This window comes from Streptomyces sp. NPDC002156 (genome assembly GCF_053593675.1).
This window is the reverse complement of sequence record NZ_JBSFDA010000069.1, coordinates 1-50,793: the sequence shown is the minus strand read 5'-3', so window position 1 is coordinate 50,793 and position 50,793 is coordinate 1. Positions and strand designations below refer to the sequence as shown.

The 50,793-nt window shown below is 68.5% G+C and carries 43 protein-coding genes; 22 read left to right on the top strand and 21 right to left on the bottom strand.

The annotated features are described in order from the left end of the window. Positions 1–106: 106 nt before the first annotated feature. Complete coding sequence (locus ACWCRB_RS26190) at positions 107–904, bottom strand: AraC family transcriptional regulator (protein ID WP_450998356.1); 798 nt, start codon at positions 902–904, stop codon at positions 107–109. A gap of 54 nt (positions 905–958) precedes the next feature. Between ACWCRB_RS26190 and ACWCRB_RS26185 the strand changes: the two genes are divergently transcribed. After that, a complete protein-coding gene (locus ACWCRB_RS26185; protein ID WP_450998355.1) occupies positions 959–1,537 on the top strand; it encodes a class I SAM-dependent methyltransferase in 579 nt (192 codons plus the stop codon). A gap of 53 nt (positions 1,538–1,590) precedes the next feature. Here ACWCRB_RS26185 and ACWCRB_RS26180 read toward each other — a convergent pair whose 3' ends face one another. After that, complete coding sequence (locus ACWCRB_RS26180; protein WP_450998361.1) at positions 1,591–1,995, bottom strand: FAD-dependent oxidoreductase; 405 nt, start codon at positions 1,993–1,995, stop codon at positions 1,591–1,593. Positions 1,996–2,175: 180 nt separating this feature from the next. Between ACWCRB_RS26180 and bla the strand changes: the two genes are divergently transcribed. Further along, positions 2,176–3,096 carry a class A beta-lactamase gene (bla, locus tag ACWCRB_RS26175; protein ID WP_450998354.1) on the top strand — a complete coding sequence of 307 codons (921 nt, stop codon included), beginning with the start codon at positions 2,176–2,178 and terminating at the stop codon, positions 3,094–3,096. An 88-nt stretch (positions 3,097–3,184) separates the two neighbouring features. Here the strand turns inward: bla and ACWCRB_RS26170 are convergent, their stop codons facing one another. Next, positions 3,185–3,628, bottom strand: coding sequence for a protein-tyrosine phosphatase family protein (locus ACWCRB_RS26170; RefSeq protein ID WP_450998353.1), 444 nt, complete (start codon positions 3,626–3,628; stop codon positions 3,185–3,187). Positions 3,629–3,707: 79 nt separating this feature from the next. On the opposite strand from ACWCRB_RS26170, the gene ACWCRB_RS26165 reads away from it, so the two are divergent. Both ACWCRB_RS26165 and ACWCRB_RS26160 read left to right on the top strand, forming a co-directional pair. Next, the gene (locus tag ACWCRB_RS26165) at positions 3,708–4,256 is read left to right on the top strand and encodes a SigE family RNA polymerase sigma factor (protein WP_369036642.1); all 549 of its coding nucleotides are present in this window, start codon (positions 3,708–3,710) and stop codon (positions 4,254–4,256) included. Then, positions 4,253–5,206 carry a hypothetical protein gene (locus ACWCRB_RS26160; protein ID WP_450998352.1) on the top strand — a complete coding sequence of 318 codons (954 nt, stop codon included), beginning with the start codon at positions 4,253–4,255 and terminating at the stop codon, positions 5,204–5,206. The genes ACWCRB_RS26165 and ACWCRB_RS26160 overlap by 4 nt, the downstream gene beginning before the upstream one ends. Before the next feature lie 88 nt (positions 5,207–5,294). Here the strand turns inward: ACWCRB_RS26160 and ACWCRB_RS26155 are convergent, their stop codons facing one another. Further along, positions 5,295–6,026, bottom strand: coding sequence for a FadR/GntR family transcriptional regulator (locus ACWCRB_RS26155; protein ID WP_450998351.1), 732 nt, complete (start codon positions 6,024–6,026; stop codon positions 5,295–5,297). A gap of 277 nt (positions 6,027–6,303) precedes the next feature. On the opposite strand from ACWCRB_RS26155, the gene ACWCRB_RS26150 reads away from it, so the two are divergent. The 5 genes from ACWCRB_RS26150 to ACWCRB_RS26130 all read left to right on the top strand — a co-directional run bounded on the left by ACWCRB_RS26150 (position 6,304) and on the right by ACWCRB_RS26130 (position 13,078). Further along, entirely contained in the window at positions 6,304–7,950 is a 1,647-nt protein-coding gene (locus ACWCRB_RS26150; protein WP_450998350.1) for an ABC transporter substrate-binding protein, read from the top strand. Positions 7,951–8,000: 50 nt separating this feature from the next. After that, positions 8,001–8,960 (top strand): ABC transporter permease, encoded by a 960-nt coding sequence (locus ACWCRB_RS26145; RefSeq protein WP_450998349.1) that lies wholly within the window; start codon positions 8,001–8,003, stop codon positions 8,958–8,960. 82 nt (positions 8,961–9,042) lie between these two features. After that, positions 9,043–11,025 (top strand): dipeptide/oligopeptide/nickel ABC transporter permease/ATP-binding protein, encoded by a 1,983-nt coding sequence (locus tag ACWCRB_RS26140; protein ID WP_450998360.1) that lies wholly within the window; start codon positions 9,043–9,045, stop codon positions 11,023–11,025. Positions 11,026–11,054: 29 nt separating this feature from the next. Next, entirely contained in the window at positions 11,055–12,143 is a 1,089-nt protein-coding gene (locus tag ACWCRB_RS26135; protein WP_450998348.1) for an ABC transporter ATP-binding protein, read from the top strand. Then, positions 12,143–13,078 (top strand): dihydrodipicolinate synthase family protein, encoded by a 936-nt coding sequence (locus ACWCRB_RS26130; protein WP_450998347.1) that lies wholly within the window; start codon positions 12,143–12,145, stop codon positions 13,076–13,078. Before ACWCRB_RS26135 ends, ACWCRB_RS26130 begins: the two co-directional genes overlap by 1 nt. Positions 13,079–13,168: 90 nt before the next feature. On the opposite strand, the gene ACWCRB_RS26125 is transcribed toward ACWCRB_RS26130, so the two are convergent. The 4 genes from ACWCRB_RS26125 to ACWCRB_RS26110 form a co-directional block, all read right to left on the bottom strand. Next, positions 13,169–13,573 (bottom strand): PIN domain-containing protein, encoded by a 405-nt coding sequence (locus ACWCRB_RS26125; protein ID WP_450998346.1) that lies wholly within the window; start codon positions 13,571–13,573, stop codon positions 13,169–13,171. An 8-nt stretch (positions 13,574–13,581) separates the two neighbouring features. After that, a complete protein-coding gene (locus ACWCRB_RS26120; RefSeq protein ID WP_450998345.1) occupies positions 13,582–13,779 on the bottom strand; it encodes a hypothetical protein in 198 nt (65 codons plus the stop codon). A gap of 206 nt (positions 13,780–13,985) precedes the next feature. Then, a complete protein-coding gene (locus ACWCRB_RS26115; RefSeq protein ID WP_450998344.1) occupies positions 13,986–14,210 on the bottom strand; it encodes a DUF397 domain-containing protein in 225 nt (74 codons plus the stop codon). After that, a complete protein-coding gene (locus ACWCRB_RS26110) occupies positions 14,207–15,073 on the bottom strand; it encodes a helix-turn-helix domain-containing protein (protein WP_450998343.1) in 867 nt (288 codons plus the stop codon). The genes ACWCRB_RS26115 and ACWCRB_RS26110 overlap by 4 nt, the downstream gene beginning before the upstream one ends. A gap of 260 nt (positions 15,074–15,333) precedes the next feature. Between ACWCRB_RS26110 and ACWCRB_RS26105 the strand changes: the two genes are divergently transcribed. Together ACWCRB_RS26105 and ACWCRB_RS26100 are read left to right on the top strand one after the other, a co-directional pair. Further along, a complete protein-coding gene (locus ACWCRB_RS26105) occupies positions 15,334–15,657 on the top strand; it encodes a hypothetical protein (RefSeq protein ID WP_450998342.1) in 324 nt (107 codons plus the stop codon). Further along, positions 15,657–16,427, top strand: coding sequence for an ATP-binding protein (locus tag ACWCRB_RS26100; RefSeq protein WP_450998359.1), 771 nt, complete (start codon positions 15,657–15,659; stop codon positions 16,425–16,427). The genes ACWCRB_RS26105 and ACWCRB_RS26100 overlap by 1 nt, the downstream gene beginning before the upstream one ends. A 103-nt stretch (positions 16,428–16,530) precedes the next feature. Here the strand turns inward: ACWCRB_RS26100 and ACWCRB_RS26095 are convergent, their stop codons facing one another. The 4 genes from ACWCRB_RS26095 to ACWCRB_RS26080 all read right to left on the bottom strand — a co-directional run bounded on the left by ACWCRB_RS26095 (position 16,531) and on the right by ACWCRB_RS26080 (position 19,165). Next, positions 16,531–17,019, bottom strand: a complete 489-nt coding sequence (locus ACWCRB_RS26095) for an SUKH-4 family immunity protein (RefSeq protein ID WP_450998341.1) — start codon at positions 17,017–17,019, stop codon at positions 16,531–16,533. A 192-nt stretch (positions 17,020–17,211) separates the two neighbouring features. Beyond that, the gene (locus ACWCRB_RS26090) at positions 17,212–17,619 is read right to left on the bottom strand and encodes a DUF6896 domain-containing protein (RefSeq protein WP_450998340.1); all 408 of its coding nucleotides are present in this window, start codon (positions 17,617–17,619) and stop codon (positions 17,212–17,214) included. Between the two features lie 319 nt (positions 17,620–17,938). Next, the gene (locus ACWCRB_RS26085) at positions 17,939–18,340 is read right to left on the bottom strand and encodes a hypothetical protein (RefSeq protein ID WP_450998339.1); all 402 of its coding nucleotides are present in this window, start codon (positions 18,338–18,340) and stop codon (positions 17,939–17,941) included. A gap of 195 nt (positions 18,341–18,535) precedes the next feature. Continuing rightward, the gene (locus ACWCRB_RS26080; RefSeq protein ID WP_450998338.1) at positions 18,536–19,165 is read right to left on the bottom strand and encodes a hypothetical protein; all 630 of its coding nucleotides are present in this window, start codon (positions 19,163–19,165) and stop codon (positions 18,536–18,538) included. Between the two features lie 371 nt (positions 19,166–19,536). On the opposite strand from ACWCRB_RS26080, the gene ACWCRB_RS26075 reads away from it, so the two are divergent. The 3 genes from ACWCRB_RS26075 to ACWCRB_RS26065 all read left to right on the top strand — a co-directional run bounded on the left by ACWCRB_RS26075 (position 19,537) and on the right by ACWCRB_RS26065 (position 21,407). Beyond that, positions 19,537–19,860 carry a hypothetical protein gene (locus tag ACWCRB_RS26075; RefSeq protein ID WP_450998337.1) on the top strand — a complete coding sequence of 108 codons (324 nt, stop codon included), beginning with the start codon at positions 19,537–19,539 and terminating at the stop codon, positions 19,858–19,860. 5 nt (positions 19,861–19,865) lie between these two features. After that, positions 19,866–20,573, top strand: a complete 708-nt coding sequence (locus ACWCRB_RS26070) for an ATP-binding protein (protein ID WP_450998336.1) — start codon at positions 19,866–19,868, stop codon at positions 20,571–20,573. Positions 20,574–20,657: 84 nt separating this feature from the next. After that, on the top strand, positions 20,658–21,407 hold the full coding sequence (locus tag ACWCRB_RS26065; RefSeq protein ID WP_450998335.1) for a transposase: 750 nt from the start codon (positions 20,658–20,660) through the stop codon (positions 21,405–21,407). A gap of 372 nt (positions 21,408–21,779) precedes the next feature. Here the strand turns inward: ACWCRB_RS26065 and ACWCRB_RS26060 are convergent, their stop codons facing one another. After that, the gene (locus tag ACWCRB_RS26060) at positions 21,780–22,190 is read right to left on the bottom strand and encodes a hypothetical protein (RefSeq protein WP_450998334.1); all 411 of its coding nucleotides are present in this window, start codon (positions 22,188–22,190) and stop codon (positions 21,780–21,782) included. After that, on the bottom strand, positions 22,190–30,364 hold the full coding sequence (locus tag ACWCRB_RS26055) for a ricin-type beta-trefoil lectin domain protein (protein WP_450998333.1): 8,175 nt from the start codon (positions 30,362–30,364) through the stop codon (positions 22,190–22,192). Before ACWCRB_RS26055 ends, ACWCRB_RS26060 begins: the two co-directional genes overlap by 1 nt. A 410-nt stretch (positions 30,365–30,774) precedes the next feature. Here ACWCRB_RS26055 and ACWCRB_RS26050 point away from each other — a divergent pair, with 410 nt between their 5' ends. Together ACWCRB_RS26050 and ACWCRB_RS26045 are read left to right on the top strand one after the other, a co-directional pair. Next, the gene (locus ACWCRB_RS26050) at positions 30,775–34,320 is read left to right on the top strand and encodes an FG-GAP-like repeat-containing protein (protein WP_450998332.1); all 3,546 of its coding nucleotides are present in this window, start codon (positions 30,775–30,777) and stop codon (positions 34,318–34,320) included. Positions 34,321–34,432: 112 nt separating this feature from the next. Next, on the top strand, positions 34,433–35,848 hold the full coding sequence (locus ACWCRB_RS26045) for an outer membrane protein assembly factor BamB family protein (protein WP_450998331.1): 1,416 nt from the start codon (positions 34,433–34,435) through the stop codon (positions 35,846–35,848). On the opposite strand, the gene ACWCRB_RS26040 is transcribed toward ACWCRB_RS26045, so the two are convergent. The 4 genes from ACWCRB_RS26040 to ACWCRB_RS26025 form a co-directional block, all read right to left on the bottom strand. Beyond that, a complete protein-coding gene (locus ACWCRB_RS26040; protein ID WP_450998330.1) occupies positions 35,828–37,072 on the bottom strand; it encodes a sialidase family protein in 1,245 nt (414 codons plus the stop codon). The genes ACWCRB_RS26045 and ACWCRB_RS26040 overlap by 21 nt on opposite strands. Before the next feature lie 198 nt (positions 37,073–37,270). Next, a complete protein-coding gene (locus ACWCRB_RS26035) occupies positions 37,271–37,942 on the bottom strand; it encodes a response regulator (protein ID WP_450998329.1) in 672 nt (223 codons plus the stop codon). Then, a complete protein-coding gene (locus tag ACWCRB_RS26030; RefSeq protein ID WP_450998328.1) occupies positions 37,939–39,132 on the bottom strand; it encodes a sensor histidine kinase in 1,194 nt (397 codons plus the stop codon). The genes ACWCRB_RS26035 and ACWCRB_RS26030 overlap by 4 nt, the downstream gene beginning before the upstream one ends. Positions 39,133–39,251: 119 nt before the next feature. Next, positions 39,252–41,339, bottom strand: coding sequence for an MMPL family transporter (locus ACWCRB_RS26025; RefSeq protein WP_450998358.1), 2,088 nt, complete (start codon positions 41,337–41,339; stop codon positions 39,252–39,254). A gap of 192 nt (positions 41,340–41,531) precedes the next feature. Between ACWCRB_RS26025 and ACWCRB_RS26020 the strand changes: the two genes are divergently transcribed. Then, entirely contained in the window at positions 41,532–41,711 is a 180-nt protein-coding gene (locus ACWCRB_RS26020) for a hypothetical protein (RefSeq protein WP_450998327.1), read from the top strand. A 25-nt stretch (positions 41,712–41,736) separates the two neighbouring features. Here ACWCRB_RS26020 and ACWCRB_RS26015 read toward each other — a convergent pair whose 3' ends face one another. Both ACWCRB_RS26015 and leuA read right to left on the bottom strand, forming a co-directional pair. Next, entirely contained in the window at positions 41,737–42,459 is a 723-nt protein-coding gene (locus tag ACWCRB_RS26015; protein ID WP_405537709.1) for a tellurite resistance TerB family protein, read from the bottom strand. 223 nt (positions 42,460–42,682) lie between these two features. Next, on the bottom strand, positions 42,683–44,413 hold the full coding sequence (gene leuA / locus ACWCRB_RS26010) for a 2-isopropylmalate synthase (protein WP_450998326.1): 1,731 nt from the start codon (positions 44,411–44,413) through the stop codon (positions 42,683–42,685). 336 nt (positions 44,414–44,749) lie between these two features. Here leuA and ACWCRB_RS26005 point away from each other — a divergent pair, with 336 nt between their 5' ends. The 4 genes from ACWCRB_RS26005 to ACWCRB_RS25990 are packed head-to-tail and all read left to right on the top strand — an operon-like array spanning position 44,750 to position 48,772. Beyond that, entirely contained in the window at positions 44,750–45,820 is a 1,071-nt protein-coding gene (locus tag ACWCRB_RS26005) for a M4 family metallopeptidase (RefSeq protein ID WP_450998325.1), read from the top strand. Between the two features lie 50 nt (positions 45,821–45,870). After that, positions 45,871–46,137: a protealysin inhibitor emfourin gene (locus ACWCRB_RS26000; RefSeq protein WP_369037562.1), complete on the top strand. Its 267-nt coding sequence runs from the start codon at positions 45,871–45,873 to the stop codon at positions 46,135–46,137. Between the two features lie 46 nt (positions 46,138–46,183). Continuing rightward, complete coding sequence (locus tag ACWCRB_RS25995) at positions 46,184–47,503, top strand: GH1 family beta-glucosidase (RefSeq protein ID WP_450998324.1); 1,320 nt, start codon at positions 46,184–46,186, stop codon at positions 47,501–47,503. A 12-nt stretch (positions 47,504–47,515) separates the two neighbouring features. After that, positions 47,516–48,772 (top strand): MFS transporter, encoded by a 1,257-nt coding sequence (locus ACWCRB_RS25990; RefSeq protein ID WP_450998323.1) that lies wholly within the window; start codon positions 47,516–47,518, stop codon positions 48,770–48,772. Position 48,773: 1 nt separating this feature from the next. On the opposite strand, the gene ACWCRB_RS25985 is transcribed toward ACWCRB_RS25990, so the two are convergent. Beyond that, positions 48,774–49,628: an NAD-dependent epimerase/dehydratase family protein gene (locus ACWCRB_RS25985; RefSeq protein ID WP_450998322.1), complete on the bottom strand. Its 855-nt coding sequence runs from the start codon at positions 49,626–49,628 to the stop codon at positions 48,774–48,776. A gap of 191 nt (positions 49,629–49,819) precedes the next feature. Here ACWCRB_RS25985 and ACWCRB_RS25980 point away from each other — a divergent pair, with 191 nt between their 5' ends. After that, positions 49,820–50,677 carry a helix-turn-helix transcriptional regulator gene (locus ACWCRB_RS25980; protein ID WP_450998357.1) on the top strand — a complete coding sequence of 286 codons (858 nt, stop codon included), beginning with the start codon at positions 49,820–49,822 and terminating at the stop codon, positions 50,675–50,677. Positions 50,678–50,793 lie beyond the last annotated feature (116 nt).

Sequence of the window (50,793 nt, the reverse complement as noted above, 5' to 3'; positions counted from 1 at the left end):
AACGCCGGAGGAGCGGGGGTTCGGGGGCGGAGCCCCCGATGGGGGTCCCCCCTCTGGGGGAGGGACGGGTAGGGGCGGCGGGGGCGAGAACAACAGGCCCGCGCCCTCACCCCCGCACCGGAAAATACTGCCGAGGCGTAATCCCCGTAATCCTCCGAAACGCCGCCACGAACGAACTCGCCGACCCATACCCCACCCGCCCCGCCACCACCTCCACAGTCAACCCCCGCTCCAGCAACGGCATCGCCGCCTGCATCCGCACCCGCTCCCGCCACTGCCCGAACGCCAACCCGGTCTCCGCAACGAACAACCGAGCCAACGTCCGCGCCCCAGCGCCGACTTCAACTCCCCACTCGGCCAGCGGCCGACCATCCGCAGGATCGGCAGCCAACGCACGAGCGACAGCAAGCGCACGCCCGTCCCTGGGCTCGGTCACCGCGATACTCGTCACCGCCACCGGATGCAGCACATCGAGCAGCACCGCCTCCGCCCGCGAACGAGCGTCCGCAGAGAGCCCGTTGAGGGCCAGATGGTCGATGAGGGCCCGCAGCAGCGGCCCGGCCGAGACCACAGTCGGCTCCACCCACTCCACCCGCCGGCTCTGCCCAGGATCGACATACGCACTGCGCATGACGACATCCCCCACCGACTCCGTGGCATGCCGCACCCCGGCCGGAATCCACAGGGCGAGCGAGGGCGGCAACAGCCAGGTCCCGTGCTCGCTCCGGATCCGCAGCAACCCCCGTGCGGACCAGGCGAGTTGATGGAAGGCATGCCAGTGCGTGGTGAACGCCGTACCGCGCGGCATCGCGAAGTGCCCCACGAATATCGCGGTACCGGGGCCGACGTCGTACCGCTGCCCGTCCCCCGACTGTCCGCCTCCCGACTGTCCGTTTCGCGACATGGCACGGCAGCCTAGGCCCTGTCGGCCACATCGGCACCTTCATAGCGTCGACGTATGCCGATGAACCGAATGCACCGCCGCCTGTGCAGCTCCGAGAAGTGGGCCCTGGCCGTACGGGACCGTCTGCTCCCCTGGGCCCTCCACGACGTCGAACTGGGCGACGACGTCCTGGAGATCGGGCCGGGATACGGCGCGAATCTGCGCGTCCTGGTCGAACAGGTGCCGCGTCTGACCGCCGTGGAGATCGACGCGGACACCGTCCGGCTGCTGGAGGCCGCCGGCTGGGGCGACCGGGCCCGCGTCCTGCACGGCGACGGAGCCCAACTGCCGCTCCCCGACACCTCGTACGACTCGGTCGTCTGCTTCACGATGCTGCACCACGTACCCTCCGACGCCCACCAGGACCGCATCTTCGCGGAGGCCTTCCGGGTACTGCGCCCGGGCGGCACCTTCGCGGGCAGCGACAGCCTCCCCAGCTTCATGTTCCGGGTCCTGCACTTCAGGGACACGATGAACACCCTCGACCCGACAACACTCCCGAACCGTCTGGCGAAGGCGGGCTTCACGGACGTAACCGTGGATCGGCATCCGGAGACGCGGGGGCTGCGATTCAGGGCGCGCAGGCCGTCGTAACACACGGCAGGACGGGCCACAACTTACCGACGAAACCGGCCAGTTGTGATGCATCATGACCGTCTACAGCACCCTGACCTTGCCCTTGACCTCGCCCTTGAGCTGAACGAAACGGACGGACATGGCTGCATGGTCCACCCGGGCGGCCTCCCCTGCCGATCTGCCCCGGCTCCGCTCCCTGCTGACCGATTCGTTCGAAGCAGCGGCCACGCCGTAGGCGTCAGCACTCCTCGCCGACGCCATCGACCGCGACCTGGTCCAAGTGGCCGAGTCCGAGGGCGAGTTGGTGGGCTGCATCGCCGCGGAGATGCCGTCAGCGGGGCACGCGCGTCTGTCATCGCGCCGGCGGCCGCCGAGGTCGTCGCCCCGGGGAACTGATCGGCGTCCACCCGGACATCCAGTCCGGCCTCCGCGAGGCACGCCGCCGTGGTGAGCCCTGACGCTCCGGCACCGATCACCACCGCACTGGCCGACACGCTCGCCTCCACAACGTTGTCATCCGGGACTTTCGAGGCTAGCCGAACCGGCAACCGACGAAAGACCCACCGCGTCGATCACAGGAGAGATCGTCTACGGACGTCTACGGACGTCAACGGGCAGAGATCATCGACGGACACCGAACGAAAGAGAGCAGAACCGTGAGATTCGAGCCGCGTCGCCGCACGGTGCTCGCGACAGCCGCCGCCACACTCGTCGCCACGGCCACCCCGGCCACCGCCAACTCGACCCATTCAACTCATTCCACTGATTCCACCGATTCCAACGACTCCACCGTCACCGCACGCCTGCGCGCACTGGAGGAGCGGTACGGGGCGCGCTTAGGTGTGTTCGCCCACCACCTCGTCACCCGGCGAACGGTCCGGCACCGCGCCGACGAACTGTTCCCGATGTGCTCCCTGTTCAAGACGCTCGCGTCCGCGGCCGTCCTGCGCGACCTGGACCGGAACGGCGAGTTCCTGGCCCGCCGTATCCACTACACGGAGGCCGACCTCCCGGCAACGGGTTCCGACCGGACCAGGGAACACCTGGCCGAGGGCATGACCGTCGCCGAACTCGCCGAGGTGGCCATCACCTACAGCGACAACGGCGCGGGCAACCTCCTCCTGCGTGAACTCGGCGGCCCCACCGCGATCACCCGCTTCGCCCGCTCCCTCGGCGACCGGGTGACCCGCCTCGACCGCTGGGAGACCGACCTCAACTCGGCCGAGCCGTGGCGGAAGACGGACACGACGAGCCCGCGCGCGATCGGCCGCACCTATGCCCGCCTCGTCCTCGGCGACGCGCTGAACCGGCGCGACCGCGAACTCCTCACCCACTGGCTGCTGAACAACACGACCAGCGCCAAACGCTTCCGCGCGGGTCTCCCGCCGACCTGGACCCTCGCCGACAAGACGGGCTCCGGCTCCTACGCCACCGCCAACGACGTGGGCATCGCCTGGACCGACACCGGCGCCCCCGTCGTCCTGTCCGTGCTCTCCACGATGCCCGACCAGGACGCGGTACGGGACGACGCGCTGATCGCGGAGACGGCGACACTGCTCGCGGAAACCCTCAACTGACCCGGAAGCACTGCCTCGGCCTCGGTGTCACCCCCCACCAGCCGGTGAAACGCGGCGGGCCACCGACTCGCTCGGCAGGCCCGCCGCCTCACCCGAACCGCCGCACATACCGCCGCTGCCAGGGCGTCTCCACCGCGTGCCGGTCATACCCCGCCCGCACAAACGCCACCGCCTCACCCGCCGGCACCCCGTCCAGCACCGCAAGACACGCCAACGCCGTCCCCGTACGCCCCCGCCCACCCCCGCACGCGACCTCCACCCGCTCCCCCGCCGCCCGCTCCCACACCTCGACCAGGACCGCGCGGGCCTCCACGTGATCCTTGGGGAGGCGGAAGTCGGGCCAGGGGAGCCAGCGGAACTCCCAGGGAACTTGCGGGGGTTGGCTGCCGAGAAGATAGACGGCGTACGAGGGGACAGGCGCCGCCGGGTCGAGGGGCCGGCGCAGGCCGCGGCCCCTGATCAGACGGCCGGAGGGCAGCCGCAGTACACCCTGAGCCCGCTCGTCCCACAACCCAGCCACTGGCTCATCCACCCATCCATTCGAACCCGACCCCGTCCCCCGGGCAACCGATTCCGGGGAAACGGTGGTCTGGTGGGCGAGGGGGTGCTTGATGCAGGCCGAACTAGAGGCCCAGTTCCATGATTTCGTCAGAGCGCGGTGGTCCCACCTGGTGCGCACCGCGTATCTGCTGACCGGCGACGCCCATCACGCCGAGGACCTGACGCAGACGGCGCTGGCGAAGGCGTACCGCTCCTGGCGGCGGGTCTCGCGCAGCGACAGCCCGGAGGCGTACGTCCGTCGGATGCTGGTCAGTTGCAACAGTGACCGGTTCCGCAAGCGGCGCGTCCGGGAGTCGCTCACCGACGCGCCGCCCGAGACGGCGGGCCGCGACGAGGCGGTCTCCTGGGCCGACGAGCGCAGCGCGCTGCTCGGCGCGCTCGCCCAACTGCCGCCCAAACAAAGGGCGGTGGTCGTCCTGCGCTACTGGGAGGACCTGTCCGAGGGAGAGGTCGCCGACACGCTCGGCTGCTCCCAGGGCACGGTCAAGAGCCAGGCCTCCAAGGGGCTGGCGAAGTTGCGTACGTATCCGGGGCTGGCGCAGGTCGTGGGCCGCCCCGAACCCAGTCACACGGCACACGTTCGGGGAGGCCTCGGATGACCGAGGAACAGCGGGAACCTGAGAAGGGATTTGAGGAGCAGTTGCGCGAGTTGATGGCTGAAGACGCCTACACGATCCGGCCCTCGGCGGTGCCGTATCCGACGATCCGCCGCCGGGGCGCCGCAGAACGCCGACGGCGGGTGGCGGCGGCCGGCGCGGTCCTGGTCGCGCTGGCGGCGGCGCCCGTGGGGGCGTACGCGGTGAGCGGCAACGGCGGCGGCCAGGGAGGCACGAAACTGGCGGCGCCACTCCCCTCCACCAGCGCCTCGCAGCCGCCTGTGACGCCGACTCCCGTACAGTCGACGCCCGTTGGACCGGCCGGTCCTGCGACGCCGGGGCAGCTGCTCGACGGGATCACCCTGGCACAGGCCTCGGACGGGCTGGAGAAGTGCCTCGCGTACGACCGCGAGATGCAGAAGCACCAGAAGCCCGCGACGCGGATCGATCTGGGTGACGCCGTCGACTACCGGATCATCCTGGCGCAGAACAGCACCGGCGACTCCAACGCGCCCGGTGACGGCATCTTCGTCGTCGCGGTCAAGGAACAGACGCAGCAACCGCAGTTGACCCGGCTGATCTGCAACATCAAGGACGGCGAGGCCTCAGGCCTCAACTCCAGTGTCGGCGGCCTGACGTTCGACAACGGCGGCCCGGTGATGGCCGACGACAACGGCGGCAAGCTCTACCGGCAGTCGGTCCTCGACAACGGCAACTGGAAGATGCCGTTCCGCTGGAGCACCATCGGCCGGTTCGAGCCCTCGGTGACCAAGGTGACCGTCTCGTACGGCGGCAGCACCAGCGAGGCCGTCCTGGACCACGGCTGGTTCGTGGCCTCCGGCGTGCTGAACCAGCAGGTCACGCTGGCCCCGCACATCCAGGGGTACGACAGCGCGGGCGAGGTCGTCTACGACTCCGACGACGACAAGGGCTACACGCGCGAGCTGTACTAGGCCGGCGCCGCGACGGGGAGGTGACGGGGGCGCCGCACAGGGGACGGCGCCCCCTTCCACCTGCCCCCGCCCGTCTCCGCACCCACCCTCAGCCGACCCCCCGGGATTCCTGCGCCGCCCGCGCCTCGATCCCCCGGAAGTGCACCGCCAGTGCCCGCTGCGCGCCCTCCACGTCATGGGCGCGCAACGCCGTGACGATGTCCCGGTGCCGGCGGGCCGTCAGTTCCGGTGCCGGGTCGTCGTGCCAGCCCCGGGCGCCCGAGACACGGCGGAACACCGTCCAGAAGGCGCCGAGCAGCTGCGGTACGAGGGCGTTGCCGAGGGGGCCGTACAGCGCCTCGTGGAACTCGCGGTCGAGTTCGGGGAAGCGCCGGCCCACGCGGCCCGCCTCCTCCATCCGGGTGACGACCGAATCCAGCCGGTCCAGTTGCGCGTCGGACAGAACGGCCGCGACCCGCCGGATCATCCCGTCCTCCAGCACCTCCCTGACCTGGAGTATCTCGGCGAGCGCGGCGCCGTCCCCGTCGTGCCGGGCGAGCGTACGGAACGTCAGTCCGTCAACCAGCGGGGTCAACGACGCCTGTCCGACGTACGTCCCGTAGCCGTGTCTGATCTCGACGATGTCGAGGGCCTGGAGCGCCTTGAGGGCCTCGCGGACGGAGTTGCGGCTGACCCCCAGGGACTCCATCAGCTCGACCTCGGTGGGCAGCGGTGCGCCCGCCCGGAGTTTGCGGTCGAGAATCAACTGCATGACCTCGCGCTGGACCTGGCCGCTCACCCGCCGCTCGGGCCGGCGCCGCTTCCCGGACTCCTGAGACATGCGGCGCATCGTACGCTCGCCGGACATCCCACGTCCCACCTCCAGGCATATCAAAATCTACCCACCGTGAATTCACGGCCCCTGTCGATCTCTTGACGCCCCGTCGACATCGCCTCGGTTGAATTTCATATCGTCATTGGTCGCACCTCTGGCAGATACGCCATTCGTGTGCGATCTCTTGACCGGCCCCACCGCCCCTCTTATGGTCACGCTGCCCCCTATGACGTAGGACGTCGTATCTCCTCACCTTTTCGGACCCCACCCCGCAGGAGGAATCGTGCGCGACGTGACCCGCGGAACAGCCCCCGACGTATCGACCGCCCCGCACCGCCGGTCGTTCCTGAAGTACACCGGCGCGCTGGGTGCCGCCGCCGCCATTTCCTCCTCGCTGTCGGCCTGCTCCTCCGGGCCGGAGTCCACCAACGACACCGGGGGCGGCGCCGGGGGCGCGAACAGCACGCTCACGGCCGTGATCGGCTACGGCAACGACGGCAGCTGGGACCCCACGCAGACGGCCTCCGCCTTCTCCATGGCCGCGAACAACCACATCTACGAGGGTCTGCTCGACACCGATCCCATCTCCCGCGAGCCGTACGCCGCGCTCGCCACAGCGGTCCCCGGCGATCTCAACAGCACCTCCTGGAAGTTCACGTTGCGGGCCGGGGCGACCTTCCACGACGGAAAGCCGGTCACCGCCGACGACGTGGTCTTCGTATTCGATCGAATCCTTGATCCGAACACGCAGACACTCGCCAAGGGCTTTTTCGCCAGTTGGCTGAAAGAAGTGAAAAAGGTCGACGCGCAGAATGTCGAGCTGGTGCTGAAGTTCCCCTTCCCGGAAGGGGTTTCCCGGCTGACGCTCGCGAAGATCATGCCGAAGCACGTCTTCTCCCAGCCGGGTGCCTGGGACGACGCGATCAAGGGAAAGGCGATCGGCTCGGGGCCGTACCGGCAGACCGCGCACCACCCGAAGTCGAACACGACGTTCGAGGCGTTCGCTGCCTACAACGGTCCGCGCAAAGCGGCGTTCAAGAAGATGAACTGGATGACGATAGTGGATGCCGCGCCCCGCGTCGCCAAGATCTCGGGGTCCAGTGCCGGCGCGCAGATCGCCGACAACATCCCGTACGCCAACATCGAGCAGCTCAAGAGCGGGGGGATGGACGTCCAGGGCGGGGCGGGGATGAACAACCTGTTCCTGATGTTCAACACCAGGCGCAAGCCCTTCGACGACGTACGGGTCCGGCAGGCGCTGCACTACGCCATCGACACGGGGAAGATGGTGGAGGTGGCGCTCAAGGGCCACGGCAAGCCGTCGTCGTCCTTCCTCAACGAGGCCAACCCCAGCTACCGGGCAGCAAAGGTGGTCTACGACTACGACCCGGAGAAAGCGAAGGCGCTCCTGAAGGAGGCCGGGGTCAGCGGGCTGAAGATCGAGATCCTGTCCGTGAACGTCAGCTGGATCGTCGACTGCCTGCCCACCATCAAGGCGTCCTGGGACGCGATCGGCGTCGAGACGACCCTCAACCCGCAGGAAACCACCGCGGTGTTCACGAAGATGGACCAGAAGCAGGACTACCAGGTCGTGTCGGCCGCCTCGAACCCCAACCAGTTCGGCCTCGACGCGGACCTGATCATGCACTACAACTACGGCCCGCAGAACCTCTGGATGGGCTACGCCCGTTGGGCCGACAACTCCGTGGCCAAGCAGCTCTTCAAGGACATGGACCAGGCCACGCAGGAGCCGGACCCGGACAAGAAGAAGACGATGATCCAGGACTACATCGACATCGTCGCCGAGGAGGCCGTGCTCTACCCGGTCGTCCACAACGAGCTGATGACGGCCTGGGACCCGAAGAAGCTCGCGGGGATAAGGGCACAGCCGTACCCGGGCATCAACCTCCTCCAGGCCAAGTGGGTCTAGGGCCTGTTCGGGCTGCCGCCAAACACCGCTAGCTGTACGGGAGTTCGTACGTGGTCGCCATCGCCAGAATCCTGGCCCGCAGGATCATCCTGCTCGTCCCGCTGATGCTCGGCATCGTGCTGTTCGTGTTCCTCGTCATGCGGTTCTCGGACGTCGACCCGGCCTCCGCGTTCTTCCAGGGCGCCAACCCGACCCCGCAGCAACTGCACGACTTCCGTGAACAGAACGGCCTGTTGGACCCGTTCCCCGTCCGCTACTTCCACTTCATCGGCGATCTGCTCCAGGGCGACATGGGCACCAGCGCGCTGACCCGCGCGCCGGTGCTCGAACAGGTCGCCACCGCCCTGCCGCTCACCGTCCAGCTCACCTTCCTGGGCCTGACCATCGCGGTGGTCCTGTCCCTGCTGGGCGGCGTCACGGCGGCGATCTACCGCGACCGTCTCCCCGACCAGATCATCCGCGTCGTATCGCTCACGGGCGTCGCAGCCCCCGGCTTCTGGCTGGCGCTGCTGATGATCCAGTACCTGGCCGTCGACCTGGGCTGGTTCCCGACGGGTGGCTACATCAACCCGGCCGACTCCTTCACCGGCTGGCTGAAGACGATGACGCTCCCGGCCCTCGCGCTCTCCCTCCCGGTCGCGGCGCAGCTCACGCGCATCGTCCGTACGGCGGTGGTCGAGGAGTTGGACAAGGACTACGTCCGTACGGCGATCGGCAGCGGCCTGCCACCGAGGGTGGTGGTGGGCCGCAACGTCCTCCGCAACGCGCTCATCAACCCGCTCACGGTCCTGGGCCTGCGCGTCGGCTACCTCCTCGGCGGCGCGGTCGTCATCGAGACGATCTTCTCGCTCCCCGGGATGGGCAAGCTGATGATCGACGCCGTGAAGAACGGCGACCCGGCGGTCGTCCAGGGAGTGGTCCTGACGACGGCGACCGGCTTCGTGGTCGTGAACCTGGTCATCGACATCCTCTATCTCCTGGTCAACCCGCGACTGAGGGATGCGGCCTGATGACCATGCTGTGTCTGATGACCATGTTGTGCCTGATGTTCATGATGTCCACGCGAACGAAGGGCGCGGCCTGATGTTCATGATGTTCGAAAGGGGGCGCCTGGCCGCCCTCCTCTCCCGCCCCGGCATCCGCCTGCGCGGCTGGCGCCGCCTCCCGGTCCTCTCCCGGATCGCGGTCTGCTTCCTGGCGCTGGTGGTGTTCGTGGCGGTCTTCGCCCCGTACATCGCCCCCGACGACCCATTGGACCAACAGCCCCTGATCGGCGGCACGGGAGCACCCTCCGCCGAGCACTGGATGGGCCAGGACAGCCTGGGCCGCGACATCATGAGCCGGCTGATGTACGGCGCCCGCTGGTCGCTGGCGATCGGCCTGGGCGCCACGGCCCTTGCTCTGACAGTGGGTGCACTGATCGGCGCGATCGCGGCGACGTCCCGCAAGGCGGTCGACGAGACGCTGATGCGCTGCCTGGACGTGGTGATGGCGTTCCCGGGCATCGCCCTGGCCGCCGTACTCGTCGCGGTCTTCGGCGGCGGCATCACCGTCCTGATCTGCGCGATCGCGTTCCTGTTCACCCCGCCGGTGGCAAGGGTGGTGCGGGCGAACGTACTTGACCAGTACGGCGAGGACTACGTGACGGCGGAACGGGTGATCGGCGCGCGAACGCCGCACATCGTCCTGAAGCACGTGGCGATCAACTGCGCAGCCCCCGTCCTGGTGTTCTGCACGGTGCAGGTGGCGGAGGCGATCGTCTTCGAGGCGTCGCTGTCGTTCATCGGCGCGGGTGTGCGTCCGCCGGACCCGTCCTGGGGAAGCGTCATCGCGGACGGCAAGAACATGGTCCTGACGGGGGGTTGGTGGGCGACGGTATTCCCTGGCCTGCTGATGTTGATCACCGTCCTGTCGCTGAACGTCCTCTCGGAGGGCGTGTCGGACGCGTGGGCGGCACCGGCGGCGAGGGACGTGGAGGTCCGTGAGGAGGAGGACCCCCTGGAGGCCCCCGAGCCGGGCACGGGCAAGGTGCTGGCCCTGCCGGGCCTGACGGAAGCGGCGCAACGGCTCCGTACGAGGGCACGCCCGGTCCCAACCGGCCTGCCGATACTGGCGGTCGAGAACTTGACGATCGGCTTCGCGGCCCGCCACTCGGGCGTGAACATCGTCGACGGCATCAGCTTCGAGGTCCACCCGGGCGAAGTACTGGGCCTGGTGGGCGAGTCGGGCTGCGGCAAGTCGCTGACGGCACTGACGGTGATGGGCCTGGAGCCGAAGGGCGCGCGGGTGACCGGCCAAGTCCGCTTCAACCAGCGGGACTTGCTGATGGAGCCGATGCGCGTACGCCGCAAGCTGCTCGGCCACGAGATGGCGATGATCTACCAGGACGCGCTGTCGTCCCTGAACCCGGCGATGACGATCCGCTCGCAACTGAAGCAGGTCGTACGAAGGGGAGGCCACCGCACACCGGAGGAACTCCTGGGCCTGGTGGGCCTGGACCCGGACCGCACCCTCCGCAGCTACCCGCACGAACTGTCGGGCGGCCAGCGCCAGCGGGTCCTGATCGCGATGGCCCTGTCCCGGGACCCGAAACTGATCGTGGCGGACGAGCCGACAACAGCGCTGGACGTGACGGTCCAGGCGCAGATCATCGAGCTACTGCTGCGCCTGCGCTCGGAGTTGGACTTCGCCCTGATCCTGGTCTCGCACGACCTGGCCCTGGTGGCGGACGTGACGGACCGGGTGGTCGTGATGTACGGCGGCCAGATCGTCGAAACGGGCGTGACGGCGGACCTGGTCGGCTCCCCGTCCCACCACTACACCCGGGGCCTGCTGGGCAGCGTGCTGTCACTGGAGTCGGCGGCGGTCCGCATGACCCAGATCAAGGGCACGGTCCCCTCCCCCGCCGACTTCCCCAAAGGCTGCCGTTTCGCGGACCGTTGCCCGATGGCGACGGAGGCGTGCCGTACGACGGCCCCCGATCTCCTGGGCGTAGCAACGCACTTGGCGGCCTGCCACCACCCGGCGATCGACCTGACGACGCCGGAGCCGACGGGAAGCGAGAGCGTGAAGTGAGCACCACGACAGCTACTTCTGTTACGTCCGTGTCGACTCCGTTGGTGGAACTGTCGGACACACACGTGGTCCACAAGGCCCGCAGCGGCGGCCTGTTCACCCGCGACCGCGTGTACGCCCTGACAGGCGCCGACTTCAGGGTCGCGCCCGGCGAAACGGTGGGCGTGGTGGGCGAGTCGGGGTGCGGGAAGTCGACGCTGGCGAAGGTACTGGTGGGCGTACAGCCACCGACGTACGGCCAAGTCTCCTTCCGTGGCGCCGACTTGTGGACGATGAAGCCGGCGGAGCGCAGATCGGCCATCGGCACAGGCACGGGCATGATCTTCCAGGACCCGTCGACGGCCCTGAACCGCCGCCTGACGATCCGCCAGATCCTCCGCGACCCGCTGGACGTGCACAGGCGGGGCACGACGAAGGAACGGGAGGAGAGAGTAAGGGAGTTGATGGGCCTGGTAGGCCTCCCGCGAGCATTGGCGGACGGCCTGCCGGGCCAGCTGTCGGGCGGCCAGCGCCAACGAGTCGCTATCGCGCGTGCATTGGCACTGAACCCGGACCTGGTAGTGGCCGACGAACCAACAAGCGCGCTCGACGTATCGGTCCGAGCCCAGATCCTGAACCTCCTCCTGGACCTGAAGGAGCGGCTGGGCCTGGCGCTCGTCTTCGTCTCGCACGACATCCAGACGGTACGGCGGATGAGCGACCGGGTGATCACGATGTACCTGGGCCGGATCGTGGAGGAGTCCCCGGCGGACGAGGTGACGGACAGGGCGCGTCACCCGTACACAAGGGCACTGTTCTCGGCGACACCGGGCCTGCTGGACCCGATCGACCCGATCCCTCTGGTCGGCCCGGTCCCCTCCGCGACCCACCCCCCGTCCGGCTGCCCGTTCCGCACCCGCTGCTGGAAGGCGACGGAGGTGTGCGCGGAGGGGATGCCGGAGTTCACGGCCGCGTCAATCCCGGGACACCGTTTCCGTTGCCATCACCCTGTGGAGGAGGGCCGGGCGACGCGGGACCTGGTCGCCCAGGCGGTATCCGCCGCGCCCGACATGGCCTCTGACCTGCGGAAAACCTCCGCAGCACCACCCCCCACCCCGAAAGACCCCAGGGAGCCCTGATGACCTTCCCCACCCCCCTGACCGGTGTCGTCCCTCCTGTCTGCACTCCCCTGACACCGGACCGCGGGGTGGACGTACGCTCACTCGTCAGGCTGGTCGACCACCTGGTGGAGGCGGGCGTGGACGGCCTGTTCGTGCTCGGTTCGTCGTCCGAGGCGGCGTATCTGACGGACGATCAGCGCAGGCTGGTGGTGGAGACGGTGGTGGGCCATGTCGCCGGGTCGCTACCGGTCCTGGCGGGCGCGATCGACATGACGACACCCCGGGTACTGGACCACGTACGGTCGGTCTCGGCGGCGGGCGCGGACGCAGTGGTGGTAACGGCCCCCTTCTACACCCGCACGCACCCCTCGGAGATCGCCCGCCACTTCCGCCTGGTGGCGTCGGGCAGCCCGGTCCCGGTGGTGGCGTACGACCTCCCGGCATCGGTCCACAGCAAGCTGCCTCCGGGCCTGGTCCTGGAACTGGCGGCGGACGGCGTCCTGGCAGGCCTGAAGGATTCGAGCGGCGACCTGGCATCGTTCCGGGCGGTCGTGACGGGGGTGCGGGAACACCCCGGGATCACCGGCTTCAGCGTCCTGACGGGCAGCGAACTGCTGGTGGACTCGGCGGTGGCGATGGGGGCGGACGGGGCGGTACCTGGTCTGGCGAACGTCGACCCGGGGGGTTACGTACGCCTGTACCGCTTCTGCCGGGCTGGTGACTGGGAGCGGGCTCGGGCCGAGCAGGAGCGGTTGTGTGTGTTGTTCGGGATGGTGGGGGCGGGGGATCCGGTGCGGATGGGGGGTAGTTCGGCGGGGTTGGGGGCGTTCAAGGCGGCGCTTTATTTGCGGGGGGTGATTGATTGTCCGGTCACTGCTGATCCGCAGATTCCGTTGTCGGAGGACGAGGTGGAGCGGGTGGGGAAGTTTTTGGCGGGGGCGGGGTTGTTGTAGGGCAGGGGCGCGGCCCGCCGATCACCGGGTAGTCGGTCGGCGCTTCCTGGAAGAACTCTCCCTGGCGATGCCACCGAGGAGATGTACGGGTTACTCCTCGCCAAGAAGGCGGAGGCCGTGTGTCTCCTGGAAGTATCGGTAGTCCTTGATGTTCAGGGTGGCCAGCGGCAGGTCGTGGGCGAGGCAGCAGGCGGCGATCCACATGTCGTTGGTCGGCTGCGGTCGTCCGGCCTTCTGCCCGGCGGCGGCGAGCCTGCCCCAGGTTGCGGCGACGGCTTCATCGCCGAGGAGCACGGGGACACCGGAGAGCCAGTCAGCCATTTCCTGCCTGCGGCGTCCACCCCAGTCCCGGACTTCGACCCACTTGGTGAGTTCGCCGTAGGTGACGAAGGAGATCACGGGCCGACGGCCGATGAGCCGGGCGCCCAGAGGGCCGGTGAGCGTGCCTTTGTGCAGGTGCGAGGCGACGTCGGTGTCGAGGACCGCAGGTTGCATGGCGGACCTCAAGCGAGATCACGGTGGCGTTCGGCGTAGGTGAAGGCAACGAACTCCTCCACCTCCTCCTCGGACTCGAAGGTGTCCGCCTTCAGGTCGTCCAGCGACCGGATCGGCTGGACGTTCTTCGCCGCGAGCAGTTCCTCGACCGACAGCCGTGGCCTCAGTCCCGGATAGATCGGATACTCGGTCTCCGCTGCACTCATCGCCACAACCTCCCGCTCGTCGCGCACCCCAGTCGCGGGGGCTTCTCATGACCAGTCTGGCACGCTCTGGTCCGGGCTGTCCTGGACCTTTGATCGCCTGCTCCGGGGCCGAGCCGCAGGTCGGCGAGCCCGTCCGGGAAAACGCCGGTGTCACGCCCGTCGCCTCCGGCAACGACCCGCCACTCGGACTGTTCCGACCAGTGTCTCTACTTCAGCAGAAGGCTGCTCTGCCCCTTGGCTATGCCTCCGACGAAGGCGCGGTAGTCGTCCTCGGAGACGACGAGTATCCGGGCGTCGGGATCACCGATGTCGTTGGAGTCACGCAGGGCAACCACGCCGTCGACGAAGGCGACCTCCAGACAGTTGTCACCACCGTTGCTCAGGTCGCTCTTGACCCAGGTGGCGTTGGTGAGGTCGACCTTCTTGTTCATGTGTAGCGGTCCTTGATCAGATCGTGGATGTAGCGCTGGGAGGCTTCCGCGTCGAGCGCTTCGGTGCGGAGATGGTTGAACGCCGTTTCGTAACGTCCGATGTCGCTATCTTCCTCCAGATACAACGACGTTGTCATCGGCTCGACCACGGCCACGGGCGACCCAGCGGGGAAGTGCAGCAGGTGGAACGGCCCGTCGACGCCGGAATGGGCCCCGTACGCGAACGGGAGAACCTGGATCGCCACGTTCTTGTTCTGGGTGGTGACGTCCAGCAGCCGCTCAAGCTGAGCCTTCATCACATGCTTCCCACCCACTTCGCGCTGCAGCGCGGACTCGTCGAGCACACACCACAGATGCAGCGGGTTCTCCCGTGACAGAGCCTCCTGCCGGACCATACGAAGCTCCACGAAGCTGTCGATCTCGCGGTCGGTCTGCCACTTCCGGCTGCGCTCCACGACGGCTCGGGCATAGTCCTCGGTCTGAAGCAGCCCAGGAACCACCCACGCGAACGTGTCGCTCTTGACGGCCAGTTCCTCAAGGTGCAGGTACTCGGCGAAAGGGTCGCGGATGGACTGACGGTACTGATCCAGCAGGTTTGTCCGGCGCCCCGAGTTCGCGAGCGACGCGAGCCTGCGCAGCTTGTCGACGCGCTCCTTGTCCTGGAGTCCATACACCTCGAAGAAGCCGGCGAGCGCGATGGGAGGGACCCGTTGCTTGCCGTTCTCGATCTTGCTCAGCGCCGGGGCGCCGGACAGCGACAGTCGGTCAGCCGCCTCGGCAAGGCTCATTCCCGCCGCCTTGCGCAGCGACCGGAGCTCTAGTCCGAGGCGCCTTCTGTGCAGGTTGGGCTGGGCGTCGGTCATGTTCTACCTCCCTGCCGCGCAGGGTATCGCCGCACGTGAACCGTAGACGCCGATTTCCCTCTGAGAACTCTTTCGAGTGAGACATCTTGCGAGAAATATTGCTTGTGAGAAATCTTGGGGTTAGGTAGTCGGCAACTCGCCTTTCAAGCAGGTCGAGTTGGCGGGCCTGCCTCGCTCCGACGGCCGCACCCGCCAACGACCGCCTCGTCAAACCCATGGACATCAAGTCCACGTGCACGACCCGCACCGAGGGAGCCTTCATGCGACAACTGATCAAGGAACTCGTTGACTGGGCAAGGGCGTTCTCGTCACCTGGGCGGCACCGCAGGAAGTACTTGTTGCCGCGGGTACCGCCGCAGGAATCTCTTCGCACCAAACCCGGTGCCCCGGTCGCCCCGACAGTCCGCGCCTGGTACGAGCCCATCGACGGAGCCGACGTCGTACTCGTCCGCCCCTACCTCACCGCGTACGAGCGCGAGGAGAGGGTCCGGCTTCAGCAGCTGCGCAGCGACACCCCGTGGTTCGCCGTCTACCGTGCCGACCACGACGCGCGCGACATTCACCATCAGTTGGAGGTTGCGTGATGGACATGAGCGACGGCGAAGGGAATAACGCGGTGCGGCTTCTGCCCTGGACCGGAAGTGAGGGCCAGCCGTGCCTCCTCATCTCGGACGGAGATGGCCCTGTAACCCGGATCGCCAACCAAGTCGAGGCCGTACAGCTCAGCCTCGCAGACAGACTCCTCTGTCGCGCGCAGGAGTTGATCGCAGCCCCAGAGTTGCCGATCAGTGAACTCGGCGCATTGGCAACCCAGTTGACCGACGCACTCAGAGACGCACTGCTCATTGCCGAGTGCCGGGGCGCTCGTCTCGGAGCTGTGAGGTACGGCGCTCCTCCGCTCGGCAAGGACATCCATGACGTCTCACTCAGTTCGGCCGGCCTCCAAGCACTCGCCGCGCTCTCGCTCCCGGGCTCGGACCTCGCCTCTGCTCGCGTCGCCCGGCGCTGCGTCCGGAACATGGCCGAATTGCAGGATCTCCCTTCCGGCGCGGTGGACGATCTGGAAACAATCACCGGGGAGTTGGTGGCCAACGCCCTGGAACACAGCGCCAGCCACATCATCACGGTCACGCTGGCCCTGGCCGCTGAAACGGCTACGGTCAGCGTGACCGACGAGGGTGAGGGATACGGGTCGGTGGTACCCGCGCCGACGGGACCGAGTCCTGAGGAAGAGCGCGGACGGGGGCTGCTGATCACTGACGTACTGGCAGCCCGTTGGGGAAGACGGCAAACCAACAGCGGCGTCACCGTTTGGGCCGAGATCGCCACCGCGCTTCCGGGGCCTGTTCGATGATCCCACCTTCAATCCCTGCAAACACCGCCTCACCCGGCGGAGCCATCAGCGGCGATAACGGGCGAACCCGAACGCCGACGGCGCGTACCATCGACGACCGGTTTCACTCCTCTTCGTCCGCTCGGTAGTCACCGATCGCGACATCGAAGAGAAGCGAGTACCAGAACCCCGGATCCTCGCGCAGGGTGGACGGATCGATTTCGGCAAGGGCCCTGCGCAGCGACTCCGCGATCTTTTCCAGTTCGTCGGATTCGGCGTCGGCAGCAGTCTCAGAAGTCCGCCTCTCGAAGACCTCCAAACATTCTGCGAAACTCTGCACCGAAGCACTCACATGGAATTCGGTGAATTCGTATTCCTCGACATGCAGGACGGCACCAGTCTCACATTCAACGTAGTAGGACCCTTCGCCCTCCACGTCGTACCCAATCCGCACGACCTCACGGTCCACCGCCCGGTCAAGGTCCGGTCCGCTGGCCTCGTCCGCTGTGAAGAGGACAGAGGCCACGGGCAGGCCGACGGTCGTGAGGAACTCACGAGGCGCCCGGTCCTGGACTTGTCCCACATGCGAGGCCGCAACGCACCCCACCACCATGTCTCCACCACGGCATTACAACCGACCGACTGGCGCCGGACCCCACTGGGGACGAACTTGCTCCTGCTTGTGCTGTGTACGTAAATCCCGACCCGCCTCTGCGCATCAGCCGGTGCGTCGGGTCCTGACGGGATCCCGTGCCGGGCGACGGTTGAGGGTCCTTCAGCTGGGTCCAGTCGGCATGCTTACGCGTCATTCGATGGGGCCGAACCATCCTGGTTCCGGCTCAGTGAGGATTCCCGCTCGTGCCATGCCATGGCACTCCTGAAGAAGGTCGTCTCTGGACGGAACCGGGCTCATGCCGACGCTTCGCGCAAAAACCTCCAGGCGCCAAGCGTCAAACGCCTCCGACCCATCCAGGAGAAGGTCCATGTCGATCACCGCCCCATCGGGTCCGATCATCCGGCACCCGCGTCCATGGATCGAGTACGAGAAGCCGGCATCCGAGTGAGCCCCTCGTTCCAGCTCCCTTGCGCGGACGGCCTTCAGCACGTGGTCCAGCGAGTCGAACTGCGGGTAGCTGCCCACCAGCGCAGTCATGATGAGCGTGCGATGGCGCAGAAAGGAATGGACACAGTCAGCTGCGTTCGACTGACTCACCGGCGCCTCCGTCCTCTTCGCTCCTCGGGAAATTCCCATCAACTTCGACGGCGGACCAGACAACCCGATCGGCGTCCATATAGCCGTAAGCCTTGATCTCGTTGAGAGTGAGAACCCGATACTGAACGTCGACCCCTACTTCGGGACCTGTCGGACAGCCCCCGCGATCTCACTCGTGACCGCGCCGCCCGCAACCTCACGCCCGATGCTGAAGAAATATTCCACGGGGCCGGAGCTCACAGGACTCCGGCCCGTACAGCTACTCGGTCTGCTGGGTCTCCGAGCCCTCATCGGCACGCCAAGGTGGTCGTCCCGCAGATCACTTGCTGGGGCGAGTGATAGTGATGTCGATGGCACTCGCATCTGGCCCCGGCGAGTCCGCTGCGACACGCACGTGGAACTCACCACGGTCACCCATTCGATGCACGAAGCGGGTCAGTTGCTCAACATCACCGACTGCGATACGGCCGTCAGACAGCAGGAGGGAGCCATCGAAGACTGTGGTGAAATCCGGATCGGGTCCTTCGGTTTCCGGCGCTTCGGGCTGCGTGAAGAGACGCACCTTGATGAGTCCCCCCTGGGCTCGAACCCGAACAGCCACGTGAGTATCGCAGCCGACCGCGGGTGCAGAGTCTAGAGCGAGAGAGACTGGAACCCAGTCGGTCGCTCCCAGGTGCAGCACGGGGTGATTCACGTAGATGTCGACTCCGGCGACCTGCACGGTGCTCCTCATTCTCGAAATGACTAACTACTGCCGCCAGGCATCTCAGAAGCCCGCCGGAAAATGATTCCGGTGAGGCCTCTGCGAGTTCGACCCACGTCGGCTACGTGATCAGTGCCGTCACAGTTCAGACCTCATATTCCTCAGCTCAGGCGTGCTTGGGTTCCTCACGCACTAGACGAACACGGCTCTGAATCATTCCTTGAGCTTGTCGAGCTTGTGTGCAGCGATCTGGCTCCTGATCGTATCCTCCAGCCCCTCTGGGTCGTCCGCCTTGTTCCGCATGCCTTCGAGCCAGGCGTCCGCAGAGACCCAAGTGAGCGGCAGTCTGGCCTTCGGCCACTTGCCGGCGAGGTCGGCGGCGATGCCCAGGCCATCCTCGACGAGGTCGCGTCTGTCGGCCGCCGCAGCGATGAGGATGCTGTCCTCCATCTCCACCACGGCCGGGGGAAGTCCCTTTTCCTGGCGGGCAGAGGCGGACGAGTGATACTCCTTCACGATCGCTTCCAGCGACGGCGGCTCGTCGAGGGAAAGCACACTCTGTGCTTTCAAGGCGTCGACCGCACGCTGGAACTCTCCTTCATGACGGGTGAAGAGCACAGTTTCCGGCTGCCCGGAGGGGCGCTCCAAGCGGTGTCCCAAGGTCAAGGAGATCACGGGGAACGCCTTGGTCAGCGCATGCACATGCGCTGTCGGGAGGTACCCGTCCCCGGATGTCGACCGGTCGAGGCAGATCCCCTGCACGACCGGACCGATCCGGCGCAAGAGGTGCAGGGGGCGCCAGACGGCGAGCCCGGGGAACGCCACAGCCCAGTCCTTCGTCACACGTCGCACCATTGCAGCACCCTGCCTGGTCGCTCGATGTCCGTAAGCTACGGATTGTACTGGCGCGAGCTGCTGATCACTGACGTAGTGAGCCCGTTAGAGAAACGGCAAACTAACGCCTCACCCAGCGGGGCTGTCAGCAGCCATGCCGGGTGAACCCACATGGAATTCAGTGAACACGTACTCCTCAGGATGCAGGACAACACCGTCGGCCGGGACACCGAATTGATTCCAACCTCATCGAATATCCACTTGCCCCGCAGGGGTTCATTCCGAGTACTCCCACCAGAAATCAAGGTCGGCGTGCAGCCGCTCCCTGAAGCACATCGAGTGTGCATAGAGAGTCTGGTTGAGATCGCCAAGGAGCCTTCATGCGACAACTGATCAGGGAACTCGCCGACTGGGCAAGGGTGTTCTCGTCACCTGGGCGGCACCGCAGAAGGTGTTTGTTGCCGCGGGTGCCGCCTCAGGCATCTCGGCGTATCAAGCCCGGCATCCCGATCGCCCCGACAGTCCACGCCTGGTACGAGCCCATTGACGGTGCCGCCATCGCACTCGTCCGCCCCTCCCTCACCGCGCACGAGCACGAGGAGACTGCACGGCTTCAGCGGCTGCGCCGCGATGCCCCATGGTTCGCCGCCTACGGTGTCGCCCTCGACACGCGTGACGATCACCGCCGGCTGGAGGTTGCGTAATGGACATGAGCGACGGCGAAGTGAATCACTTGATGCGGCTTCTACCTTGGACCGGAAGCGAGGGTCAGCCCTGCCTCCTCATCTCAGACGGTGACGGCCCTGTCTCCCGGATCGCCGACCGGGTCGAGGCTGTACAACTCGGCCTCGCGGACAGGCTCCTCGGTCGTGCACAGGAGTTGATCGCATCCCCAGAGTCGTCGACCAGTGAACTGGGCTCGCTGACAGTGCAGTTGACCGACGCACTCCGAGACGCACTGCTCATTGCCGAGTGCCGGGGTGATCGGCTCGGAGCAGTGAGGTACGGCGCTCCTCAGCTCGGCGAGAACGTCCATGACGTACTCGCACACACCTCGGCCGACCTCCAGGCGCTCGCCGCGCTCTCCCTTCCGGGCGCTGACCTCGCCTCTGCTCGCGTCGCCCGGCGCTGCGTACGTGACATGGCTCAGTTGCGGGATCTCCCTTCCGGCGCGGTAGACGATCTGGAAACAATCACCGGGGAGTTGGTGGCAAACGCCTTGGAACACAGCGACAGTCACACCATCACGGTCGCCCTGACACTGGCCGCCGAGAAAGCCACGGTCAGCGTGACCGACGAAGGCAAGGGATACGGGCCTGCGGTACGCGCGTCAGCCGGACCAAGTCCGGAGGAAGAGCGCGGGCGTGGGCTGCTGATCACTGACGGAGCTGTTTCAGAGTGGCCACTGATCGGGTGACGCTGGAGGTGTGCGCAACGCACGAGGCTCCCGTGCCGTTGGGGGAGGTGTTCGAAGTCTCAACCCACAGGCACAGGAGCCGCGTTGGTTCCGTATTCTGCCGCACTCGACCTGCCCCATGCCCTGGTCGAGTGGGCCACGATGCTCATCGTCACCCGCGAGGGTGACCGCCGCTGCAAGCTCCCGCCGCACCAGCGTGCGCTGGTCGGCCTGGTGTACCTGCGCCGGCACGACACCCTCGCCCAACTCGCGGCCGGCTTCGGCATTTCCGTCGGCACCGCCCACGCCTACACCACAGCCGTCGTCGACCTGCTCGCCGACCGCGCGCCCGGCCTGCTGCGCGCCCTGCGCGAGGCCGACCCGGACTACGTCCTGCTCGACGGCACCCTGGCGGAGTGCGACCGGGTCGGCGACAGTCGGGCCGACTTCTCCCACAAGCACCGTCGGCACGGGGTGAACGTGCAGGTGGTGACCGACCCGGTCGGGCGACTGCTGTGGATCTCACCCGCCCTGCCCGGCCGCGCGCACGACCTCACCGCGGCCCGCACCCACCGGATCATCCGGATCTGCGAACGCCAGGGCGTCCCGGTCCTCGCCGACCGTGCCTACATGGGAGCCGGCCCATGGGTGACGACGGCCCTCAGACGCCCGCCGGGCCGCGACCTCACACCCACCCAACAGACCGTCAACCGTGCGCTGTCCGCAGCCCGGGCACCGGTCGAGCGCGGCATCGCGCGACTGAAGTCATGGCGGATCTTCCGCAGATCCCGGTGCAGCCCGAATCGAATGACGTCAATCGCCGCCGCCGTCCTCACCCTGGAGCGGCAACGCTGAAAACGCTCACGTACTGGCAAGCCGGTGGGGAAGACGGCGGACAAACAACGGCCTGACGGTGTGGGCCGAGGTCGACACCGATACTTCGGACCGTGTCGGACGACCCCCGCGATCCCACTCGTAACCGCACCGCCCCCAACCTTCCGCCCGATGCTGAAGAACTGTCTACGGGGCCGAAGTTCACAGGACTCCGGCCCCGTACGGCTACTCGGACTGCTCGGTCTCCGAGCCCTTTATCAAGCTGCCCGCCACCTGACTGGCCCGAGACAGGGCGATGGTCTACCTGCCCCGTGCCTCGTCGCCGGCCTGCCGGATCCCGCACATTCTCAGAATGTCTGGCATCAGTCGCCGCCAGGAACCACGGTCACGAACTCAGCGCCAGTCAAAAACGTACCGATTCGTTGCCGGATCAAACGACTCCTCGATCCTGCGACGCGGGAGGACGAATTCTTCCTCAGCCCAGCGGCACATTGCGACGGAAATTCCCTCAATCTGAAAGTCTGATTCTACGTAGGAGAGCTCACTAACCGTCACAGTAACCGGTCGCCCCAGAACACTCCCTGAAATCTCATCGGCCACCACAGAGAGCCCCTCCCTCATCTTCTCCCGAAAGGTCTCGGGTAGCTCTGCGACAACCTCCCCGAAAGCAATCCAGACAGGCACGGAGGGGTCTACCCGCCCTCCCTCCGCCCCCTCTCGGATTTCGGCCTGCGCAGTAATCGATACCCGGACGCCCCACGATGTTTTCAGAAGCCTGTATACATACGTCCTGGGATTTCTCATCAATCGAACCTCAAGAACGAAAACACGTTGGAAGAGAAGAAATGTTCAGTACCGCGAGCGGTCGGTCTGGATATATAGCTCAGACCGTGACTCGCATCACCATCCCACAGGAGGCTGTACTTTTCCATGAAATCAGTTGCCTCGTCATCCGACATGTTGCCGAAATGAGCCTGAGCGAAACCTGCCAGGTCCTTGTTACGGATCGTAAACCTCATGATTTCAGCACCTGGCTTGTTGGCCGCGTACGCCTCTGCTTCGGCACGACTCCCCCACGAATACACCCCAGGTCCAAAGTGCGCCCGGTCGGGCTCGGTTGGGAAGGGATCACCGCCGGACCTGAGCCTGGCGGCGTCATCCGCACCTTGGACAGTGAAGAACTCGGTTTCGCAGTTGTGGACGAGTACCGGCGTCGCTCCGGCGAGCACGTAGTACGTGTGCAGGTTACTGACAGTAAGGTTGTGGACGGTAGCTTCTTGTGCCGTCCATCGCTTGACCTTCGTGACCTGGACCAGGGTGCCGGTCCCGGTCTGGAGCCACTGGCCTGTCTTGAGGTCGGTTGCCTTGAGCCATTCCCCGAGTTCGGGGACCCAGAACGGATGGCCGTCTGTTGCTGTGACCTCGGCGGTCTTCGAGCCCTTCGTGCCATCGGTGTCGATGGTGACGTCGACCAGGTGCTTGATGCCCTCGCCCTTGATCTCGGCGGTGACCGACTCCACCTTGGTCTCGCCCGTTTCCGGGTCGGTGGCCAAAACCTTGTCGCCGACCTTGACATCCTTGATCGCCTTGGTCGAGCTGTCGGCCATCAGAACGCGGGTCTCCGGGGTGAAGCTGTTGGTCGTGCAGCTCGGACCCTCGCCGGAGCCACCACCGGAATCTCCGCCGGCATCGTCGCGCCCGGAACCCCCGCGTGAGCCACCGGACTTGGACTCCGCTTTGCCTCCGCCGTCCGACCCCTTGGACTGCGAGGTCTTACGAGCCTGTACCTGCGGAGCGTTCCCCCGAGCCCCCTTGGACCCCGTATGAGACTTCTTCTTCGCAGCCTCCGCCGCAGCCTTGGCGGCTTCCCTAGCCTTGCGTTTCGCCTCCGCCGCAGCAGCCTCCGCTGCCTTCTTCGCCTTGATCAGTGCGGCCTTCGCCGCCTTCGCCGCCTTCAGGCCCGCCTCGGCGACCACCTTCGCCGCCCGCCAGGCCTTCACCGCGCCCAGCGTCGCCTTGAAGGCCTTCCACATCTTCTTGCCCTTGGAGAAGACGCTCGTCCACGGGATCGCGTCCATCAGCAGGCTGCCGCAGGCCCACAGGTCACCCTGCGAGAAGCAGCCCACGATGTCGTCCCAGCCGACGAACTCCTTGAACACCGCCCAGCCGACCGACAGGATCACATCGCCTATCGACACCGACAGCGTCCGCTGGTACTCCGCGATCTTCGCGTCCAACGCCGCCATCGACGCGTCGAAGCTCGACGCCGACGAGGTGAGGCCACTGGGGTCCGAGTGCGTCACCGGGTTGTTGTTCGCGTACGAGTAGCCGTTCGCCTGGAGCGGATCGCTCTGGTCCAGGACCGGGTCCACCGAGATGAAACGGCCTGTGGACGGGTCGTACTCCCTTGCCCCCAGGTGCACCAGGCCCGAGCCCGCGTCGTCGTCGCCCGTCGCGTACGCCGTGCGTGAGCGCGTCGCCACGTTCGACGTGCGGTCCTCGCCCCACGGGTCCTTCTTGCTCACCCGTACCGACTGATCGCCGTCCAACTGCACCTCGGCCAGCGGGGTGCCGTTGTGGTCGACCGCGTTCGCGAACACCTGCTCGTCCGCGCCCGACGTCGACGACGCCTCGCGGTAGCGCGTCACCGTCGGAGCGCCGCCGTGGCCGTAGGAACGCTCCGCCGAGCGCAGCTTGCCCGTCGGGGTCAGGGAGACCGTCGTGTCCGGGAGGTGCAGGACCGCGCCGGCGGCCGAGCGCTCCAGCACACGGTTGCCCATCGCGTCGTACACGTACGTCGTCTTCGAGGCCGGCTTGAACACCTGGCCCGTCGCCGACGCCGAGCAGGTCGCCAGGACCAGGTCCACGCCGTTCGTCAGCGACGCGGCGTTCATGCACAGGCTCGTGCCCACGAGCTTGATCAGGCCCGTGTCCAGGACCTCCCAGCGCTGTGCCGCCGTGGCCTTGTTGCAGGGCTGGATCTGGACCGCCGCGCCCGCCGCCGCACTCGTCGGCTGTGCGCAACGACCGCCGACCACGAACTGGCCGATGGCCGCGCTCTCGACCGTGCCGTTGTTGTCGGTGTCCAGCGCGTCGAGGCGGAAGTTCTGCGCCTTTGTTCCGTTGCACACGTACAGCTGGAGTGCCGTGCCCGCCGTCGTACTGGCGTCGGTGAGGTCCAAACACATCTCCGACGCGCCCACCCACGCCCCGGAACCCTCCGGTCCGAAGCCCGTCACCGACTCGACCTGGCCGTCCCACGTCCAGGTCAGGCCCTGGGACGTGTCGCCGCCCGTGGTGCGGTTGGTGAGGTTGCCCGCGTCGTCGTACGTCTGTGTGGAGAGGGTCTTGACCTCTGCCCCCGCCGCCGTCGTCGACTTCGTCGTGTACGAAGTCAGCGTGTGCGGCTGGTCGTTCTTGACCGTGGCGACGTCGTTCTCGCCGTAGTTGTAGTCGGTGGTCACGTCGTTGTTGGTGGCCACCGTCCCGGACGTGACCGTCGGGTCCGCCTTGTGGACCGTCTTCGACTCCCGGTTGCCCAGCACGTCGTAGGTGTACGACTGCCAGTAACCGGCGTTGTTCGAGGAGACGTTGACCGTGCCGTCGGAGTACACCGGCTCGGCCGTCGTCTTGCCGGTGGCCGTGCAGGCTCCGCCGTTCGGCGTCGTCCACGCCGTCTTCAGCTGTCCGAGCGCGTCGTACGTGAAGCACTGCTGGTCGGTGGTGGACGTCGTACCCGAGCCGAGCTTGTCCGAGACCGACAGGATGTTGCCCGAGGCGTCGTAGGCGTAGGCGCGCTCGCTCACCTCATGGGCGGCCACGACCGACGTGTCGGTCGCGTTCTCCCGGACCAGTGCGCTGGTGAGCAGTTCGCCCGTGGACTCGTTGAACGAGTTGTCCTGCCACAGGCGGTGGCCGATCTCGCCGACCGTGGAGCGCAGCACCTGCCCGTAGGGCGAGTAGTCGGTCTCGGTGACGTACCAGTCCTGGCCGGAGACGGTGGTCGGGAGACCGGCCTCGTTGTAGCGGGTGATGACGGACTCGGCGGTCAGGCCGCCCACCTCAGGGGTGGTGTACTTCTCCAGCTGACCGTCGTCGTTGTACGTGTAGTTGTACGTGTACTCGGTCTTGAAGCCGTCCGCGGTCGTGCCCACCGTCGTGCCCGAGGGCATGGCCAGCGTCATCGACGTCGGCTGGTAGTCCGCCGTGTACCCGGCGATCGACGTCTTGTACGCCTTGCTGCCGTCCTCGTAGCGGATCGCCGAGGCCAGCTGGCCCTTGCCGTCAGGGGCGGAGTCGTAGGCGTACGACTGGACCATGGTGCCCGAAGGCGCGCCCGCCGGGGTGAAGTTGACCTCCGCCACCCGGAGGTAGCCCTCGTAGCTGTAGGACAGTTTCCCGCCGAGGGCGTCGGTCGCCGAGGCCACGCGGCCCGCCGCGTCGTAGTCGGTGCTCGTACTGCCGGCGTCGGGGTCGGTGGTGCCGACGACCCGGCCGAGGGCGTCGTACGCCCAGGTGCGGGTGTGGCCCACCTCGTCGGTGGACGTGACCATGTCGCCGCGCAGGTCGTACTCGTACGTCGTGGAGATCGCGCCGGCCTCGGTCAGCGCCGTGTCGCTGTACGTGTCCTGCTGCACCGTGCGGCCCAGCGCGTCCGTCCACACCCGGGAGCCGGGCGTGCCCTTCGGCTGACGGACGATCGTGTAGTCGAGGCCGTACTCGTAGCGGGTGCGGCGGTCCGTGCTGGGCACGGCCGACCCGCCGTTGTCGTGCGTCGTGCCGTCCTGTGCGTACGAGTTGTGGTAGGGCGTGACCGTCAGTACGCGGCCCAGGCCGTCGTACGTGTATCTCGTCTCGTTGGGGACGAGTGAGTCGGAGTCGGGGACGACCAGCTTGGTGCTGGGCTCCTCGGACATGTAATAGGCGTTGTTGGTCTTGCTGACCTGGCCGGAGGAGTTGTGGAAGGTGTCGGTGACCAGCCTGCCGCCGCCCACCGCCGGGGTCTGGGACTGCCGTTCGCGGCCCAGGCCGTCGTAGATCGCGGTGGAGGCCGTGTAGACGGCCTTGTCACCGTCGGGCGCCGAGGTGGGGTTCCGCTCCAGTGACTTGGTGACGACGGACACCGGCTCGTTCTCAGGGGTGTTGTACGTGTAACGCGCCGTCGGATCGTCCGTGGCGGGCTGGGTGGGGTCCCAGGCGGCCGTCGTACGGCCCAGCGCGTCGTACTCGTACGACGTGGCGCGGCCGTTGGGGTCGGTCGAGGTCAGGGTGGCGCCGCGGCCGGGTTCCACCGTGGTGACCGAGGTCAGGCCGGGCTCCGCGTCGGTGACGTCATCGTCCTGGACCGTCGTGATCTTGTAGACCTGGCCGGAGGACGGTTCGTAGGACGTGGTGCCGGTCACCGCGGTGGGGCCCTTGACCTCCTTGACCCGGCCGAACTCGTCGTACGTCGTCCGCGACTCGGGGAAGGTGGAGTTCCAGCCCGTGCCCGCCTCCGTCGGCACCACCGTGCGGGTTGCCTGGCCCTTGGTGGGTGTGGCGGTCAGCGAGGTGGCGTCGTCGTAGAAGACGCGCGAGCCGGTGACCAGCGTCGAGGCCGTCGCCGCCGACAGCGCCGTCGAGCAGGTCGACGTACCCGTCGTGGTGATCGTCTGGCTGACCAGGCCGATCAGGTAGACGCCCCTGACGGCGGTGGTTTCCTTGGTGTCGTTGTTGACGTACGTCGTGCGGGTGCACGACTCGTCGTTGGGCTGCTCCTCGTCGCCGAACTCGCGGACCTCGGTCGGCAGCCCGTACGTCGAGTCGTAGTCGGTCTCCGTCAGTACCGTGCGCAGGTCCGCGTCGTCGCCCGGGCGGGTGCTCGAGGACTTGGTGATCGTCTTGACCGAGCCCAGCGTCACCCGCTCCGACACCACGTCCGGGCCGTCCGTGCGGTCGCGGGTGGCCAACCGCACTGGTGGGTTGGGGTAGTTGACCGTGCGGGATATCCACCCGGCGGTGGTGTCCGAGCCGTAATTGGGGTAGGTCAGGGACTCCGCGACCATGCCCGCGTAGGCCTTGAGGTCGGCCGCGATGGCCGCCCCTGTGACGTCCTTGACCGTGAGGCCCCGCTTGGTGCCGTCCGCGAGAACGTCGTCGCTCATGCCCCGGAAGTAGCGGGTGACCGACTTGGAGGCGACGGTGCCCGAAGGGGCCCCCGTGTCACCGGTGACCGTGATGGTGACCGGATAGCCGCGCCAGTCGTCCCAGGTACGGGTCTTGGGACGGGAGAACTCCGCCTGGTTCTTGGCCCACAGCGCACCGCTGACGAGGTCGCTCTCGTCGGTTTCGTACTTGTACTCCGTCGTCACGTCGTTCACCGCGTCCGCCAGCTGCGCGTCCTCGGTGATCTTCTCGACCACGTACTTGTGGAACCAGGAGGTGTGCTCGTCGGCCAGGTTTCCGTCCGCGTGCCAGTAGGCCGGGTAGCAGCGCAACGTGTTCTTGTCCGGCGCGGGGAAGTTCGTGCCGGTGAGGCACGCCTTCTCGGGTGCCTTGTACGTGATGCGTGTGCTGCCGCCGTACTCGGAGACCACCGTTTCGATGCGCAGCCGGCCGAACAGCGGGTCAGTGTCGCCCGCGCCCTCCTTGACCCGGTTGGGCAGCGCCGCGCCGTTGTGGCCGAAGCGGACCGGGTTGAGGGGCTGGGTGTCGCCGTCGACCCCGTAGCCGGTGCGGGTGATGGACTCCAGCCAGAGTGCCGTGTACTCGCCGGTCAGGCCCCAGGGGAACGACTGGGCGAGGCTCCAGGAGTCCACCTTCGAGAGGAGGGTCGTGCCGTACGTCGTGTCCGCGATGCCGCAGGCGTTGCGGGAACCCGAGTCGTCGGCCGGGTTGTACTCGGTCAGCGTCACGCCCTGCTCGCGCTGGGCGCACGCGGTGACCGTCGCGAGGCGCTTGCGCGACCAGAACGTCGGGGCGTACGTCGAGCACTTCTTGCCCGTCTCGCAGGCGAGGTCGGCGGGGGTGTCGTACCAGGGCCGGGTGAGGTCGGACTGCTTGGAGTCGAAGTTGGTTTCGGAGCACTCCGGCGTACCGACACCAGCGTCCTTGAAGCAGCGCTGCTGGGCGGTGAAGTTCACGCGGCCCAGCGGCTCGGCGGTGAACAGGGTGCTCGCGCGCTGACCGTAGTCGATGCGGGTCAGGTAGCCGGCCCGGTCGTACTCGACCGCGCTGGCCACGTTGTTGTTCTTGGCGTAGGCGTTGATCTCCTTGTCCCACCACAGCGACATCGCGTTGCCGTTGAGGTCGACGACGTAGTCGAGCTGGAAGCGCCAGCCCTGGTCGCAGAAGGAGTCCTCGAACTTGGTGGCGTGGCACGGGTCGGTGCTGTGGTTGCCGGCGACCGGCACGTTCAGGACCGACTCGGTCTCCTCCTTGCCGGAGGTCCAGCCCGGCAGCCGGTTCAGGCCGAAGTAGTACTGGGTGCCGTCGCTGGTGGTGACCCGCCAGAACTCCCCGTTGTTGTCACCGTTGTTGGAGGCGGCGATGCCGGTGATGCGGGTGTAGTCGGCCGAAGTCAGCAGCTCCACCCGGGTGTTGTCACCGCGGGCGCTCTTCCATTCCTTGGTGGTGTCGTCCAGCACCAGCTCGGTGGTCGTGCCGTTCAGGGACAGCACCGCGTTGTACGAGCCCCAGCACTGGTCGCCCGTGAACTTGCCCGCGTTGTTCGCGTTCGCCGTGTCGGCCGCGCAGCCCACGAACGTGCGGGTGATCGCACCCGGGTTGTAGTCCCAGCCCTCACCGATCCAGGAGACCTGGTTGTTCGTCGCGGACGTACGGCCGTCCGAGGACTGCGAGTTGTAGCTCAGCGTCACATTCGGCGACGGGCCCGCGGGGACCTGCGGGCCCGCCATCGTGTACGCGTACGTGAACGCGCCCGACGAACCGCCCTGCGACCAGGAACCGGCCGAGGAGATCGGGGTCGCGCCGAAGTCGCCGCCGGAGCCCGCCCCGTAGGAGGTGCCCATCACCAGCGCGCCGCTGACGGAGGAGGCAACCTGCTGTGCGCTCGCTGCCTGGCTGTCGCCGCGCCACACGGCCGAACTCACCGACGGGTCCTCGCCGTTGCTCGCCGCGGTGGAGGCGCTGGTGGTCGCGGCGGCCGCTACGGAGTTCAGGTCGGCCGTGTCCACGGTCAGGTTGAGGAACGTCTCCTGGACCTGTTTCTCGGTCTCGGCGCCCTCGGCGGGCTCGTCGGTCGAGGTGTCCTCGCCCGGGTCCGCCTCCGAACCGGAGTCGTCGCCGCCGGCGTCGACCGGCACGGTCACCTCGTCGGCGGTGCGCTCGACCTCGGTGGTCAGCGGGACACCCGTCGAGCACCCTTCCTCGTCGGGGGTGGTGAGGTAGCAGGCGGGCATCAGGGCGAAGGACAGCCGGTCCAGCCACTGCGCGCTGTAAGCCTCGGCGAACCGGGTCGCGTCGATCTGGACGACCGCCTCACCCGTGGCCGTGTCCGGCGCGTCGACCTCCAGCAGAAGTCCCTGCGCGCCGGCCGCCACCGCCTCGGCCTCGGGCTTGACCTCGACGGTCCACTCGCCCTCAAGGGCGTCGGCCTCGGCGGCCGTCGCGTCCTCGGGCGCGCCGACGCCGACGGTCACCGTGCCGTCGGTGGAGGCCGCGACCTGCTCGGTGGTGCCCGGGGCCAGGCCGGCGACCGGCACATCGGTGCCGATCGCCGCCGGCACCGGTACCACTGCCGCCGGGTTGTAGGCCTTTTCCGGCTCGGTCGAGGGGACGCCGTCGAGTTCCCCGAGCTTGTCGCTCGCGGTCTCGTCGAGGACGAGAGTGTCCGTCTCCTGCAACTCGTCGAGCTCGACCTCTGTCGTACGCGGGTTGTTGTTGTCGGGGCCCAGGGCCACCGCGCCCGGCAGGACAGCGATGTTGAGAGCGAGGAAAACAGCGGCGACGACACCGAGCCGTGCTCTTCGGCGTATCAACCGCTCACGAGACGACCTGCGCGCCAGCGAACCTCTGCCGCACCACGACAAACCCCCACCCACGGCCAACCGACCTTCCCCAGCCCGATCCACAACCATCAGAGACGTTCAGGCCGTTGGCACACGGCGATCAACGATGAGGAAGAACTTGCGGGTTTGTGAAGATCCACGTCAAGGCGAGATAAAGCTGTGTTAGCTATGTCACTCGTCAAATCTGAACAAAGAATGGCAAAAAAACGTGTCCGGTACGCGATCCTGCCGATCCGCCAGTTCCCCCTCTCCACAAGGGTGTTGATCCCGTAGGGGTCGGCTGCTCATACTCCAACCGCCCGAGCACAGCGCGTCGTGCGTTCGCACGGTCTGTCACCGGACCCGAGGGCAACCCCGAATCAGCGTTGGAGAAGGGCCCCTTGAGCGACCTCGACAGCGCCGCCGAACCGAGCGAGGCGGCCCCCGGAGCGATATCCCCGGAAGCGACGACCGGCAAGCGACGCGGGCGTGCCGCCCTTGCCGCCGTACTGGCTCTGACGCTGCTCGCGGGCGGTGCGACCGTGCTGGCCCTGAGCGACGACGGCCCGTCCAAGTCATCGTCGGAGACGGACGCCCGGACCAAGCGCGAAAGCGAACCAATCGACGAGGACACGGCCCAGCGGCAGGCCCGCAAGACCGGCAAGAAGGTCCAAGTCGCCTCGCTGACCGACGAGTTCTCCACCACCTACGCCAACCCCGACGGCACCTTCACGTACAGAGCTTCCGCGCAGGCGCAGCGGGCGAAGAACGCCGAGGGGGAATGGGCCCCGATCGACACCTCGCTGCGGCGGGGCGACGACGGCTGGTCCACCGTCAACAGCCTTTACCCGGTCACTTTCGCAACGGGCGACCCCGACCGCGCCTCGGCCACCAAGGCCCGGGCGAGCGGGGGAAGTTCCGCGGTCACCGTCACTACGGCCGTTTATCGCACCACCGGCAAGTCCGCCGTACAGGCTGCCGATGAGACCGTCTGGACCCCGTTGCTGACGATGACCGCCGAAGGCCACGAGCTCCTGGTCGAGTGGCCCGGCGCGCTGCCCGAGCCGGTCGTCGAGGACAACAAGGCGCTGTACGAGGGCGTGTTCCCGGACGTCGACCTGATGCTCACCGCACGCGACACCGGCTACACCCACGTCCTGATCATCCACACCCCGGAGGCCGCCACCGCGCTGGCCGCCGACCCGCCCCGCTACCGCTTCACCTCGCCCACCCTCGCCTTCTCCCTGGACGCCGCCACCGACGTCCTGCGCGGCAAGGACAAGGACGGCAACGAGATCACCGTCTCGCCCACCCCGTTCCTCTGGGACTCGGCGGGCACGCACGACACCGACACCCCGTCCGCCGACCCGGACGCCGCCACCGGCACCAACGAGAATCCGGAAGTGGTCGAGGAGTGGTCCGGGAACGGCGACTCCTCGGACAGTGACGCCTCGGAGGACGGGGGCACGGACGACCCGATGGCCCCCTGGAACAACAGCCCCGTCGAGTCCGACGCCGACCCCGCCGCGTACGCCGTTCCCGCCGCCGCGAGCGACACGCTCGCCCTGCCCGCCGTGCACGGCCCCGGCGAGGGCGCGCACGCCACCACCGCCCAGGCCTCGGTGGACAGCGACGGCGTGCTGACCATCACCCCGCCCGACGCCTACCTGACGGCCGCCGAGGCCCCGGTCTACCCGGTCTTCCTCGACCCCTCGACCATCGGTCTCAGGAGCAACTGGACCACCGTCTACAAGAAGTACCCCAACTCCAGCTTCTACGACGGCGCCAACTACAACGAGGACACCAAGGAAGCCCGGGTCGGCTTCGAGAAGGACACCTGGGGAACCGCCCGGTCCCTCTTCAAGTTCCGGTTCCAGAAGTCGATCAAGGACGCGACCGTCACCAACGCCACGCTGAAGATCCTGGAGACCCACTCCTGGTCGTGCAGCAAGCGCACCATGCAGGTGTGGCACACCGGCCCGTTCTCCTCCGGCACTACCTGGAACAGACAGCCCACCTGGAGCCGGAAGATCACCTCCAAGTCGTTCGCCTACGGCTGGAAGTCCAACAGCGCCTGCCCCGACACGAACGTCCACCTCACGCTCACCTCGCTGGCCCAGGACGCCGCCGACAACGGCTGGTCCACCCTCAACATCGGTCTGGTGGCCTCCAATTCATCGGCCGCTCCCACCACCAACGCGACCAGCCTGGAGACGGACTCGTACTCCTGGAAGAAGTTCAAGGCCGAGGAGGACGGCTCCCCCGAGGTGTCCGTCACCTACAACCGCAGGCCCAACGCCCCGACCGCGATCGACATGCAGCCCGGTTCCTGCGACACCAGCGCCAAGCCCTACATCCGTCTCGGCAAGACCACGCCCTACATCAGTGCCAAGGCGACCGACCCCGACGGGGTCCTCACCAAGCTGGAGTTCGAGATCGGGCGGGACGGCACCGACGACGCCGACAACTACAACAACACCAAGAGGAGCATCTACAGCACGATCAGCAACGGTGAGACCGGCTCGGCCGTCCTTGAGAGCCTGGTCAACGGCGTCACCTACCAGTGGCGGGTGCGTGCCTGGGACGACCAGTCCAGCAGCAGTTGGGGACCCAGCGGCGGCACCAAGTGGTGCCGGTTCACGTACGACACGACTCTCCCCTCCTCACCCAAGGTCAGCTCGGCGGAGTTCCCCGAGGACACCGACATCAACGGCGACAGCGAGGTCTGGTCGGACAAGCCGTTCGGCACCGCCGGCGCCTTCACCTTCAAGGTCGGTGACACCAAGGACACCGACATCGTGAAGTTCGTCTACTCCATCAACTCCACGAACACCGCCAGTTGGGTCTGCGCCAACGGCACGAGCGGCACCACGGACGGCCTGACCAAGTCCTGCAGCGCCACGAGCACTCCCGTCACCTCGCTCACCGTCACGGGCATCAAGCCCCCTTCCGCCGGCCCCAACACCCTCTACGCCAAGGCCGTGGACGCGGCGGGCAACATCTCCCCCGAACGCAAATACAGCTTCTACGTCACCCCACGCACCAAGGCAGACGCCGCAGGCGACCTCAGCGGTGACGGCGCCCCCGACTTCGCCTCCCTCTCCGCCGCCGGAAACCTGCTGATCACCGCGGTCTCCAAGAGCGGTACGTGGATCTCCGGTTCCTGGGGCATCCACGAGCGCTGGAAGCTGCTGATGGACGAGGGCACCGCCCCCCACCTCTGGGACGGCGCCTCCACCAACCCCCAGTACTCCCTGATCACCCACAACGGCGACTTCGCCCCCGCCGACGGCGCCACCGACTGGGTGATGCGCACCCCCGACGGCGGGCTCTTCATCTACCCCGGCGACGGCTACGGCGGCCTCGACGTCTCCCGACGCATCGAGGTACGGCTCCCGGCCAACGCCCCCTCCCCCAGCACCTTCTCCGAGATCAAGTCGGCGGGCGACATCACCGGCGACGGCCAGCCCGAACTCTTCGTCGCCGGTGGCGCGAGCGGTTCCCAGCTGTGGGTCTTCTCCGGCTACAGCGGCGGCTACTTCACCACGGCCACCCAGATGACCACCGCAGACTGGGGCACCCGCGACTTCGTCACGATCGCCGACTACAACGACGACGGCGCCGCCGACATGATCTACCGCATCGCGGGCGGCACCCTGTACCTCCGCAAGGGCATCCTCGAAAGCGACGGCACAGGCACGGTCCTCACCAGCCTGGGCACGTCCGGCGCCAGTCTGGACGGGGACGACGTCTACGCCACCGGCATGACGCCCGCTCTCTTCCCCCAGCTCTACGGCAGCCCGGACAACACCGGCGACGGCAACCCCGACATCTGGGCGACCAACTCCGCCGGGGCCCTGCTGCTCTACCACGGCGGCGCCACCGCCATCGGCAGCGCCAGCACACTCCGTACCAGCGGCTACAGCACGGTCGTGCAGTTGGGCTGACGGTACGACAACCAGGTTGGCCGAAGTCCTTCTTCAAGTCCCCTCCGCCGCGCGAGAATGCTGGGCCGGGACGGGTCGTGTGCGGCGGGTTGGGGCGGGGGCGGCTGGCGGGATGACGGCGACTGACGGTGCGGCTACGGATGGCGTGGTGCCGGGGCGGTTCGGTGGGCGGCGGCGGTTCATGGTGCTGGGGGCGGGGGGACTCGCGGCCGTGGCCGGCGGGGTGGGGACCTGGCGGCTCCTCGACGGCGGCGCGGAGCAGTGGCCGTGGGAGCAGGTCTGGTCCCAGCCGCTGGACGGGGTGTATCCCTCGGCGCTGAACGCGCACGCCGGAGTCCTGTACCTGTCGGGTTTCGGCGGGGTGATGGCGATGGACCAGTCCCGCGGCGGCAAGCGGTGGCAGGCGTTGTCGGACCTCGACAGCCAGTCCGTCCCGGTGTTCGGCGCGGGCGTCGTCTGCATCACCGGCGTCCGCACGGGCGGGCGGACGGTCGTGAACGGTATCGAGGCGTCCTCGGGCCGCGTGCTCTGGGAGCGCGAGGTCGACGGTCTGACCGACTACGCGCCGACACCGGCCGGGGACGTCATGCTCGTGGTGATCGGGGACGCCGTCGTGGCCTCGCCGACCGTCGTCCACGCGTTCGACACCCGGTCCGGCCGAATCAGATGGAGCACCGAGCTGCCCGCGAGGACAGTGGATCCATCGGCGCCGGTGTCCGGGCACGGTCTGGTGTACCTGACCTCCGGGGTGTTCAGCGGGGGGTCGATGGCCTGGGCACTGGACCTGGCGACGGGCACCCTGCGCTGGAAGTCCCCTTCGGAAGGCTTCCTGGGCGCCCCGGTCCTGGCCGGACGCGAACTCCATATGACCGCCAACCCCAGCAGCGGCAGCGCCGACCAGGGGCACAACGCGTTCGTCACGCTCGACGCCGTTTCGGGGAAGGACCTGCGGCGGGCGGGGAATCTGCCGGTCGGCTCCGAGCTGAGCGTCCAGCGGGTGGGCGGCACGCTGTACGCGGCGGTCCGCCGTTACGGGGACGAGTACCGCACCACCCTCGCCGCCGTCGACGTGTCGACCGGCCGCCTGCGCTGGCAGGCGGACACCGGCATCGACATCGTACGAACCTTCCGCGTCTCCGGTGACACGGTCCTGGCCGGGGGCAACGAACCCCCGGAAATCACCGGTTCCTATCTCGTCCAGGTCTTCGACGCCGACACCGGCCGGCGCCGCTGGACCCACGACATGGGAACCCAGGTCAGCTCGCAGGGCCCTGTCCTGACCGGTGGCACGGTCTGCGTCGCCACCCGCGCCAAGAAGTCCACCGACCGGGGCACGCTCACCTTCCTGGACACCGCGTCCGGCACCACCCGCTGGCGCCATTCCCTGTCCGCCAGCGGTAACGCCACGACGTGCCCGGACGGCCGCACGCTCTACGTCATGGCCATGCCGTTCCCGGAGTCCCCCGAGAAGACCCTGGGAAAGCGACAAGTCCCCACGCTGTACGCGTTACGACGCGGGGACTCCTGACGACACCGTCCCCACGCCCACCCGCCGGAACTCGATCGACTCGTACGTCCCGTCGGTCCCCGTCTCGTACAGCACCCCCACCAACCGCCGGTCCACCCGCACCAGGTCCGAGTAGGCTGCCCGGCGGTTCGACAACGTCAGCACCTTCGTGAACGTCTCTCCCCCGTCCCCGCTCCGCCAGATCGCCATCGACCGCCGTGCCGTGGGCTCAGAAGGCCCCGAGAACAGCAACGCGCCCGAACCGCCCTGGAGTTGAAGCACACTCCCCTGCACGATCGGGACGTCGTTCAGCGTCGGCTGGACCGTGTACGGGCGGTCCAGGGACTTCGCGCCGTCACTGGAATAGGAGTCCAGGCGATTCCCGAGCGCCACCCCGTTCTGGTCCCGCGACGAGAAGTACAGCCTCCCGTCCGGGAGTTGGGCCGCGCTCGTCTCGTTGGCGTTCTCGATGCCGTCGTACGAGTCGTCCACGAAGCCCAGGCGCCAGGTGCGGCCCGCGTTGTCGCTGTAGATCGCGTGGCCGCCGTAGTACTTGGACTCCTGGCCCGTGTCCGTCGAACCCGTCGGCGGGGCCACCGAGTGGTTCGACGGGATCACGATCCGGCCCGCGTGCGGGCCGCGAGTCAGATACACCGCATGGCCCGGACCCGTCGCGTACCAACGCCAGTTCGGGAGCTTCGTCTGGGCCGTGATGTCTCTCGGGCGCGTGAAACGGCGGCCGTCGCTCACGCTGGTGCTCGTCTGGACGAAGACCCTGCGGCTCTGCTCCGGCGTCGCCTCGCCGCGCATGATCTGGGCCTCCGTCACCGCGCCGGAGTTGTACGACGTCACCAGCACGATCCGGCCCGTCCGCTGGTCCACCACCGGCGCCGGATTGCCCCGCGTGTCACCGTTCCCGGCCGCGATCACCGACAGCGGGCCCCAGGTGCAGCCGCCGTCCGTGGAGCGGCGCAGGACCACGTCGATGTCGCCGCTGTCTCCAGCGCCGTCGTGTCTGCCCTCGGCGAAGGCCAGGAGGGTGCCCTTGCGGGTCGTGACCACTGCCGGGATGCGGTAGGTGTCGTAGCCGCCCTTGCCCGCGGTGTAGGGGACCGATGACGTGCAGTACGAGCGGGTGGCCGCCGCCTGGGCCTTCGTCGCGGTGAGGTCGGTGGCGATTCCGGTGCCGGTGATCAGGGCCGCGCCGGTGGTCGCGGCGAGCAGCGTGCGGCTCAGGGGCGTCATCGCTCTCCCTTGCGGAGTGAAGTGGGGTCGGAGCATGCGGGTACCGAAGTGCCGACAGTGTCGACGTGCCGGTACTACGACAACAGGAGGTGACAGTAACTCCGCTGACGATTCGTCACCACTCGTAGCACGTACGGAACATACGTACCCGCACGCCCACCACTCCCCTTTGAGTCACTCCCCCGACGCCACTCCCCTCTACGCCACTCCCCCCGGCGTCACCAACCCCGACTCGTACGCCACGATCACCAGCTGCGCCCGGTCCCGCGCGCCCAGCTTCCCCATGATCCGGCTGACGTGGGTCTTCGCGGTCAGCGGGCTCAGGCCCAGGGTCTCCGCGATCTCCGTGTTGTTCAGGCCCCGGGCGACCAGCCTCAGCACCCCGCGTTCCCGTTCCGTCAGGCATTCGGGGCCGCCCGTCGGCGTCGGCGCCTCGGCGCTGCGCAGCAGACGGGCGATCAGGCTCGCCGTCGGGCCCGGGGAGAGCAGGGCCTCGCCTGCCGCCACCGTGCGGATCGCGTCCAGGAGTTCCGCCGGTTTCGTGTCCTTGACCAGGAAGCCCGACGCGCCCGCGCGCAGCGCCTCCACCACGTACTCGTCCGTGTCGTACGTCGTCAGGACCAGCACCTTCACGCCCGCCAGATCCTCGTCGGCGGCGATCAGCCGCGTCGCCTCGATACCGTCGAGGTCGGGCATCCGGATGTCCATGACGACCAGATCGGCGCGGGCGCTGCGGGCCAGTTCGACGGCCTGACGGCCCGTACCCGCCTGCCCTACGACCTCCATGCCCGGCGCCGACTCGACGAGCATCGCGAAGGCCGCCCGTACGAGGGTCTGGTCGTCCGCGAGCAGTACGCGAATGGCGGTCACCTGACCCCCTCCCTGTTCACCGGCAACGGCAGTACCGCACTCACCCTGAACCCCCCGTCCTCCCCCGGGCCGGCATCAAGCGTGCCGCCCACACTCCGCGCCCGTTCCCTCATCCCCACCAGCCCGAACCCGCCGCCGTCCCCAGACGTGTCCTCGCCGATGCCGACCCCGTCGTCCGTCACCTCCACCCGCAGCGCGCCCTCGCCCCCGTACAGCCGCACCCGTACCGTCAGATCCTCCCGCCCTCCGTGCCGTACGGCGTTCGTGAGCGCCTCCTGGACTATGCGGTAGGCCGCCGCGCCCACTGCCGGGGGTACGGCGTCCGCCCGTACCGCCAGTTCGACCTTCGCGCCCGCCACCCGCGCGGTCTCCGCGAGGTCGGGCAGGCCGGCCAGGCCCGGCAGCGGGCCGCGGGTGTCTCCCGCGCCCTGGCCCTCCCGCAGTACCTCCAGCGTCGTACGCAGCTCACCGCGTGCCGTTCGGCAGGTCTCGGCGATGTCGTCCAGGGCCTTCGCGACCGCCGTCCGGTCCAGGCGGTCCGGATCGGCGGCCAGGACATGGGCCGCCACCGAGGTCTGGACTCCCACCAGCGTGATGGTGTGGGCCAGCAGATCGTGCAGGTCACGGGCCACGCGCAGGCGTTCCTCCGCGACCCGGCGGCGGGCCTCCTCCTCGCGGGTGCGTTCGGCCCGCTCGGCGCGCTCGACGATGGCGGACACGTACTCGCGGTAGAAGCGGAGGTCGATGCCGACGAACAGGACGGCGATGATCCAGCCGAAGATGCGCAGGAGTTCGATCGCCTGTTTGGTGTCCACGGTCAGCATGACCGTCATGGAGATGGCGAGGACCGTCATGCCGGTCAGCAGCGTGCGCAGGGGGCGGCCGGTGACCGCGACCGTGTACAGGGCCACGAAGGCCGCCGGGGTCGGCGCCGAGTGGTTGTTGTCCAGGGCGTGGTACGGCACCACCAGCGCCACCACCACCGCGAGGACGAACATCGGGCGGCGCCTGCGCCACACCAGCGGCACCTGGAGGGCGAGCAGCAGGACCCAGCCGAGCGCGTCGGGGCGGCGGCCGTCGTCGACGAGCAGGGCCATGGCCGTACCGGCGACGGCGGTCGTCAGGGCCAGCAGCGCGTCGTTGCGGGTCGCGTGCGGGGCGCTGCGGGGGTCGCGGATGATCGCGGCCATGATCCGCTCGCCCCATCCAACACGGGCCGCTCTTCCGGTGGTTGGCTGCACGGGTTCATCCTCCGTCAGCGGGCGCCCCTCCGGCAGGGAGGGGCGCCCGCTCGCTCGTACGACGGATCTCATACGGGTTCCGGTTGGCGTTCCTGTCGTACGGCGTCCGGGTCCGGCTTCCGGGACAGCGCCCCCGGCCACCACACCCTCCTGCCCAGCGCCACGCTCGCGCTCGTCACCAGGTACGTCCGGACGAGGAAGGTGTCCAGCAGCACGCCGACCGCGATCACGAAGCCCAGCTCGACGAGTTGGACGAGCCCCATGTTCGTCAGCACCGCGAAGGTCGCCGCGAGGACCAGCCCGGCGGAGGCGATGACCCCGCCCGTCGTCCGCAGCGCGGTGAGCGCCGCCGCCACCGGTTCCGCGCCCCGCAGCGCCTCCTCGCGCATCCGGTGCATCAGGAAGATGCCGTAGTCGACGCCCAGCGCGACCAGGAACACGAAGGACAGCAGCCCGAGCCCGGGATCGGTGCCCTCGAAGCCGAGCAGCGGCCCGAACACCAGTCCGCCGATGCCGAGCGAGGCCCCCCACACCGCGACCACGGCGGCCACCAGCATCAGCGGCGCGACGATCGAGCGCAGCAACGCGACCAGGATCAGCAGCACGGAGAGGAGGACGATCGGTACGACGACCCACCGGTCCCGTGCGTTGGTGTCGACCAGGTCGATCTGCTGGGCGCTCACCCCGCCGACGTACGAGCCCGGCAACTCGTTCCGCAGCTCCTTGATGGTGGTCGTCTCGGCGGCCGACTGGGGCGCGTCCTTCGCGAAGACGGTGATCTCGGTCCAGCCGTCTCCCGTACGTCCTTTCTGCGCGTCGCTGATCCCGTCGGCGCCCCGGATCGTCGTGAGCGTCTCGTCCGCCCGTCCTGCCGGGGTGATGACGCTGATGGGCTGGGTGCCCCGGTCGGGGTAGGCCCCGGCGAGGGTCTGCATCGCGGCGACGGCCTCCGGTTTGTCGACGAAGGCGTCCTCCTGCTTGACCGGTCCGGGCAGGTTCAGCGCGCCCAGGGCGAGCGCGCCGAGCAGGACGGCCCCGCTCGCGAGGACCACCAGGGGCCGGCGCCCGGCGGAGCTGCCCATCGCGGCGAAGAGCGAGCGGCGCCGCACCTTGGGCGTGCTGCCGTACGCGGGGACGAGCGGCCAGAACACCCGGCGGCCGAGCAGGACGAGGATCGCGGGGAGCAGCGTGAGCATCGCGACCAGTGCGCACAGGACGCCCACCGTGCCCAACGGGCCCATGCTGCGGCTGGAGTTGAGGTCGGCGGCGAGCAGGCACAGCACCCCGGCGGCGACCGTGCCGGAGGAGGCGAGGACGGCGGGCCCGCAGCCGCGCAGAGCGGCGAGCATCGCGTCGTACGGCCGCTCGATCTGCCGTAGTTCCTCGCGGTAGCGGGAGACGAGGAGGAGGGCGTAGTCCGTGCCGGCGCCGAAGACGAGGATCGTCATGATGCCCGAACTCTGGCCCGAAACCGTGGTGCCGAAGGCCTGGTGGAGGCCGTAGGCGACGCCCATCGACAGGAAGTCGGCGATGCCCGCGACGACCAGCGGCACCAGCCACAGCACCGGGCTGCGGTAGATGAGGATCAGCAGGACGGCGACCACGCCGACGGTGGTGTAGAGCAGCGGTCCGCCGAGCGAGTTGTAGACCTCGGCGGCGTCGGTGGCGAGCGCGCCGGGACCGCCGACCTCGACATCCAACCCGCCCTCGGTGTGCGCGACTTCGCGTACGTCGTTGACCAGGGCGTCCCGCTTCTTCTCGTCGGTGCCCGGCTCGTTGCTGCTCACCGGGTACATGAGGGTGGTGCCGTCGGCGGACGGTACGCCCTGCGGGGTCGCCGTCAGGACGTGTTCGCCGGCGATCCGGTCGACCTGTGCGGCGGCCGTCTCCTTGTCGGCGGCGGTGAGTCCGCCGTCGCGGTGGTAGACGAGGACCAGCTGGGTGGTCTCGCCGCCGGGCAACTGGTCCTGGATCCTGGCTACTTGGGTCGAGTCGGCGTTCGCCGGCAGATAGTCGGTGATCCGGTCGTGCTGCACCTCGGAGAGCTTCGCCGCGAACGGCCCCACGATCGCGAGCACCCCGATCCACAGCCCGAGCACGAGCCAGGGCACGGTTCGTCGGCGCCGAGCCCTCGTCACTGTCTTTGCGGCCTCCATGTCGAGACCCTCCCCTCGTCCGGACTTCTGGCTGACGTTCACCAGAATTCCGTCGCACGAGGGTGGATTCGTCGCGCGGGAGGGCGAGTTCGGGGCTACTGCCGGGGGTGACACGGGGGCCGGATTACTCCCCGGGGAGTACGAACCGGGCGAAGGGGCACCCGGGGTCTACCCTTTGAGAGGAACCGTCCCATGCTTGGTATAGCCGCAGCAGTACTGTTCTTCGTCGCGTTCCTGATCAACGCGGCCGAGATCTCGACGAACGACGTCTTCACTTCCACGAACGTCATGCTGCTCGGCCTGATGGCCCTGGCCCTGCACGTCGCGGGGATCGGAAGTGGCTGGTCCGGCCGGTCCAGCCGCAGGCGCTGACGGAGCCGGTCCTCCGCGGCACGCTTCAGGACGGCGTACGCGCCGCCGCCAGCAGCCGGGTCACATCGTCCCCGCAGATCGTCAGCGCCGCGCCGACCGTCGTCAGGACGTCGCGTTCCGCCGGGGTGTACGGGCCGTCGGCCAGGGCGATGCGGGCGCCCTGCAGCAGGATCGATTCGCGGCCGGGGGCGGCGAGGTGCGGGGCCAGGGGGTCCAGCGCCTCGTGGAGTTCTATGGCGAGGCCGGGGCCGCACGGGGGGCCGAAGAGCCGGCCCGTGTCGGCGGCGAGGGCTTCCACCAGGGCCGCGAGCTGGTCCTCCGTACAGTCGTCGAAGCCGGCCGCGCGGACGCCCGTCACCGCTGTCTCCAGGGTGTGGCGGGCGTGGGTGCCGCCGGCGGCGAGGACCGCGAGGGCGACCGTGTGGACCGCGTCGCGGAGCATCGCGGAGAAGCGGGTCGTGGTGGGGTGGTCGAGGACGTCCGTGCCGAAGTGCCGCTGACAGGCCGCGCATTCGACGACCGGGCCGGTCTCGCCGCGCGGGAGGACCGGTACGCCGAGGAGTGTGAAGCGGCGGCGCCCGGTCAGACGCTGGTAGTTGCGGTCCCCGCCGCAGCCGGGGCAGAAGAACTCGCCGTCACCGACACCCGTCCAGACCGTACGGGAGCCCAGGACGCGTGCTGTCCGGCCTCTGCGCACGACGCGTACGCCACGACCGTCTCGGCCGCCTCGTCGCCGTCCTGGGAGCACGTCGCACCTCCGGTAGCTACCCCCCACTGCCTGTTGCAGGGCGCGGGAGGTACCCCCACCGGCAACACTGCCGCGCAGGCGTGATGTTAGCCACATTGTTGATGCGGAGTCAGTACCCAGGACCAGACCTGCCCATGACCCACCCTTGGTTTGGCCGGTATACGACGGCGGCCCCGCCCGCCACGAAGGGCGGACGGGGCCTGAAACCAACCGGTCGGGTGAGTCAGCGGCCGGCGCGGTTGACGGCGGAGACGACCGCCTTCAGGGAGGCGCGGGTCGTGTTGGCGTCGATGCCGATGCCCCACAGAACCTTGTCGTCGATGGCGACCTCGATGTAGGAGGCGGCCTGCGCGGAGGCGCCCTCACTCATCGTGTGCTCGGAGTAGTCCAGCAGCCGCGCGTCGATGCCCAGGCCCTGCAGGGCCTGGAAGAACGCCGAGATCGGGCCGTTGCCCGTGCCCACCAGGGTGGTCTCGACGCCGTCGACCTCGGCCTCGACGGTGAGGGTGTCCACGCCGTCCTTGTCGGTGGTCGACTGGTTGGTGCTGACCTGGATGCGGCCCCAGGGGTTCTCGGGGTTCGGCAGGTACTCGTCCTGGAAGACCGTCCAGATGTCGGCGCCGGTGACCTCGCCGCCCTCGGCGTCCGTCTTCGCCTGGATGATCTTCGAGAACTCGATCTGCATCCGGCGGGGCAGGTCCAGCTTGTGGTCGTTCTTCAGGACGTACGCGATGCCGCCCTTGCCCGACTGCGAGTTGACGCGGATCACGGCCTCGTAGGACCGGCCGACGTCCTTCGGGTCGATCGGCAGGTACGGGACCGCCCACTCGATGTCGTCGACCGTGACGCCCTTGGCGGCGGCGTCGGCCTCCATGGCGTCGAAGCCCTTCTTGATGGCGTCCTGGTGGGAGCCGGAGAAGGACGTGTAGACCAGGTCGCCCACGTACGGGTGGCGCGGGTGGACCTCCATCTGGTTGCAGTACTCCCACGTACGACGGATCTCGTCGATGTCGGAGAAGTCGATCTGCGGGTCGACGCCCTGCGAGAACAGGTTCATGCCCAGGGTGACCAGGTCGACGTTGCCGGTGCGCTCGCCCTGGCCGAACAGACAGCCCTCGACGCGGTCGGCGCCGGCCATCAGCGCCAGTTCGGCGGCGGCGACGGCCGTACCGCGGTCGTTGTGGGGGTGGATGGAGAGGACGACGTGCTCGCGGCGGGTCAGGTTGCGGCCCATCCACTCGAAGCGGTCCGCGTGCGTCGACGGGGTCGAACGCTCCACCGTGGCGGGCAGGTTGAGGATGATCTCGCGGCCCGGGCCGGGCTGCCAGACGTCCATGACCGCCTCGCAGACCTCCAGCGCGAAGTCCAGCTCGGTGTCGGTGAAGATCTCGGGGCTGTACTGGTAGCCGAACTCCGTCTCGGGGCCCAGCAGTTTCTCGGCGTACTCCATGACCAGGCGCGTGCCGTCGACGGCGATCTGCTTGATCTGGTCCTTGGAACCGCGGAAGACGACCCGGCGGAAGACGGGGGCCGTCGCGTTGTACAGGTGGACGTTGGCGCGCTTGGCGCCCTTCAGCGACTCGACGGTCCGCTCGATCAGGTCCTCGCGGGCCTGGGTCAGTACGGAGATGGTGACGTCGTCCGGGATGACCCCCGGCTCCTCGATGATGGAGCGGACGAAGTCGAAGTCGGTCTGTCCTGAGGCCGGGAAGCCGACCTCGATCTCCTTGTAGCCCATCTTGACCAGCTGGTCGAACATCCGGCGCTTGCGCTCGGGCGACATGGGGTCGATCAGGGACTGGTTGCCGTCGCGCAGGTCGGTGGAGAGCCAGCGAGGAGCGACGGTGATCCGGTTGTTCGGCCAGGTGCGGTCGGGGATGTCGACCTGCTCGTACTCGCCGTACTTGTGGATCGGCATGGAACTGGGCTGCTGGCGATTGGCGCTGTGGGCCATGATGCGTGGGCTCCTCGTGGTGTCCTGAAGGACGGCCGACGGCGCAACGCCAGACTCCGCGGGGAGGGGGTCGGCCTCGACTTACAGGCCCTCGCCGCGGCAGCTAAGGAGGAGCAGCCCGATACGCATGATGCGAAGCATGCTAGCCGAGCCGCGCCGGGGGCGCGGGCCTGTATCACTATGCGGGACTGCCAGTATGCGGGAGCGGAAGAACAAAAGGGGCGAAAAGTGCGCCATACCACTCTGTCACCGAATCGTGGGCTCCTTATCCCGGTATTTCACCAATCATGGTTGCGGGTAGTGACAGCCCCATGACGTGGTGCAAAGGTGCCGGGCATGACGACCAACGGGGGCTTTGAGCCCGTCTTCTGCACGATCATCCCGCCGCACGTCCTCGACAAGGTGGCCCAGGCCGACGACCCGGTGCTCGCCGGTCCCGCCCGCCGCACCCTGGAGCGAGACGCCTACCAGCGCACCCACCGCCGCCTGACCACGGTCCTCGGCGCGCCGAGCGTGGCCCTGCCCGCCGGACCGCCCGAGGAGAAGCCGCTGCGGTCCATCTACGACGCCGAGCACCGCCAGGACCTGCCCGGCACGCTGGTCCGCTCCGAGGGCTCCGACCCGGGCCAGGACGCCACCGTGAACCGCGCCTACGCCGGTCTCGGCGCCACCTTCGACCTCTTCCTGAAGGTGTACGGACGCAACTCGATCAACGGCGAAGGTCTGCCGCTGGACGCCACCGTCCACTTCGACGAGGACTACGGCAACGCCTTCTGGAACGGCGAGCAGATGGTGTTCGGCGACGGCGACGGCGAGATCTTCCTCGACTTCACCCTCCCCATCGACGTCATCGGCCACGAGCTGACCCACGGCGTCACGCAGTACACGGCGAACCTGACGTACTTCGGCCAGCCGGGCGCGCTCAACGAGTCCATGTCGGACGTCTTCGGCTCGCTCATCAAGCAGTACTCGCTCGGCCAGACCGCCGACCAGGCCGACTGGCTGATCGGCGCGGGCCTGCTCGCCCCCCGCGTCACCGGCGAGGCCCTGCGCTCGATGAAGGCTCCGGGCACGGCGTACGACGACGACGTGCTCGGCAAGGACCCGCAGCCCGCGACGATGGACGACTACGTCCGCACCGGCCGTGACAACGGCGGCGTCCACATCAACAGCGGCATCCCCAACCACGCCTTCTACCTCGCGGCCACCACCCTCGGCGGCAACGCCTGGGAGAAGGCCGGACAGATCTGGTACGACGTGCTGACCGGCGGCGAGCTGTACGCGCAGGCCAGCTTCGCGGACTTCGCCAGGCTGACGGTCGCGGCGGCCAGGGACCGCTTCGACGACGGCGACGAACTCCAGGCCGTACTGAAGGCGTGGGAGCAGGTCGGGGTGCCGACCCAGTAGGCCTCGCGGACCGGTAGGCCTCTCGGGGGCTTTCGTACTAGAAATGAGCTATGCGTATTCAGGTACGGCGCACCGGCGGATTCGCGGGCATCGAGCGGCACGCCCAGGTGGACACCTCGGGCCGGTCCGACGCCCACGAGTGGCATGCCCTGGCCGAGCGGGCGGTCTCCGCCGGCCGGGGCACCCGTCCGATCGGGGTACCGGACGGCTTCAGCTACGAACTCACGGTGGACGGGAAGACGGTGTACTGCGCCGATCCCCGGCTCACGGAGGAGCAGCGCAAACTGATCTCGCGCGTCCTCAAGGAAGGCGCGTAACTGGTTGTTCACGCCGGGCCGTTGACACCCGTTACCCCCGGTACCCATGATCCGGCGCATGGCGACCAACCCGATACCCCAGTTCCCGGCCGGCTTCCTGTGGGGCGTGTCCACCTCGGCGCATCAGATCGAGGGGGCGGTGGACCAGCGCGAAGCGTCCGTGTGGGACGCCTTCACGGCCGAGCCCGGGCGTGTGAAGGACGGGTCGACGGCCGCGGTGGCCTGCGACCACTTCCACCGCTACCCCGAGGACGTGGCCCTGCTGGCCGGCCTCGGGGTGGACGCGTACCGCTTCTCGATCTCCTGGCCCCGGGTGAACTCCCCCGGCGGCCTGGACTTCTACGACCGGCTGGTGGACGAGCTGTGCGCGGCGGGCGTACGCCCCGTCCCGACCCTCTTCCACTGGGACCTGCCGACGAGCCTGGACTGGCTGGAGCGGGACACGGCGGCCCGGTTCGCCGAGTACGTGGCCGTCGTCGCGGAGCGCCTCGGTGACCGCGTGAAGAAGTGGATCACGATCAACGAGCCCGCCGAACACACCCTGTTCGGGCATGCGTTGGGCGCGCACGCGCCGGGCAAGCAGCTGATGTTCGACGCGCTGCCGGCCGCCCACCACCAGCTCCTGGGTCACGGTCTGGCCGTACAGGCACTGCGCGCCGCCGGTGCGACGGACATCGGGATCGCCAACTCGCACGGGCCGACCTGGCCGGCCTCTCAGGAGCAACCGGACCTGGAGGCTGCCGAGTTCTACGACCTGCTCCTCAACCGGCTCTTCGCGGATCCGGTCCTGCTGGGTCAATACCCGGACGGGATCGGCGAGTTGATGCCGGGCGACGTGGAGTCGGACCTCAAGATCATCGGGGAGCCGCTCGACTTCTACGGCGTCAACTACTACTCCCCGACCAAGGTGGGCGCACCTCAGGGCGCGGACATCGAGTTCGGCGGGCTGACGATCCCGGCCGAACTCCCCTTCACCGTCCAGGAGATCGAGGGCGTGCCGGTGACGGACTTCGGCTGGCCCGTCGTACCGGAGGGTCTGACCGAGCTGCTCACCACCTTCCGGGACCGGTACGGCGACCGGCTGCCGCCCGTCGTCATCACCGAGAACGGCTGCTCGTACGAGGGGCTCGACGACCGGGCCCGGATCGCCTACCTGGACGGTCATGTCCGGGCGCTGCATCGGGCGGTGGAGGCGGGCGTGGATGTGCGCGGCTACTTCGTGTGGTCGCTGCTGGACAACTTCGAGTGGGCGGAGGGGTATGCGCGGCGGTTCGGGCTGGTGCACGTGGACTTCGAGACGCTGGAGCGGACGCCCAAGGCCTCGTACGGCTGGTTCAGGGACCTTCTCCGGGCGCAGAGAGACTGAGGACGATCAAGGATGACTGACGTGTCCCGCTCGGTGGGTGCGCTCGCCGAGCCCGTCGAGCGGGTCGAGCGGGGGTGGACCGCCTCGCTGTCGCTCGCCAACGGGGCGATCTGGGTGGGCTGGTTCGGGCCGCTGCAGATCCTGCTCGCCTCCCAGGCCGAGGACTTCGCGCCCGGCACCGGGATGTCGAAGGAGACCCTGCTGGCCTGGGTGGCCGGGGCGGGCGCCCTCGTGTCGCTGGTGGCGAACCCGTTCTTCGGCGCGCTGTCGGACCGGACGACGTCGCGGTGGGGGCGCCGTACGCCGTGGATCGTGGGCGGCGCGGCGGGCGGGGCGGTGTCGTTGCTGCTGCTCGCGGGGGCCGGTGGGCTGTGGACGATGGTGGCCGGCTGGTGTCTGGTCCAGCTGACCCTGAACGCGGCCTTCGCCGCCGTCACGGCCGCCGTCCCCGACCGGGTGCCCCGGCTCCAACGGGGCTCCGTGGGCGGCTGGTTGGGCGCGGCGCAGATTCTGGGGGTGGTGGGCGGTACGGGTCTGGCGACGGCGGCCGGAGGCGTGGGCGCGGGGTATGCGGCGTGCGCGGCGTTCACGTTGCTGGGTGTGCTGCCGTACGTGCTCCGGCACGGGGATCTGCGGCTGGCGGTCGAGGACCGGCCGGTGTGGTCGTGGCGGACCTTTCTCGCCGGGTTCTGGCTGAGTCCGCGTCGCTATCCGGACCTGGGCTGGGCCTGGCTGACCCGGTTCCTGATCAATCTGAGCAACGCGCTGGTGCTGCTGTATCTCCTGTACTACCTGCGCGACCGCCTCGACTACTCCGACCCCGAGCAGGGCGTGCTCATCCTGACGGCGGTGAACAGCGTGACGCTGCTCGCCACGGTCGTCGTCGGCGGGGTCTGGTCGGACCGGGTGGGCCGTCGCAAACCGTTCGTGATCTGGTCGGGCGTACTGATGGCGGTGGCGACGGCCGCGCTGGCCGGCTGGCAGACCTGGCCGGGGGCGATCGTCGCGGCGGCGGTCCTCGGGATCGGCTTCGGGGTGTTCACGTCGGTCGACTTCGCCCTCATGACGGACGTACTGCCGAAGGCGCTGGACCGGGGCAAGGACCTGGGCGTCATCAACGTGGCCAACGCCCTGCCCCAGGTCGCGGCGCCCGCCCTCGCCGCGCCGATCGTCACCTACCTGGGCGGATACCGGGTGCTGTATCTGGTGGCGGCGGTGATCGGGCTGGCGGGGGCAGTGCTGGTGGGGCGGATCAGGGGGGTCGACTAGCTCACAGCGCGCCGGCGTCCCGGGCCGCGTAGACGCTGGGGTACAGCGGGCGGTAGCCGAGTTCCCTGCGGATCCGTTCCGTGGAGGTGATCCCGAACCACGGGTCGGGGTCGGTGCGTTCGTAGAGTTCGGCGGGGACTTCCACCCCGTTGAGCTGGTGCAGTTCGACCGCCGTGACGGGGGCGTAGTCGCCGATGTTGTAGATCCGGCCCGCGATGCCCGGTGCGTGCAGGATGCGGAGCAGGCCCTGTGCGACGTCCGCGTGGTGTCCCATCTGCAGCCGCTGGGCCGCCGCCCAGTGCGCGGCCCACATCAGCGACTGGGCGAGGTGCGGGTCGCCCTCGCCGTAGACGAAAGGGAGCCGGCCGACGCGTACGTCCAGACCCTCCAGCGCGAGCAGTTCCCGTTCGGCCGCCGCCTTCGACTCGGGGTACGCACCCCACATCACACCGCCGGGCCGGGTCTCGTCCTCCTCGGCCAACGGACGGCCCCGTCCGCTGCCGTACACGAGCCCCGTGCTGACCTGCACGAACCGTCCGACGCCCGCAGCCAGCGCCGCCCGGCCCAGTGCCACGGCCGCGTCCCGGTTGACGGCCCACGCCTCCTCGTCCGGGACCCCGCGGAAGGAGGCGGCGACGTTCACGACCGCGTCCACGCCGGCGACCGCCTTGCCGAGCGCCTCCGGGTCGCGCAGGTCCCCGAGGACGACCTCGGCGCCCAGTTCGGCGAACCGCTCCGCCCGGGCCTCGTCGCGCACCAGGATCCGTACCCGCTCCCCCGGCCGGCTCTGCGCCAGCAGCCTCGGTACGAAGCGGCGGCCGACCTGTCCCGTCGTGCCTGTCACCAACGTCAGCATGATCCGCACCTCTCGTTCTCTCTGGTTCGCTCGTTCTTTCTCGTTGCGGTGCCATCACTCTGGGACGGTGGCGGCGAGGCCGGGAGAGACCCGTCTTTCAGGGGATCGGCAGGCCCTGGATAAGTCGGGCGGGGTCGGCCACGCTGGGGAGCAGCGGCGTGAGAGGAGCGACCTGCGTGGTGACCGACGTGGTGAACCGGGGCGAACTCGCGGACTTCCTGCGCCGTGGACGGGCCCGGCTGGACCCCGCCGCGGTGGGCCTCGCGCCCGGCGCCCGGCGTCGTACGCCCGGTCTGCGCCGCGAAGAGGTGGCGTCGCTGGCCGGGATGTCGGTGGACTACTACACCCGCCTGGAACGGTCCCGGGGTCCGCGCCCGTCCCGCCAGATGCTGGCCGCCCTGGCCCGGGCCCTGCGCCTCACCGACGACGAACGGGACCACCTGTTCCACCTGGCCGGCCAGGAACCGCCCCGGCGCGAGAGCGTGTCCGGGCACGTACGGCCGGGGCTGCTGCTGATCCTCGACCGGCTGCACGACACCCCGGCGCAGGTGATCACCGACTGCGGGGAGGTGCTGGCGCAGAACGCGATGGCGTGCGCGTTGTCGGGGGACGTACTGGCCCGTCCGCCCCGGGAGCGGAACCTCGTACGGCGGTTCTTCCTGGATCCGGCCGGGCGGGCGCTGGTCCCGCCGGAGGACTTCGCCGAGCATGCGCGCAGTCATGTGGCGAATCTGCGGGCGGTCGCCGCGGCCCGGCCCGACGATCCGGTGCCGGCGGCGCTGGTGGCCGAACTGCGGGCGGGGAGTGCGGAGTTCGCGCGGCTGTGGGAGTCGCACGAGGTGGCGGTGCGGCGGGCCGCCACGAAGCGGTTCGTGCATCCGGTGGTGGGGTTGCTGGAGCTGGACTGCGAGATCCTGCTGGCGCACGATCATCGGCAGTTGCTGATCGTGCATACGGCTCGGCCGGGGACCGAGTCGTACGAGCGGTTGCGGTTGCTGCGGGTGGTGGGGGTGCAGGATCTTTCGCCCAGCGGGCCGGGTGGGGGGTGAGGAGGGGGGCCGAGGGGGGGCGGGCGAAGGGTTTTCGCCCCCGCCGCCCCTACCCGTCCCATCCTTGGGGGGGGGCGGCCCCCCCCCCCCCCCCCAAAAACCCCCCGGGGGGGTAA

What these genes read in the sequence shown, in the direction of transcription:
- ACWCRB_RS26075 (WP_450998337.1), top strand. Translation starts at nt 19,537, where the DNA reads ATGCGACAACTGATCAGGGAACTCGCCGACTGGGCAAGGGTGTTCTCG.
- ACWCRB_RS26125 (WP_450998346.1), bottom strand. Translation starts at nt 13,573, where the DNA reads ATGCAACCTGCGGTCCTCGACACCGACGTCGCCTCGCACCTGCACAAA.
- ACWCRB_RS26000 (WP_369037562.1), top strand. Translation starts at nt 45,871, where the DNA reads ATGCGTATTCAGGTACGGCGCACCGGCGGATTCGCGGGCATCGAGCGG.
- ACWCRB_RS25995 (WP_450998324.1), top strand. Translation starts at nt 46,184, where the DNA reads ATGATCCGGCGCATGGCGACCAACCCGATACCCCAGTTCCCGGCCGGC.
- leuA (WP_450998326.1), bottom strand. Translation starts at nt 44,413, where the DNA reads ATGGCCCACAGCGCCAATCGCCAGCAGCCCAGTTCCATGCCGATCCAC.
- ACWCRB_RS26130 (WP_450998347.1), top strand. Translation starts at nt 12,143, where the DNA reads ATGACCTTCCCCACCCCCCTGACCGGTGTCGTCCCTCCTGTCTGCACT.
- ACWCRB_RS25985 (WP_450998322.1), bottom strand. Translation starts at nt 49,628, where the DNA reads ATGCTGACGTTGGTGACAGGCACGACGGGACAGGTCGGCCGCCGCTTC.
- ACWCRB_RS26045 (WP_450998331.1), top strand. Translation starts at nt 34,433, where the DNA reads ATGACGGCGACTGACGGTGCGGCTACGGATGGCGTGGTGCCGGGGCGG.
- ACWCRB_RS26155 (WP_450998351.1), bottom strand. Translation starts at nt 6,026, where the DNA reads ATGTCTCAGGAGTCCGGGAAGCGGCGCCGGCCCGAGCGGCGGGTGAGC.
- ACWCRB_RS26070 (WP_450998336.1), top strand. Translation starts at nt 19,866, where the DNA reads ATGAGCGACGGCGAAGTGAATCACTTGATGCGGCTTCTACCTTGGACC.
- ACWCRB_RS26040 (WP_450998330.1), bottom strand. Translation starts at nt 37,072, where the DNA reads ATGACGCCCCTGAGCCGCACGCTGCTCGCCGCGACCACCGGCGCGGCC.
- ACWCRB_RS26095 (WP_450998341.1), bottom strand. Translation starts at nt 17,019, where the DNA reads ATGGTGGTGGGGTGCGTTGCGGCCTCGCATGTGGGACAAGTCCAGGAC.
- ACWCRB_RS26185 (WP_450998355.1), top strand. Translation starts at nt 959, where the DNA reads ATGCCGATGAACCGAATGCACCGCCGCCTGTGCAGCTCCGAGAAGTGG.
- ACWCRB_RS26140 (WP_450998360.1), top strand. Translation starts at nt 9,043, where the DNA reads ATGTTCGAAAGGGGGCGCCTGGCCGCCCTCCTCTCCCGCCCCGGCATC.
- ACWCRB_RS26105 (WP_450998342.1), top strand. Translation starts at nt 15,334, where the DNA reads ATGCGACAACTGATCAAGGAACTCGTTGACTGGGCAAGGGCGTTCTCG.
- ACWCRB_RS26110 (WP_450998343.1), bottom strand. Translation starts at nt 15,073, where the DNA reads ATGACCGACGCCCAGCCCAACCTGCACAGAAGGCGCCTCGGACTAGAG.
- ACWCRB_RS26030 (WP_450998328.1), bottom strand. Translation starts at nt 39,132, where the DNA reads ATGGCCGCGATCATCCGCGACCCCCGCAGCGCCCCGCACGCGACCCGC.
- ACWCRB_RS26115 (WP_450998344.1), bottom strand. Translation starts at nt 14,210, where the DNA reads ATGAACAAGAAGGTCGACCTCACCAACGCCACCTGGGTCAAGAGCGAC.
- ACWCRB_RS25990 (WP_450998323.1), top strand. Translation starts at nt 47,516, where the DNA reads ATGACTGACGTGTCCCGCTCGGTGGGTGCGCTCGCCGAGCCCGTCGAG.
- ACWCRB_RS26165 (WP_369036642.1), top strand. Translation starts at nt 3,708, where the DNA reads ATGCAGGCCGAACTAGAGGCCCAGTTCCATGATTTCGTCAGAGCGCGG.
- ACWCRB_RS26160 (WP_450998352.1), top strand. Translation starts at nt 4,253, where the DNA reads ATGACCGAGGAACAGCGGGAACCTGAGAAGGGATTTGAGGAGCAGTTG.
- ACWCRB_RS26100 (WP_450998359.1), top strand. Translation starts at nt 15,657, where the DNA reads ATGGACATGAGCGACGGCGAAGGGAATAACGCGGTGCGGCTTCTGCCC.
- ACWCRB_RS26060 (WP_450998334.1), bottom strand. Translation starts at nt 22,190, where the DNA reads ATGAGAAATCCCAGGACGTATGTATACAGGCTTCTGAAAACATCGTGG.
- ACWCRB_RS26005 (WP_450998325.1), top strand. Translation starts at nt 44,750, where the DNA reads ATGACGACCAACGGGGGCTTTGAGCCCGTCTTCTGCACGATCATCCCG.
- ACWCRB_RS26190 (WP_450998356.1), bottom strand. Translation starts at nt 904, where the DNA reads ATGTCGCGAAACGGACAGTCGGGAGGCGGACAGTCGGGGGACGGGCAG.
- ACWCRB_RS26120 (WP_450998345.1), bottom strand. Translation starts at nt 13,779, where the DNA reads ATGAGTGCAGCGGAGACCGAGTATCCGATCTATCCGGGACTGAGGCCA.
- ACWCRB_RS26025 (WP_450998358.1), bottom strand. Translation starts at nt 41,339, where the DNA reads ATGGAGGCCGCAAAGACAGTGACGAGGGCTCGGCGCCGACGAACCGTG.
- ACWCRB_RS26020 (WP_450998327.1), top strand. Translation starts at nt 41,532, where the DNA reads ATGCTTGGTATAGCCGCAGCAGTACTGTTCTTCGTCGCGTTCCTGATC.